Source organism: Acinetobacter sp. OYA S30, from assembly GCF_033599315.1.
Classification (GTDB): Bacteria; Pseudomonadota; Gammaproteobacteria; order Pseudomonadales; family Moraxellaceae; genus Acinetobacter; species Acinetobacter baumannii.
Map to the genome: position 1 here is coordinate 57672 of NZ_JAWVAV010000007.1, position 57671 is coordinate 115342.

The window sequence follows — 57671 nt, forward strand, 5'->3', positions numbered from 1 at the left end:
TTAAACGGTGTCCCATGATAGATATCCTGAACATAAAAAAGGGGATAATGTCGGTCAGAACATTACCCCGAAACTGGAGTTAAGAAAATATTTTTATAATGAGTGTGAAAAAATTAATAACGGAAAGTTACGCCAACAGAAGCTTGACGGCCACCGTTGATATATTCTGAACCGAAATCGTTAACGACAATATTTTCTACATCACCAATATTCTGAATATTAGTGAAAAGTTTTACATTTGAGCTGATATTCCAAAAAGCATTTAGATCAACTGTTGCATAACCTGGAACTTTAATATTAGCAGAGCTTGTATTTGCTTTTGAGCGAGCAACTACAGCAGCATTGACGCCATACAATCCATCATCATAGCCCACTGTCAATGTATAAGTTTGACGAGGTCGATAAGGAGTATCTAATTTAGTCTCTTTATTTTGTGCTTTTGAGTAGACATATTCAGCATTTGCAAATAGATTGTCGAGTACCCATTTTAAGCCAATTTCACCGCCTTGAATTTTTGCTTTATTTAAATTGATGTAGGTTGTTTTTCCATCTATCTTACCCGAGCTAATCAAATTCTCCACATCAGTAGAATAACCTGAAATATAAGCTGATAATCCGTAGTTTAGTTTTTGATCTAAACCAATTTCATAAGAGACACTTTTTTCTGGCTTGAGATTCGGATTACTATAAAAGCTACTACCATAAGAACCATATAAATGTTCTAGTGTTGGTGCTTTAAATGCCGTACCAACATTGGTATAGATACTTGTAAGTGGTAAAAGCTGATAGCGTACTGCGATTTGTCCAACAGTATGTGTGCCAAACCAATCATTATCTTCTAAGCGTATGCCAGTTTGAGTGTTGAGGCCATTCTTCTGATATTGGTGTTGTAAATAATAACCTGTAGAGTTCGTACTGCGTATCGCTTCCGGAGTAGATGATGCATCATATTCTGACTTGCTATATGTAACACCAGCTAAAATATTCTGATGTTCCATGAATTTCCAAACTGCGTTTAGATCACTTTCATTTGTTTCAGTATTATAGTGACTAGATGTAAGCTTATAGGTTTGCCAATCTGTATCTGTTGATACCCTTGTGTTCTTAATATTGGAATAACGTGCATTAAGCTTAATATCAGGATTGACTTGATATGAACCTAACCAATTGATGAGTTGATTTTTGAAATCACGTATTCCTGTGTTGGAATTTAAAGTTGAGTCATAATATACATTGGTACCTTGATTCTCACTAATAGAGATGCTGGTATCAAACTGATTTTGCTGATAACCTATTTTTGCATGGTATCCTTTTTGATCAAAGCCAGCTTTATCATTTTTATCTTGAATGCTAAGTATTCGTGTTCCATCCGATTCTAAACGTTGTCCGCCTACCTGAGCATAGAATCCAGAAGCATCAACATAATCTGCATTAATAATCGACTTATAAGTATTATTCTCTCCATAAATTCCAGTCAAATTTATGCCTGATTTTGTTGGTTTTTTTGAGATTAAGTTGATTACACCACTAATAGCATCTGAACCATATTGTACTGAAGCTGGACCTTTTAGAATTTCAATTTGATCAACATCAGTTAAATTTATAAATTCTGGATTGACTGGACCGAAACCATTTTGTGAATTTAAACGGGCACCATCTTTCAATAAAAGTGTTTGCCCAGTTTGTCCACCGCGTAAAGATAAGTCTGCAAGTTGGCCAATTCCACCATTTTGTTTTACATAAATAGATGCATCTTTTTGCAAGATATCAGATAGATTTAAAGCAGGATTTTTTTCAATTTCTTCTTTAGAAATTACAGAAATACGCGCTGGAACTTCACTGGCTTTTTCAGCACTTTTTGAAGCAGTGATAACAATTGGGTCAAGCTGAGTTGCATTTGTTGCATCTTCAGCAAAAATAACAGGTGAACACCCCATCGCAATAGCGATAGCCCCTACCAGACGAGTAGGTTGAAAAGATTTAGACATAACATGCTCCATACATTCACCCCACGTGAATGATCGGGTAGATAGATGAAACAAGTAGGTCTCCGGACTTCAGCGCCATAATTCATTTATGGACATATTCACCTTCCCACACTACTGCAGTGGTGTAAGTCGATTTCGACTTAAAAAATATGCTTTACATTGTTACCGTTGCGGGGGCAGTGCCGGACTTTCACCAGCTTCCCTAAAGCATGAATTGCTTACACTTGCTTCCATTTGAACGCAGTATAAAGTGCCGATTTACTTCGTACAATGTCATTTAAAGCAATTCCCTGAGAACTTTTACGCAAGGGGCAAAAATTGCATTACAATGGCGCTTATTTTAAGAAATGGTTGTAGTTTAAGCAGCTCATGAGCCAATCAAACCAAAAACGTACACGAGCAAAAATCTGTGGAATTACTCGCAAGCAAGATGTTCAGGCAGTAGTTGCAGCGGGAGCAGATGCGATAGGCTTTGTTTTTTTTCCGCCGAGTCCAAGAAATGTAACAGTTGAACAGGCAGATGAATTAGCAAAACTCGTTCCGCCTTATGTACAAATGGTGGGTTTGTTTGTAAACGCGAGTGTTACTGAAATTCAGGATATACTTGATTGTGTTCCCCTAGATGTATTACAACTACATGGCGATGAAACTCCAGAACAATGTCAGGAAATAGCGCGTCATTGTAAACGTCGCTGGTATAAAGCGATTCAGGTTAAACCTGATCTGGATGTAATTGCTGAAATTCAAAAATATCAGGCAGCTGGTGCCAGTGCTGTATTGCTCGATGCATGGCATCCTGAGCTTAAAGGGGGCACAGGACATCAGTTTGACTGGTCTAAATTCCCGAAACTTGATATTCCATTAATCTTGGCAGGTGGTTTAACCCCTGACAATGTCATTGACGCTATTCATACTACCGGTGCTTTTGCAGTAGATGTGAGCGGAGGCGTAGAGTCCGCAAAAGGTATAAAAGACCAACAACTCATTGAACGATTTATGCAAGGAGTCCAACGTGGATCAGCAAAATAATGTGATTGACTATACACAGTACCCAGATGCTGCAGGGCATTTCGGTATCCATGGCGGACGTTTTGTGTCAGAAACTTTAATGGCGGCATTAGAAGATTTGGAAAATCTCTATTCCCGCATGAAAAATGATGAACAGTTTTTGGCAGAATTCGACCGTGACCTCGCCTACTATGTAGGTCGTCCTAGTCCACTTTATTATGCTGAGCGATGGTCAAAAGAGTTAGGTGGTGCGCAAATTTACCTTAAACGTGAAGACTTGAACCATACAGGCTCACACAAGGTAAACAACACGATTGGTCAGGCACTACTTGCAAAGCTTTCTGGTAAAAAACGTATTATTGCCGAAACTGGTGCAGGCCAGCATGGGGTAGCAACAGCAACAATTGCAGCACGTTTAGGTCTTGAATGTGTTGTTTATATGGGTGCTGAAGACGTTAAGCGTCAAGCGATGAACGTTTACCGTATGCGTTTGTTGGGTGCAACAGTTGTGCCTGTGCAAAGTGGCTCTAAAACGTTAAAAGATGCCATGAACGAAGCGATGCGTGACTGGGTAACCAACGTTGATACAACGTATTATGTAATTGGTACAGTTGCAGGCCCGCATCCTTATCCTCAACTTGTTCGTGACTTCCAGTCGATTATTGGTCGTGAAGCACGCAAACAGATTTTGGAGCAAGCGGGTCGCTTACCAGATGCATTAGTTGCCTGTGTTGGTGGCGGTTCAAATGCAATGGGCTTGTTCTATCCGTTCTTAAACGATGCCAGTGTAAAAATGTATGGTGTTGAAGCCGCTGGTTTTGGTATTGAAACTGGTAAACACTCTGCGCCGTTAAATGCGGGTCATGTGGGTGTATTACATGGTAATCGTACTTATTTAATGAGTGATGAACAGGGCCAGATTATTGAGACACACAGTATCTCGGCGGGCCTTGATTATCCGGGTGTTGGTCCTGAACATAGCTTCTTGAAAGATATGAAGCGTGTAGAGTACGTGCCGATTAATGATACAGAGGCTCTTCAAGGTTTTCGTGACTTAACCAAAATCGAAGGGATTATTCCTGCGCTTGAAAGCTCGCACGCGATGGCCTATGTGTCTAAGCTTGCACCGACGATGTCTAAAGATCAGATTATTATTGCGACTGTTTCAGGCCGTGGCGATAAAGACTTAATGACAGTTGCACGCATTGATGGCGTAGAAATGGTCGAGATGTAAGAGAACTATAATGCCAAGCTTTTTTATGGTGATGTTGGGCGGGCGCCATGCCCGCGCTAACACAGAAGTTCATGATGTAGTCATGGCTGTAGGGGATACTTTGGAAGAAGTGTATCCTCAACTTAAACAGGCTTGGTTTGGTGAGGCTCAAGGATTACATATTGATGCTTGGGCCAAGTTCTCAGGAGTTAGCTCTCAAGGACAAAATTATCAAATTCACTTTACAGATGCTGCTCCGCAACCGGATGATTTAAAATTATTTTTAATTAATCTGGGTGGATATAATGCAAGTGAATTCGGTGAACTTCACCGTTATGAGTTTGTGGTTGCACCGAATGCGGTAGTTGCCAAACAATTAGGTAAACAATTTATAGATCGGCAGTGGCAAAAAGCACATACAGATCGAGTTATTGATATTGATGACTGCTTAGCAATAGATTATGTAGCAGGGCGCTATATTCATTTAATAAAAGGCGATTTTGCTGCAACAATTTGGGAAAATACATATTTGACTGTGGGATAGGTCATTTGAAATCTAATATTCATATGGAAGTGGGTAAATGGATTTAATTCAAGAAAATGGACAGCCTCGTTATGGGCGTTTTGAATCTGTACCGTCCACCATTCATGTCCAACGTTATATTTATAAAACTCCTTATGGCAAAGTCCTAAAAGGCTGGCGCAAACAATTAAAATATAAGAAATTTAAATTCTGCGGCATTCAACATAAACACTATAGTATTGGTCTGGCCATTGCAGATATTGGTTGGGTTGGACATGGTTTTTTCTATATCTATGATCATGAAACAGGGCAAGTCATTGAGTGGAATGCTATTCAGCCGTTAGGTCATAAGACGTATCTTGATGAACAGCCTTTGTTTAATCAAAGTTATTTTTCTAAATCGCCTTATCAGTTTGATATTCAGCATGCCAATGGTGTGCGATACATTCGGGTAACTAAATATGGGGAAATTTGTCTGAGTGCTCGTATTTTCTGCGCTGGAACAGATATTTTAAGCTTGTGTACACCAACAGGTATCAATGGTTGGACCTATACCCAAAAGCAGACCACTTTGGCTGTAGAGGGGATGTTCATTAATAAGCAAAATCAAGTTGTACAATTTGATGAAAAGACATTTGCATCGCTAGATGATACTTGCGGATTTTTACGTCCTGAAACAGCTTGGTTCTGGCTCTCATGTAACTTCTGGGATGAACAGGGGCGTCGTATTGGGTTAAATCTAGCCTCGGGTGTTAATGAAAGTTTTGGTAATGAAAACTGCCTATGGATTAACGGAGTTTTATTTCCGCTAACAGACGTTTTATTTGAAAAAGTAAATGATGAACTTTGGCAAATTAGCTCACTAGATCAAAAACTTAATCTACAAGTGCATATTGGTTGGTGCCGATATGAAAATATAAACTTAAGAATGATTGGCAGTCAGTTCAATCAATGGCAAGCTAAAATTAGCGGCACTATTGAGCATGAGACAACCGATATAATCAATTGCAAAGAACAATACGGTTTACTAGAGCAACATTATGCAAAATGGTAACAAGCAGGTTATAAACCTGCTTGCCAAAATGCTTCACCCGCTGCAATAGGGTCATTTGTTTTTTCCAAAGTTTCAATCCAAACAGGATACTGACGAATAACAGGATGCTGGCTTGGATGAAAATCTTTTTTAAACCAATCCATATATTGTTTTTTCATAGCTGTTAATGTGCCATTTTTGCCAAAGAACCAAGGTAAACCTTTAAGATTCATCAAGAGCCTTTCTCTTGGACTAAAGCCATCACATTTCAACATGATATTGGTACGGTAAAGCGTAAAACCGAACATGAGTACGGTTGTTAAAACAAGCACAAAGCGACGTGTTGACTCTGGAACTTCTCCCACCTGTCTCATCACATCAAAAGCTACATCGCGGTGTTCCATCTCTTCAATCGCATGCCATGCAAACAAAGCTCGAACATAAGGATGAGCGTTTTCTAAAGTTTTTTTATGGCTATAAAAGGTTTCTGCCATTAACGCTGTTAAATGTTCAGCGGCAGCGGTCATGGCAATATTATATTGTGGTGAACGTTTTGTTAGTTCAAAGCGGAAAATCTTTTTAAGGGTGGTTGTGAACTGGTCAACAGGCATGCCTTGCTCTTTCATGAGCTGATTCATTTTGTCATGTGCAATACCATGTTGAGCTTCTTGTTTAATAAAATCCGCAACTCGTTTTTGTAGTTCAGGGTCATCAATTTTATCGCGGAACATACGCACACATTCAATGAAGTAACGCTCTCCATCTGGAAAGGTTAAGCTGAGTGCATCAAACATACGAGTTAAAAAAGGATCATTGTTAAACCAAAAGCGAGGTACTTCGTTTAAATGAAAATCGAGTTCTTTACGAACTACTGGTTCGACCTGATAAGAAACATGTGCGTTCATCTTTTATTTCTCGCAACTATAACCTTTTCATTAGTATGTCGCGAGTGATCGGCTTTGTTTTGACAGTTATCGCCAATTTTTATACAGTTTGCGACAAAATGGCAGTAAAAAGGACGCGCCATGCAAGAATTTACTATCTCAAATGGTTACTTCTACCTTTGGAATACGTATTTAAAAGAAAAAGGAATAGATTGGCAGACACTTAATTTAAGTGAAATTCAAACACGTCAAGTCCAAAATATTTTATCTGCTTCTATAGATGCTCAATCTTCTTTAGACCTTTTTATTGAACTTTTAGAGATAACTGAAACGCGATTACATGTGACTAATTTGGCTTTAGAGATGGCAGCCTGTATTACCCCTGCCAACTTTGGGGTCTTGGGTTATATGGCGTCCAGAAGTGATACCTTAGGTCAAGTGGTAGAGTATATTGCAAAGTTTCATCGTTTGGTCATTGATGGTGCACAGGTTGTCCCTATACAAATTGAACAGGATGCCTCCAAAATTCGCCTATATTGGCCTTTGGTCGACGACAGTAATATTCTACTAAGTGAGCTGACCTTGGCTGCAATGGTACAGCTTGCTAAACAGATTGCCCCTGTACATGAGTTTCTTTTACAGCATGTAGAGTTCGTACACCGAGCGCGTGGGGCAGTAGTTCACTATCAACGTTTCTTTCAGTGCAAATTATCATTTGAGCGGCCTTACTATGCATTAACTTTTGCAAGTGAAAGTTTAAATGTTCGCCCTCAACATGCAGACCCAACTTTGGTGCAACTTTTGGTGAAACAAGCTGAAGAAGCTTTAGTTCAGCGGAAAATACATGCCGATTTAGTTCAGCAAATACATTGGATCGTACAGGAATACTTTAAGCATAAGCAGCAAGCACCCAAAATAGAAGATATTGCCATCGAGTTGAATGTTTCTGTTAGAAGCTTGCAGCGCCAATTACAGGCATTAAACACTTCATTTAAATTAATTTTAGATGCTGAGCGTATGAAACGCTGCGAGATATTGTTAAGTCAAAATGAAAGTCTGACTGCAATTGCCGACCAGTTAGGTTATTCGGATCAGTCTGCACTAGCAAGAGCATATAAAAATTTAACAGGGCAAACATTATTAACTCGAAAAAAGCAATTACAACTCATCCAGAAAAATGCAACGAAATAGAATTTTGGATGCTTTTTTGCTCAATTTGTAAATCAATAATGGCCCAAAAATAGGAAGCTTTGATCATTGAGAAAAGTTTCAAAATATTGATAAATGTACGCCATGGGTTGTATGAATCATACAATCGAATATCGCCATAACGTTAGACCTGTTCAATGAACAAAAAATAGCGTTAAAATGCGGTGTTCTTGTATTTCTACAAACAACTCCTCAATTTTAAATAATTCAAGGAAAGCACAACCCTATGTCACGTCTTGCCACCCGTTTTGAAAAGCTGCAGTCCCAACAACGTAAAGCGCTTGTATCTTATGTTATGGCGGGTGATCCACAGCCACAAGTAACGGTGCCGTTACTTCATAAAATGGTTGCGGCAGGAGTAGACGTCATTGAGCTTGGTTTACCATTTTCAGACCCGATGGCTGATGGTCCGGTAATTGCACTTGCTGCTGAACGCGCACTTGCGGCTGGGACGAACACCTTAGATGCGCTGAACATGGTAAAAGAGTTTCGTGAGCAGGATCAGGAAACACCTGTAGTTTTAATGGGTTATCTTAATCCTGTTGAAGTGATTGGTTACGAGAAGTTTGTTTCTTATGCGAAACAATGTGGTGTAGATGGCTTATTACTTGTGGACTTACCACCGGAAGAGTCAAAAGAATTTGGTGCAATCTTGAAACAACATGATATGGACCAGATTTTCTTACTTGCACCAACTTCAACTGATCAACGTATTCAACACGTAGCGAATCAGGCAAGCGGGTTTATCTACTATGTTTCACTCAAAGGTGTAACAGGTGCAGCGACTTTGGATACTTCTGAAGCGGCTGCACGTATTGAAAAAATCAAAGGTATGACTAACGTTCCAGTTGGCGTTGGTTTCGGAATTAGTGATGCTGCTTCAGCGAAAGCGATGGGTAGTGTTGCAGATGCCGTGATTGTAGGTAGTGCTTTCGTTAAATCTTTTGCAACGTTGGCAGCTGATGAAGCTGTTGAACAGACGGTGAATAAAGTCAAGGAGCTTCGAGCAGCGCTCGATGAGTTAGTATGAATCAAGAAGTGAAATCAGGGAAAGTTCTTAGCCCTTCGACGCCATGGACACAGCGTCCAGTTCCAGGTATTGAAGTTGCAGATGAGCAACAGACTCTCAAAGCAACATTTACTGAGCCAACTATTGAGTGCCCTGAATGTCATGCTTTAGTGACACGTACAGCAATATCTTTTAATGCGTATGTATGTCCACAGTGTGACGAACACTTACGAATGAAAGCTCGCGATCGCTTAAACTGGTTCTTCGACAATGTTGTGGCTGAATTAGGTCAAGAGTTTAGCGCGAAAGACCCATTAAAGTTTGTTGATAGCAAACCGTATCCAGACCGTATGCGTGAAGCGCAAACTAAAACTGGTGAAACGGAAGCTTTAATTGCCATGCAAGGTAACTTAAATGGCGTAGATATGATTGCATGTGCTTTTGAGTTTGACTTTATGGGCGGCTCAATGGGTACTGTAGTAGGTGACCGTTTTGTTAAGGCAGCTGAACTTGCAATTGAAAAACGTCAGCCATTAATCTGCTTTGCAGCTTCTGGTGGTGCACGTATGCAAGAAGGTATGTTGTCACTTATGCAAATGGCGCGTACTTCTGCTGCAATCCAAAAATTAAAAGATGCGGGCTTACCTTATATCGTGGTGTTAACACATCCGGTATATGGCGGTGTAACAGCTTCTTTAGCAATGTTGGGTGATATCCATATTGCAGAACCTAAAGCAATGATTGGCTTTGCCGGTAAACGTGTGATTGAACAAACTGTACGTGAAACACTAGAAGAACCGTTCCAACGTGCAGAATATCTGCTTGATCATGGTGTGGTCGATCAGATTGTTCATCGTCATGCTTTACGTGATACTGTATCTCGTCTTGTATCAAAATTGATGAACTTACCTTGAAACAACAAGCTCCACTTTCAACAGACTCTTTAGATACATGGCTCAATTATTGGAGCCATGTTCACGTTACAGGGATCGATCTTGGTCTGGAACGTGTTATTCCCGTAGCAGAAAAATTAGGCGTGACTAAACCCAACGCCAAAGTTTTTACTGTTGCTGGAACAAACGGGAAAGGTTCAACCACAACAACGCTTGCGTCTATATTAAAAGCACAAGAGTACAAAGTTGGGTTGTATCAATCACCGCATATCTATCGTTTTAACGAGCGAGTCAAATTAGGTGGAGTTGAAGTTGATGACCAAAGCTTGATTGATGCTTTTGTACAAGTTGATCAGGCTCGTCGTGAGTGTGATTTAAGCCTATCTTTTTTTGAAGCAACCACTTTGGCTGCTTTTGTTATTTTTAAACAGCAACAATGCGATGTATGGGTTCTTGAAGTCGGTTTAGGTGGGCGTCTTGATGTTGTCAACGTAATTGACCCTAATATCGCCGTGATTACCAATATTGGCCTCGACCATACAGATTGGTTAGGCGATACCATCGAAAAAATTGCTTTTGAAAAAGCAGGTATTATCCGACCTCATATTCCTGTTATTTTTGCAGGTGAGCAATCTTTGCCTCAAGCGATTCAAGATAAGGCAAATAGCTCACAAGCCACGCTATACGCGATTAATAGAGATTATTTTTATAAACTCGCCGATGATGGAAAACATTGGTATTTTGCAAGTGAAGGAACCACTTTAAGGTTGCCGCTTGGTACACTTGCAATCGAGAATATTGCAGGAGCAGTTGCGGCCGTATTAAATAGCGGACTTGAAATCTCGCAACTAGCGCTAGAGGAGGGCATTACAAATGCCCGCTTGGCTGGACGCTTCGAAGTGCGCCAAGTTAATGGAAAAACCATTATTTTTGATGCCGGACACAATCCTCATGGTGTTGAATTTTTGTTAAAGCAATTGCGAAATTTCTTAGAATACAATAAACAGTACACAGAAGTTGTCGCAGTATTTTCAATGCTGGCAGATAAAGATATAAAATCAGTAGTCGATTTGTTGAAACCTACTGTTTTACATTGGAAAATTGCTGAGTTGAATGTGCCGCGTGCTGCACCGATTCAGCAATTGAATGACGCCCTGCAAGGCCAGACAATACAACAATTTGGCAATATCAAAGAGGCTTTTAAATCAGCGCTTGAGCAAACAAATAACAATCAGCTGATTTTAGCCTGTGGTTCGTTTCATACTTTAGAAGCGATTTGGGAGTATTTGGAAGAATGTCAATGAATAACAAACAACGCTGGATGGGTGGCGTTGTTTTATTAGGTGGTGGTGTTTTATTGGCAGCATTACTTCTAAAAGGAAATGAAGAAATAAAACAGGTAGATGTTCAACCCCAAACTTCAACATCACCGAAATTACAAGCTAAGCCAAAGCAATCAGCACAAGAAGGGCAGATGGTACAGCTACAGCCACTTGCAGTTGATGTTGAAACAGAAAAACGTCTTCTTGAAGAACAGCGCCGTTCTCGTGAAAAAGCTGTAGCAGAACAAGAGGCTCGTGCTGCCGAATTCTTGGCAATGCAACAACAGGCAGAAGCGGATGCGGCTCGTAAAGCTGCTGCTGAATATGCCGCGATTAATGCCCGCCGAGCTGCTGCACAAGAAAGTTCCGATAATATTCCTCCTGAAGTCGCGGGTAGTGAGAATAAGGCAAAAGGACAGCAAACTGATACAAAAAAGTCAGTAGATCCGGCTAAAGCGGATGCAGATAAAAAAGCTGCTGAAGCGAAACGCTTAGCTGAGGCGGATAAGAAAGCAGCAGAGGCAAAACGTCAGGCAGAAGCAGACAAGAAAGCAGCAGAGGCTAAACGCCAAGCAGAAGCAGATAAGAAAGCAGCTGAGGCAAAACGTCAGGCAGAAGCGGATAAGAAGGCTGCAGAGGCGAAGCGCCAAGCAGAAGCGGACAAAAAGGCTGCTGAAGCTAAACGTCAAGCAGAAGCAGATAAGAAAGCAGCTGAAGCGAAACGTAAGGCAGAGGCCGAGAAAAAAGCTGAAGCAGAGAAAGCACGTGAGTTGCTTGAAAATGGTGATAAAAAATGGATGGTACAAGTTGCATTGGCTGCTAACCAAGCAAATGCAGATGCTGTAGTCTCTAAATTACGTGCAAAAGGCTATAAGGTTACGACGAGCCCAACCAGTAAAGGTATCCGTATTATGGTTGGCCCTGCAAAAGATAGAGATACGGCAGATACTACACGTAAGAAAATTACTTCTGACGCCAGTTTAAATATGAAGTCAGCTTGGGTGATTGACTGGGTGCCTTTAGATCAGCGTAAGTCAGATTAAATTTTATTCTGAAATCTAATTAAGATGGATTCGACAGTTGCTGTTGAATCCATTTTACATTTTCAGGGGTAAATAAACGGTCAATATTCTTCCAAATAATATGATAACCATAACCCCCTTGTTTCATTTCTTTCACTGCATCATCAATTGCCCAGTTTTCAAAAATAATTCGATACATGGCGACGCTCGCTCCTGTACGGTCTGAACCATGATAGCAATGTAGTAAAACACGTTGATTATTTTGCTTGGCAAGCTGGATTTGCTGCATAACTTGTAATAAATCTTGTCGATCAATTGCCCATGTATTAATCGGAATATGAACAAGAGTAAAGTCTTCATTTTTAAAGACTAAATCATCTGATGCTTTGGCTCTTAAGTTAATAATAGTCCCAATTTGATGGTGTTTTAATTCGGGAATCATTGCTGCATCGGGCTGTTCACTCCGGAAAACATCATTGCTAATTTGATAAAAATTATGAGTTTGAGAAACTAAGGTTCCCCAATCGTGAGGTCTGTGCTCATGGGCAATACTTTCGTGTTGCATACATCCTTGAAGGCTTAAACAGACCGCAAATGCAATAAGTGAAAAATTTTTCATGTTTGGTACCGCCGAAGCTCATGGGGGTCATGTGCACAAATGATCTCAATCGTTGGCTCATGTTGAGCCAGATGCTGTAATTTTTTTAGGTTAATAAGACGCTTTTCATTGTCTTCTGCAAATGTCTTTTCTAGAAGGCTAAGAGATCTTAATTTATTTGCTGGATTTAGCTCTAGGTGTGAGTAGTAAGCATCTCCACAAAATAATAACCATTGATTTTGTTGTTTTATCGCAATACCACAATGTCCAGCAGAATGGCCCAATAATGGCACCATTAAAATTTCATCTTGAAATAGGGGGAAACCTTTTACTTTTTCAAGGTTAAACCATTTTTCACCTTGTTGATACTCAACAAAGTTCCAGTACCGATGTTGTTTATATTGATTAGTTCTATAACGAAGCTTACCTTTAAAATTAGGTAGTTGTGCAGCATTATATTCATTGGCTAAAACATGGACAGTGGCGTGGGGGAAGTCTGAAATTCCGCCTGCATGGTCAAAGTCGAGGTGAGTCACAAAAATGTGCTGTATATCTTTAGGATGGAAACCCAGTTTCTGAATTTGTTGGATAGCACTGAACTCAAGATTCGGTTCAATTTTCCCCAACCGTTTGACTAAAGAGCCAAGGCGCTGTTGCATGTGTAGATAATCTTGTAGGCCAAATCCGGTATCAATCAGTACAAGGCCTCGATCAGTTTCTACCAAAAGACAATGACAAACAATTTCAGCTTTCCAGCCTCTCTGCCCAAATAAAGGTGCACATACAGGGCACATACTGCCGCATTTTAAATGATGAATTTTATGGATCATGATTTTTGTTTTTTGCACAAACTCTTGGGAAGTTATAACTGATCTCAACAGTAAAAACCATGTGTATTCATTAATGTAAAAAAAGCCATCGGGTGAGATGGCTTTTGAGGTAGAAATATTTGTTTATGTGCTTTAGTTAGTTTTCTTTGTTTTTTCTCATTATTGAATATGCCCTTTATTGGTTTTTTAGGGAATCTTTCAGATGTTTACCTACGCACTGCGTTTGTCTTGCAAGCAATAAAACCTTTAGTCGGTTTTATTGCTTTCAGGCTGTGGTGTGAGGCGTAAATAAGGTTTCACCGCAGTATAACCTTTAGGGAAGCGTTGTTTAATTTCCTCTTCATCTTTTAAAGAAGGGACAATGACCACATCTTCACCTTGTTGCCAGTTCGCTGGTGTAGCTACTTTATGCTTATCGGTTAATTGTAATGAATCAACAACACGTAAGACTTCATTAAAGTTACGACCAGTCGAAGCAGGGTAGGTGATGATTAGACGAACTTTTTTATTTGGGTCAATAATCACTAAAGAACGAACAGTAAGGGTTTCACTGGCATTGGGATGAATAAAACCGTATAGCTCAGATACTTTGCGGTCTTTGTCAGCAATAATTGGAAAATTGACTGTAGTATTTTGAGTTTCATTAATGTCATTAATCCAGCCTTTGTGCGACTCTACATCATCTACAGATAAGGCAATTGCTTTAACATTACGTTTTTCAAATTCATCTTTTAGTTTTGCTGTATAACCCAATTCAGTTGTACATACTGGCGTATAGTCGGCTGGGTGTGAAAATAAAATGCCCCAACTATCACCTAGAAAATCATAAAAATTAATAGTGCCTTCGCTTGATTCTTGTTGAAAATCAGGGGCTGTGTCGCCTAATCGTAATGTCATGATAAATCCTCAATTGCTTAAAATTTGTTATATGTTGAAATGACTATGCCGCAATTTATTTATTATTAAAATTATTGTTTTTATATTTTATTATGAACTTTTTATATAAGTGTAAATATATATGACCAAAACATATGAATTTATGGGCTGAATCAATGTAACTTTAAGATAAATTTGCTAAATTAGATTTCTCGGAAGTTGTGCTCAATAGATGAGCATTAATGTCGAGTTTTTAGGTGTCAGATGCTTTAAAGGGGCTTAGAAAATGGGTAAAACCATTTGTCTAATGATCAGATTTTTTTTATGGGTTTTGTGCAAACCCCTTGTACTTCAAATTTCTGACACCATAATAAACGACTGAGAAAAAATTTATTCATTTGACCAAGCAAGATTTAGAGAGTTTATCCATGTTGGCAAGTCTGATCGGAGGTATCTTCGGTACAAAAAATGAGCGTGAACTCAAACGCATGCGCAAAATTGTTGAGCAAATCAATGCGCTCGAGCCGACGATATCAGCTTTAAGCGATGCAGACTTATCTGCAAAAACTCCAGAATTCAAACAACGTTATAACAATGGCGAAAGTTTAGATAAGTTACTCCCTGAGGCGTTTGCAGTTTGTCGTGAGGCAGCAAAACGTGTAATGGGTATGCGCCACTACGATGTCCAGTTAATTGGTGGTATTACCTTACATGAAGGCAAAATTGCCGAAATGCGTACCGGTGAAGGTAAAACCCTTATGGGGACTTTAGCGTGTTACTTAAATGCATTAAGTGGTGAAGGCGTTCATGTCATTACTGTAAACGATTATTTGGCACAACGTGATGCTGAGTTAAACCGCCCTTTATTTGAATTTTTAGGTCTAAGCATTGGTACAATTTATTCAATGCAAGAACCAGCAGAAAAAGCAGCTGCCTATCTAGCTGATATTACCTATGGTACCAATAACGAATTTGGTTTTGACTACTTGCGTGACAACATGGTGTTTTCTTTAGCAGAAAAGAAACAACGTGGTTTGCACTATGCCATTATCGATGAAGTCGACTCAATCTTGATTGATGAGGCGCGTACGCCATTAATTATTTCTGGTCAAAGTGAAGATTCTTCACACCTCTATACTGCCATCAATACTATTCCACCAAAATTACGCCCGCAAAAAGAAGAAAAAGTTGCCGATGGCGGACATTTCTGGATTGATGAAAAGCAGCGTTCAGTTGAAATGACTGAAATTGGTTATGAAACTGTAGAACAAGAACTTATTCAAATGGGTTTGTTAGCGGAAGGCGAAAGCTTATATTCAGCTACAAATCTAAACCTCGTTCACCATGTTTCTGCGGCTATTCGTGCGCACTTCCTATTCCAACGCGACGTTCACTATATTATTCATGACGGTGAAGTCGTTATTGTTGATGAGCATACTGGCCGTACGATGCCGGGCCGTCGTTGGTCAGAAGGCTTACACCAAGCAGTTGAAGCGAAAGAAGGTTTGGCTATTCAACCTGAAAACCAGACTTTAGCAACAACTACTTTCCAGAACTATTTCCGTCTTTATAAAAAGCTTTCAGGTATGACAGGTACTGCCGATACTGAAGCTGCGGAAATGAAAGAAATTTATGGCCTGGACGTCGTTATTATTCCGACACACCGACCTATGATTCGTAATGACCAGAACGATTTAATCTATTTAAACCGTAATGGTAAATATAACGCGATTATTCAAGAAATTATGAATATTCGTCAGCAGGGTGTTGCACCAATTCTTATTGGTACGGCAACGATTGAAGCCAGTGAAATTCTATCGTCTAAATTGAAGCAAGCTGGTATTCATCATGAAGTTTTGAACGCAAAACAACATGAGCGTGAAGCAGACATTATTGCTCAGGCAGGTAGCCCGAATGCAGTAACAATCGCAACAAACATGGCCGGTCGTGGTACAGATATTATCCTTGGGGGTAACTGGAAAGCGAAACTTGCCAAACTTGAAAATCCTACCCCTGAAGATGAAGCGCGTCTAAAAGCGCAATGGGAACAGGACCATGAAGATGTATTGCAAGCAGGTGGCTTGCACATTATTGGTTCTGAACGCCATGAATCACGCCGTATTGACAACCAGTTACGTGGTCGTGCGGGCCGTCAGGGTGACCCTGGTGTTTCTCGTTTCTATTTATCTCTTGAAGATGACCTCATGCGTATTTTCGCAGGCGATCGTGTCGTTGCCATGATGCGTGCAATGGGACTTAAAGAAGATGAAGCGATTGAACACAAAATGGTAAGCCGTTCTATCGAAAACGCGCAGCGTAAAGTTGAAGCACGTAACTTCGATATTCGTAAAAACTTACTTAAATATGATGATGTGAATAATGAACAACGTAAGATCATTTATTCACAACGCGACGAAATCTTAGCTGAAAATACTTTACAAGAATACGTTGAAGAAATGCATCGTGAAGTAATGCAGGCGATGATTGCTAACTTTATTCCACCAGAGTCAATTCATGACCAATGGGATGTGGAAGGCTTAGAAAATGCTTTACGTATTGATTTGGGTATTGAGCTACCAGTTCAAGAATGGCTAGAACAAGATCGACGTCTTGATGAAGAAGGCTTGGTTGAACGCATCAGTGATGAAGTGATTGCGCGTTATCGTCAGCGCCGTGCACAAATGGGTGATGAATCTGCAGCAATGCTTGAGCGTCATTTCGTTTTAAATTCTCTTGATCGCCATTGGAAAGATCATTTGGCTGCAATGGATTATTTACGTCAAGGTATCCACTTACGTGGCTATGCGCAAAAAAATCCTGAGCAGGAATATAAGAAAGAAGCATTTAACTTGTTCGTGAACATGCTGGGTGTAATTAAAACTGATGTTGTAACTGATCTGTCTCGCGTACATATCCCAACACCAGAAGAGCTTGCAGAAATGGAAGCTCAACAGCAGCAACAAGCAGAAGCAATGAAGCTTTCTTTTGAACATGATGATGTGGATGGTTTAACAGGTGAAGTGACCGCTTCTCAAGAAGCACTTAATGAGTCGGCTACTGAACAACAAACGTTCCCTGTACCTGAAAGTCGTAATGCTCCATGTCCATGTGGTTCTGGTTTGAAATATAAACAGTGTCACGGCAAAATTTAATTTGTGTTATAAAAAAAGCAGAACGTTTGTTCTGCTTTTTTTTCGTTTGTAGTAAGCCTGTGAATAATGTTTGCAGTTTTAAGCATTAAATGCTATTTACTTCTCATCCAGAGTGTATGTTGGAAAGACAATGAAAAAAGTATTACAACCTTTATTTTTAACTGTTCTTGCTGTGCCAAGTTTTGTTTTCGCAGCAGAAACAGCTTCAGCCCCTCAAACCACAACGGTTGATAAAGTACTTGCGGCAAAAGGCCCAACTTCGGCTCAGGCTGTAGTGAAACAAGAAAATACGACGGTGATTAGCCCTCGTACAGGTATTCGTTACACATTGGGTAATACGGGTAATCGCCCAATCATTTTACAAACTGCTGCGATCGCTCCAGCAAACTCTGCAAATATTAACCGTATTGTTGCAAGTAACCCAGCTCTATCTCCAAAGAGCCAAGAAAAAGCAAAAGTTGCATTAATTGGTGAAGCTGCTGTTGCTGGTGCGGCAGCAGTTGCAGCGAATAATGTAACTGCTCCGGCTGTACCAAACAGTGTTACACCTGCAAATCCTGCATCATTGAACTAAGTTCTATATATAAAAAAGCCGGTCAATTTTGAACCGGCTTTTTTATATCAGGGTGTTTGAAAATATTTAAATCTGATTATTTACATCTACATTTTTTGTTTCGCGTATTAATAAAAACGCGATTAATGATAAAAGTGATGCTGCTGTAAGATAATAACCAACTGCATATAAACCATATGTTTCAGCAAGTTTAGTTGCAATAAGCGGTGCAAAAGAAGCACCAAAAATACCAGCCAAGTTAAACGTTAAAGCTGAACCCGTATAACGTACTGAGGTTGGGAAAATTTCTGAAAGGACAGTACCAATTGGACCATAGGTCAAGCCCATAATTGATAAGCCAGTACACAAGAACAAAAATACAATGAGTGTATTTCCAGACTCTAACATACTAGAGAAAAACAGTCCGAAAATTGCAGCAGCAATACATACACCAATAGAAGTAGCTTTACGGCCAAATTTTTCTGCAAAAATGGCAGAAAGAGGGATAAAGGCTGCAAAGCAAAGGGTTGCAAACAGTTGAAGTTCTAAGAACTCACCACGCGCATAGCCTAGTTTGGTTGTTCCCCAGTTAAGTGCGAATACTGTAGTTAAATAAAACACAACGAAGGTACAGATTGCTGCAATTGTACCGAGAATAAGTTTGCCCGTGTGTTTAGTCACCACTTCTTTAAATGGAATATTAACTTCTTTTTGCTTATCTAAAACCTTTTGGAAAGCAGGGGTCTCATGAAGTTTTAAACGAATGTATAAGCCAACAATAACCAAGACAGCACTTGCAATAAAAGGAATACGCCAGCCCCATTGCATGAATGCTTGCTCAGGAATAGCAGCACTTAGAAGTAAAAATGAACCAGTTGCTAAAATAAAACCGATAGGTGCGCCAAGCTGAGGGAACATGCCATACCATGCACGTTTGCCTTCAGGTGCATTTTCTGTAGCAAGTAAAACAGCACCACTCCATTCACCACCTAAGCCTAAGCCTTGTCCTAAACGGCATAAGGCAAGCAATAAAGGCGCGACAATTCCAATCTGAGCATAGGTTGGTAATAACCCAATACATACGGTTGAGATACCCATAGTGAGCAATGCTGCCACCAATGTTGCTTTACGACCTATACGATCTCCTAAATGCCCAAATAGTGCTGCACCGATAGGACGGGCAATAAAGGCGATCGCAAAAGTTGCAAGTGATTGTAAGACTGCGGCACTACCACTACTGGCAGGGAAAAATAGGTGTGGAAAAATGATAACGGCAGCAGTTGCATAGATATAAAAGTCGAAGAACTCAATGGTTGTACCGACTAAACTTGCAAACAAAACCCGTGTTTTCGAATTGGTGGCTACTACAGGAGCAGCAGTCGCAGAGGTTGACTCCATATAAGTCCTTATATCAGTTAAAATTTATTTTTAATTTACTATTCTCTTTAAAGGCATATTTTTCTTAAAAGAATAGCGTGAAAGAACATCATCCATGACTCTTTCAGGATCACTGAATATGAGTGAAAAATGGACTAAACAACGTACCAATAGATAGCAAGAAAGTGTGCACCTGCACCTAAAAGCACAAAAATATGCCATATCGCATGGGTATATCTTACCTTTTTTAACGCGTAAAACAATGCTCCAACGGTGTAAGCTAAACCTCCAGTAATCAATAACATCAAAGTATCTTTGCTTAAATAGGTTCGCATATCATCCATTACAAAAACGGCAAGCCAACCCATAAGAACATAAGCAAGTAGCGAAATTTTCTGAAAACGGTGAATAAAAACTAACTTGAAAAGTGTACCAATTGCAGCAATGCTCCAGAGCGCAATAAGTAAAATATGAGCTTTTTGTGTAGGTATAGCAATGCTTAAGAACGGGGTATATGTTCCAGCAATTAAATAATAAATAGCCGTGTGATCGAGTTTTTTATACCAGTAACGTAAATTTTGTGTTTGTGCAAAATGATAGAGAGTCGAACTAGTAAACACGAGAATTAAGCTAAAAGCATATACCCATAAACCTACCCACTGGGCAGTGGAAAGATAAGATCCTTTTATAATTAAAAAGACAGAGGCAACTACTGCCATAACCACACCAGCGCCATGGCTGTAGGCATTAAAAAGTTCTTCTTTTGGGTCGTAGGTTTCTAACACCGATTTACTCATAAGTTTATTTTTTGATTAAAAATACAAATGTATAGAAATACAAAACAGTCGTAAAGTTATTTTATTTTTAATCCTATACCCTTTAAACTTTCACTTTATATGAGTCACCATTTTTTAGGTATATCAGTGTCGGTTTTCTCCTTTGAGCAAGAACAGCAATTCTTTCATGAAATCAAACAAATGCTTGATCAGCAGACTTTTGAGCGTTTGATTTTGAGCCAATATAAAGGAGAGTTGACACAGCTGGAAAAAATTACTTTCCGTGTTGTGGAGTTACATGGAAAAAAACAACTTTCCGCGCTATATCATCATACCACCCAAGATGTGACTAAAAATTATTCATTCGAAGATGGCTTAGAACAGATTGCAGCACTGATTACGCAATGCAAACAAGCGAATTTATTTTCCACTCATCAAGAAATCCAGCTTAAAAAAAATAAGAAAAAAGCCATGCTTAATATGGGTAAAAAGCAAAGCGTGACTACCGCTCCAACTGTACAAGCACATGACCGTGAGAAACAGCGTTATGTACAGCAGGGTAGTGCATTTTTAAAAGAGCTTGGCATTACCGATGAGAAAGCTCAAATCATTCCAAGCATGGCTCGTAAATGGAAACAGATTAATAAATTTATCGAAATTTTTGCGAGTGCATACGAACAAATTGATGCTGAGCAAAAAGAGTTAAATATTGTCGATTTTGGTTCAGGAAAAGGTTATTTAACTTTTGCCTTGTATGATTATTTACAAGAACAACAAAAGGTTCCGCTCATTACTGGTGTAGAGCTGCGCCGTAACTTAGTGGAGTTTTGCCAGAACGTTGCAGAAAAAGTACATTTTAATCATTTAGACTTTTTTGAAGGTGACGTTCGTAGTTATCAGCCGGAAAAGCTGGACGTGATGATTGCTTTACATGCATGTGATATTGCGACTGATTTCGCTATCCATACGGGAATTCGTTTAAATGCTTCGATGATTATGTGCGCACCATGCTGTCACAAAGAGTTGCGTCCACAACTACATAGTCCTGAAGTTTTACAACCCATGCTACAGTTTGGTATTCATGCGGGACAACAAGCCGAGATGTTGACCGATACCTTACGTGCGTTACTTTTAAAAGCATATGGTTATGAAACTAAAGTTTTTGAGTTTGTATCGCTTGAACATACCAGCAAAAATAAAATGATTTTGGCGACTAAACGCAAAAACGTGACACAACCTGATGCCAAGATTATGGCTCAAATTCAAGCATTGAAAGAAATGTATGGAATTAAAAAACAGACTTTGGAATTGTTATTACAAGACCAGTTGCCGATCGAAAATATTGGCTGCAAATGCTAGGAAGGTGAGTGGATGTATAAAGTTATAGCGGGTGATTGGGAACAGCTTGAGAAAGGTGCTAAATACATCCGTGAACAAGTCTTTATTCAAGAGCAAGGCATTGCACCCGAAGATGAATGGGATGATTTTGACAGCATAGCTATGCACTTTATGGTGTATGACAAAGAGCAGCCTATCGCTACAGCACGTTTGTTGCCACAGCATAGCGTAGGGCGTGTTGCTGTTTTAATGCTTTATCGAAAGCAGGGTATAGGTAAAATTCTAATGCAGCATATTATTGAATATGCGCGCCAACATAAATTGCCTTATTTAAAGCTTTCTGCGCAAACCTATGTGACGGCTTTTTACGAAGCTTTAGGTTTCAAAGTGCAGGGTGAAGTTTACCAAGACTGTGGTATTCCACATATTGATATGACTTTAGCGTTAAGTTGAGATTCCTTTTTAGAAATCTCAACTTTGAACTACTTCATCGCATTCCAGTTTTCGATGGCCTGTAAGCCTGTTTCCAAACCAACTTCATAACTGTAACGAAGCTTTTTCGGATTTGTCGTTAAACGCCCTGCCATATTTTTAAGAGGAGGTGGACATACCTCTAAAATTTGCTGTTCTGGGTTACTGCTACGAACAAATTCAACTGAAGCATTATAACGGGCACAGCGGTTACGCAAACTATTTGCAAAACCATAATGGTGTTTAAAAGCATATTTCGCAAGGAATTGGTCGCCTCGACTACTTGCTTTAAAATAGTTCTTCGGACGAGTACGTAAAACTAATAGCTTTTTGACACCACTTTGCTGAGCCGCCCAGCGAACGGGTAGAGCATCTGCAACGCCGCCATCAAAGTAGGGTTCACCCATAATATCGACGGGATGACGAGTTAAAACCGGAATTGAGCTAGAAGCACGCAGTGCATTTAGCAAATTATCTTTACCAGCACGAAGATACTCAGCATGACCAGTTTTAGCATGGGTGAGTACCATATAAAAATCAGGGTTGCTCGCAAAAAGACGTTGCTGGTCAAGCGGGTGCTCTTGTTCGCCAATTTCCCACATCCATTTTAAATCGAGTAAATCCCCACCTTTAAAGAAGCGCTTGTAATCGATAAATTCAGGACGTAGTGAATGATCAATATAGAAGGTTAACGTGCGACCTTGTTGGCCTGCCAGGTAGTTAGCTACATTGGTCGAACCAGAAGATACGCCCACGTATAAATCAAAAGGGTTGAACTGCTGTTGTAGAAAAGCATCAAGTACACCACTGGTAAAGGCACCACGCATGCCTCCACCTTCTACAACCAGTGCATTGCGAGAAAAATCTGTCATTTGAAAAATATCTGATTACTGATGTGAATGCTGATGTTCTTGCATGTCCATTTCAGGCATATTGTCATGCTGAGTTTGCTGATCTGTTGATTTCTCAGCTTTTTGCTGCATTTCATGCTGTTGAGCTTTGCGCTGTGCCCCTGGCATATAGTCAGGCTCATTACTCATTGCTAAATAGAAAAAGCCAAGGAAGATCGCACTTAAAACACCGACGATTAGAACAAATTTCCAGCCTAAAATTGCTGATTCGGAAGAATTTTTATCGGACATAAGGATATCTCGAATGTGCTGTAGAAGCACAGAAATGAAGTCTATTTATAGCATATTTAGGTATAAGGCTGAAATCTTAAAGGTCATAAAGAAAAACCCATATAAATAAAATATATTTATATGGGTAAGGTTTATGCAATTTTTGAATATTCAAGAGCTCTAACTTATTGAATATTTTGCTTCTGCTCAGCTTTAGTTTTTAGTAACGTTGGGGGCGTGAAGCGCTCACCATATTTGGCAGCCAACTCTTCGGCACGTTTTTGTGCTTTATCAATACCATATTGATTTAAGAATTGAATCGCTCCTCCCGTCCACGGGGCATAACCAATTCCAAAAATAGAACCGACATTGGCATCAATCACTGACTCTAATACCCCTTCTTCGTAGCAACGTAGGGTATCTAAGGCTTGTACAAACAAAATACGGTCAATCATATCTTGCTCGGAGATATCATGATCTTTTTGCCAACGGTTTAAGCCTTCCCATAGGTGCTTTTTGCCATTTTCAGGATAATCATAAAAACCTGCGCCAGCAGCTTTACCTTTACGGTTTAATTCATGAATCATGGTATGAATCACTTCATCTACCGGTGTTTTCGGTAACTCTTTGCCTTCAGCTTGTAGTGCCTTACGCGTTTCACTTGCAACATGCTCGGTTAAAGTTAAAGACACTTCATCTTGAATCGCAAGTGGTCCTACCGGCATGCCAGCTTTCAGTGCTGCCATTTCAATACGCGCTGGATGGACGCCTTCTGCAAGTAAGCGCATACCTTCTTGAATAAAAGTACCAAACACACGACTGGTAAAGAAGCCACGGCTGTCATTGACAACAATTGGCGTTTTTCCAATTTGCTGTACAAAGTCATAGGCTTTGGCAAGTGTCTCTGCGGAGGTGTTTTTACCTTTAATAATCTCAACCAACTGCATTTTGTCGACAGGGCTAAAGAAATGCAGACCGATAAATGCTTTATCATTCTTGCTTGCTTGCGCTAAACCTGTAATCGGTAGGGTGGATGTATTTGATGCCATTACACCATTAGGCGCTAAGTATTGTTCAGCTTCTTGAGTGACTTTCGCTTTGAGCTCTTGGTTTTCAAATACGGCTTCAATAATCAGGTCACAACCTTGTAAGTCTTCAGCAGAAGCTGTAGCCGTAATGAGCGATAAAATCTGATCACGTTTTTCTGCCGTCATGCGGCCTTGTGAAACACGTTTATCTAAGAGCTTTTGTGAATATGCTTTGCCTTTTTCAGCATTTTCAACAGATACATCTTTAAGGATAACAGGAATGCCTTTAATTGCAGTGGCGTAGGCAATACCGGCACCCATCATGCCCGCACCCAACACGCCCACTTTAGTAGCTTGCCATTTTGCAATATCAGCAGGACGGCTAGCACCCGACTTAATTGCATTTAGGCCGTGCCAGAAAGTGCCAATCATATTTTTAGAAATTTGGCCTGTTGCTAGTTGAGTAAAGTAGCGAGACTCGATGCGCAAGGCGGTATCGACATCAACTTGAGCACCTTCAACTGCGGCAGCCATAATCGCTTCAGGAGCAGGGTAGCAACCCTTGGTTTTGTCTTTTAACATGGCTGGTGCAATGGCAAGAACTTGTGCAACTGCCGGAGTTTTTGGATCGCCACCCGGAATTTTATAACCCTTCACATCAAAAGGCTGTTGAGATTTTGGATTGGCTTTGATCCAAGCAATCGCTTTATCTAAAAGTTCTTGTTCATTTTCAGCTGTGTCATGAATTAAGCCTAAAGATTTGGCTTTATCGACACCGAACTGCTTACCTTCCATTAAAAATGGGAATGCATTTTGAAGACCAAGCAGACGGACCATACGTACAATACCACCACCGCCCGGTAGTAAACCTAAGGTAACTTCTGGTAGGCCAAATTTGCTTTTCGGGTCATTGATTGCAATACGGTGATGGCAACTTAATGCGATTTCCCATCCTCCGCCCAGTGCCGTGCCATTCAATGCTGCAACCACGGGAATCCCTAGTGTCTCAATCGTTCTTAGATGACCTTTTAACTTCTCAACCATATTGAAAAAGTCAGTTGCATGCTCAGGTTGAACTTGAATCAGTTCATCTAAATCACCACCAGCAAAGAAAGTTTTTTTTGCTGAGCGAAAAATAACACCTGAAAGTTCTGTTTCTGCTTTAAGTTTCTGGGTGACCTCATCAAGCGAGTCACGAAACTCGGCATTCATGGTATTTGCAGACTGACCAGTTGAATCAAGCGTTAAAATGACAATATTGTCGGCATTTTTTTCGTATTGAATTGCACTCATCTTTATATATTCCTAAATTTTTATACACGTTCAATAATGGTGGCAATACCCATACCACCGCCGACACAGAGCGTTGCTAAACCGCGTTTTTTATTTTGACGTTCAAGCTCATCAAGTAATGTACCCAAAATCATGGCACCGGTTGCTCCTAAGGGATGGCCTAAAGCAATCGCACCGCCATTTACGTTGACTTTTTCAGCAGGCACATTGAGCTCATTAATAAAACGCATCACGACAGCTGCAAATGCTTCGTTGACTTCAAATAGGTCAATATCATCAATTGTTAAACCAGCTTTTTCCAAAGCTTTGCGTGCGGCAGGGGCAGGGCCAGTTAACATGATGGTTGGGTCGGTACCGACTAGGGCAGTCGCCAAAACTTTAGCGCGTGGTTTTAAGTTTTGTTCTTTCACTGCTTTTTCTGAAGCCAGTAAAACGAGAGCTGCTCCATCGACAATACCTGATGAGTTACCGGCATGATGAACATGATTTACTTTTTGTGCTTCTGGATATTTTTGTAGGGCAACAGCATCAAAGCCCATTTGCCCCATCATTTCAAAACTTGGGTTGAGTTTTGCAAGACCTTCAAGTGTGGTATTGCCTTTAATAAATTCATCTTTTTCTAAAATCACAACACCTGCGTGATCTTTAACTGGCACAACTGATTGATCGAAATAACCATTTGCTTGAGCTGCCGCTGCTTTTTGTTGTGACTTTACGGCAAAATTATCAACATCTTCTCGGCTATAGCCATCTAAGGTTGCAATGAGGTCAGCGCCAACACCTTGTGGAACAAAAGATGATTTAAGGTTGGTTTCCGGATCTAAGGCCCATGGTCCGCCATCAGAACCCATTGGGATACGTGACATTGATTCAACGCCACCAGCAACCACTAAATCTTCCCAACCAGAACGAACTTTCATGGCTGCCATGTTGACCGCTTCTAAACCTGAAGCACAAAAGCGGTTAATTTGCACACCTGCAACATCATCATTCCAGCCCGCTGCAATCGCTGCTGTTTTGGCAATATCACCGCCCTGATCACCAATTGGTGTGACGCAGCCCAGAACAATATCATCTACTTTAGATGTATCGAGTTGATGGCGTTGCTGTAATTCGTTTAATAGAGTGGTGAGTAATGTGATTGGTTTTACTTCGTAAAGAGAGCCGTCTTTTTTTCCTTTTCCGCGTGGTGTGCGAATGGCGTCAATAATATAAGCCTCGCTCATAACAGTTCCTTTTTTTATTACTTAAACTTTGTCGTGTTTTGAGTGTACTGTTTTTAAGAGGGAGTGCAATGACGATAAGCGCACCAGTCAGGTGATGATTTTTGCCAATGGCGATACAAAAAAGCCCAAGTTGAACTTGGGCTAAATGTGAAACTAAAGAGATTTAAGAATTAATGGTAACCATGGAGCTGGCGATATAGACCGGGAGTAACACCAGTCCACTTTTTAAATGCACGGTGGAATGTACTGGTTTCACTAAAACCAACTTGCTGAGCAACATCTTCAAGTGTTAACTCAGGATTGAGTAATAAATGAATCGCAGCATCTCGGCGTAAAGCGTCTTTCACGCCCTGATAGCTTTTACCTTCGGCAGCTAGGCGGCGGCGTAAAGTTTGCGGAGATAAATACAACATTGATGCAACGTCATTGAGCGTTGGCATTTCTTCACCAATCTGGCTTTTGAGTACTTCACGAATACGTGAAGTCAACGAATTGGTGTTTTTGAATTTTACTAAAAGCTGAGCAGGGGCTGCTTTTAAGAATTCTTCTAATGTTTTTTCATCTTGGCGAATTGGCAAATCAAGATAATCAGCCGCAAAGGTTATTTCGGTACGCGGTGCGTCAAATTGCATAACCGGCGCAAAGAATAACGCGTCATATTCATCTGCATGTGCAGGACGTGGATAGCTAAAATGAACACGTTCTAATGGTAAGCGACGTTCAATCAGCCATGATGCCAATCCATGCCAGATCATGAGCATACTTTCAGTAATGAAATGATCCGGATCTAATGTTTTTGGAATGAGAGGTACTAAACGTGCTTCGTGTTTGTCACGCTCCAGCGTTACTGACCATTCATCACCAAATAATTTGTAAAATTGAGATGAAAGTTCAAGGGCTTGGCCCAAGGTTTTTGCATGAATAATCAACTGACACATAATGGCAAAAGTGCCCAAACGACGCGGTTGTACATCGAAACCAACGTGTTCGTCTTGTGTGACCATCCATAACATTTTTATAAAACGGGTATATTGTTCTGGTGAGATTCGAGCTTTAGGTTGACGTAATAGTTCCGCTTCGATACCCACATGTGAAAGTAACGTCTCGACATCCATGCCAAGGCGCTTTACGCCTGTCAAAGCCGCATTCACGAAGTGGATGCTAATCGTATCGCGACTCATATTGAATCCTTCAGTCTCTTTGATGTTCACTTTAAATTGACCTAAATGACCGTCTAAAAAAATAAATTGGCGATTTACAACAGTGTAAAAGCACTTTTTACATGTTAAATTGCCGAAATGATCAAGGTAAATGGCTGAACATGACATTGTTTTAGAATATTTGCTTAACTAATATAAAAGAAAATTCGAATAATAGTGGTTAAAAAAACGATGACGACTGCATTAAATGGACTTAAAGTTCTCGATTTCTCGACGCTCTTACCTGGACCTTTCGCCACAATGTATTTAGCCGATATGGGGGCAGAAGTCATCCATATTGAATCTCCATCACGTCCAGATCTCATTCGGATTATGCCGCCCTATGCAAATGGACAGGCGACTGCGCATAGTTATCTAAACCGAAATAAGCAGTCGATCGTTCTCGACTTAAAAGATGCTGCAAGTATTGATCTGATTAAAGCCAAAATTTCTGAATTTGATATTGTGATTGAGCAGTTTCGGCCAGATGTCATGCGCCGTTTAGGGCTGGACTATGCCACCCTTGCAGAAATTAACCCGCGTTTAATTTATTGTTCAATTACAGGTTATGGCCAAACTGGAAGTTATAAGGACAGGGCGGGACACGACATTAATTATTTAGCCTTAGCTGGTATTGCTGGGTATAGCGGCCGACAAGATAGCGGCCCACCACCGCTTGGTATTCAGGTTGCCGATATTGCTGGTGGTTCATTACATGCAGTCATTGCGATCTTGGCTGCTGTAGTTGAACGTAGCCGTAGCGGTATAGGTCAATATATTGATATTTCCATGACGGACTGTGTTGCGAGTCTAAATAGCATGGCAGCTTCTGCCACACTTGCTGCACAAGTTGAACAGACTCCTGAGCAGGGGATGCTCAATGGTGGGATTTTTTATGACTATTATATGACGCAAGATGGCCGTTATCTTTCTATCGGTAGCCTTGAACCACAATTTATGGCAGGTTTGTCTGCGGCATTAGACTTACCTGTGTTATTACAAAAAGGTGCGTCATTAGATGAGCAAGATCGACAGGAAGTTAAGCAAGCCATTCAAGAAAAAATTAAAGCCAAAACATTTAAAGAATGGCATGAAATTTTTGCAAATCTCGATGTTTGTGTAGAACCCGTATTGAGTTTAAGTGAGGCTTTAAATTCACCGTTAGCACAACAACGTGGATGGATTGTGAATGTTCCTTTGCAAAATAATACGCCAGATACAGAACCACAAATTGCATGCCCAATTAAGTTTTCACGTTCGCAGATGCGATATTCCTTTGTAGGTCAAAAACTTGGCGAAGGGCATTGGTGAGGTTGAGGGGCTATTTCTTATACAGTATGTATTGAAATTATTATCTGAATAATCAATTGATTAACATTTTGAATAATTTCTTTACATAAAATTAGCGTAACCTTTATAAACAAAGACATAAAAGGTTCGTAAACATGAAAACGCATAAATCTTTGATGGTTTCCTGTTTATCCGTTTTATCAATTACTCTTTTTGTTCAGCATGCACAAGCTGCTGCTGCATTTGACCCAAATGGTTCTTGGATGTTGGGTGATTGGAACGGGCAACGTACAGCGTTGCAAGCACAAGGTTATGATTTTTCTTTTGGATATACCGGTGAATATGCCGGTATTTTAGATTCCAAACAAACATCTACACACGGTAGTGCTTATACAGGGCAACTTGCTTTAGGTTCTCATTTGGACCTAGGTAAAATTTTAGGGTGGCAAGATACAGAAGCTCAAATCACATTAACTTATCGTGATGGGCAATCGCTTTCTGAACATTCTCCAGCATTGGCTGGGCACCAAAGTTCTGTTCAAGAAGTGTGGGGCCGTGAACAAACTTGGCGTTTAACAGATTTATGGATCAAGAAAAAATTCCTTGATCAGAAGTTAGATGTTAAAGTGGGCCGTTTTGGTGAGGGTGAAGACTTTAATAGTTTTGACTGTGATTTCCAGAACTTGGCACTTTGTGGTTCACAAGTGGGTAACTGGGTAGGCGATCAGTGGTATAACTGGCCAGTTAGCCAATGGGCAATGCGTGTCAAATATAACTTGCAACCTGATTTATATACACAAGTGGGTGTATATGAATATAACCCTGAAAACTTGGAACGTGGCAAAGGCTTCAACCTAAGTACAGATGGTTCTCACGGTGCAATTATTCCAGCAGAAGTAGTTTGGTCACCTAAATTGGGTGTGCAAAGCATGCCTGGTGAATACCGTTTAGGTTATTACTATAGTACTGCCGATGCCAAAGAAATTGCAGATTCAACTAAAACATCTCATAAGCAAGGTGTTTGGGTAACTGCAAAACAGAAATTATTCCAGCCAGCTGATCAAACTGACCGTGGTTTAACAGGGTTTGTGAACCTAACTTTCCACGACTCAGATACCAACAAAGTTGATAACATGCAAAATATAGGCTTAGTCTATAAAGGTTTGCTCAATCAACGTCCTCAAGATGAGTTGGCACTTGGTGTTGCTCGTATCCATATCAATGATGATTGGAGCGATGTTCAAGCCAAAGAATACGACACCGAATATAATACCGAGCTTTACTATGGTATTCATGCCACTAACTGGCTAACTATTCGTCCAAATGTGCAATATGTTCGTCATGTTGGTGCATTAAAAAATGGTGATAACACTTGGGTAGGCGGTATTAAGTTCTCAACTGCATTCTAAGTAATTATTCCGAAAACGGATTGTCGAGGGCTAAATCATTGATTGAAGTATCCTGACCTTCCGTTTTTTTCTTTATGCCTGAATTTTGTTTTAGACGTATTGGTGATGTCATTTTTCTATAAGTTTTTTGGCACATCTTTCCGATAAAAATGATGATTGATAAGAGGTGGTTTATGAATCAACCTTCTTCAAGATCAGGTTTAACGACTTTTACCGTAATTATTATTGGGTTATTGGCGTTATTCCTGCTAATTGGAGGTATTTGGCTCGCTACACTAGGCGGTTCAATTTACTATATTGTAGCTGGAGTCTTACTTCTCATTGTTGCATGGCAACTCTACAAGCGCGCTTCTGCTGCTTTGTGGGTTTATGCCGCATTAATGCTAGGTACTATTATCTGGAGTGTCTGGGAAGTTGGAACAGACTTTTGGGCGCTTGCACCACGTTTAGATATTTTAGGTATTCTTGGTTTATGGTTATTGGTTCCGGCTGTAACTCGTGGAATCAACAACCTTGGATCAAGTAAAGTTGCCTTATCTTCAACTTTAGCAATTGCAATCGTGTTGATGGTTTATTCTATCTTCAATGATCCGCAAGAAATTAATGGTGAAATCAAGACACCTCAACCAGAAACTGCTCAAGCCGTTCCGGGCGTTGCAGAGAGCGACTGGCCTGCTTATGGTCGTACTCAAGCTGGTGAACGTTATTCTCCATTGAAACAGATTAATGACCAGAACGTAAAAGATCTGAAAGTTGCCTGGACATTCCGTACTGGTGATTTCAAAACAGATAATGACTCTGGCGAAACAACCAATCAGGTTACACCAATTAAAATTGGTAATAACATGTTTATCTGTACAGCTCACCAGCAATTAATTGCGATTGACCCAGCTACAGGTAAAGAAAAATGGCGTTTTGATCCAAAGCTTAAAACGGATAAATCGTTCCAGCATTTAACTTGTCGTGGTGTAATGTATTACGATGCAAACAACACAACTGAATTTGCGACAAGCTTACAAACTAAAAAGTCGACTTCAACTCAATGTCCACGTAAAGTCTTTGTTCCAGTCAATGACGGACGTTTAGTTGCTGTAAATGCTGACACAGGTAAAGCATGTACTGACTTTGGTCAAAATGGTGAAGTGAATTTACAAGAATTCATGCCATATGCTTATCCAGGTGGTTATAACCCAACATCTCCAGGTGTTGTTACTGGTTCAACAGTGGTTATTGCCGGTTCGGTTACCGACAACTATTCAAATAAAGAGCCATCAGGTGTTATCCGTGGATATGACGTAAACACTGGTAAGCTTCTTTGGGTATTTGATACTGGTGCAGCAGATCCAAATGCAATGCCAGGTGAAGGTACAACCTTTGTTCATAACTCACCAAATGCTTGGGCACCTTTAGCATACGATGCCAAACTTGATATCGTTTATGTTCCAACAGGTGTAGGTACTCCAGATATCTGGGGTGGTGACCGTACCGAGTTGAAAGAACGTTATGCGAACTCTATGTTAGCGATTAACGCTTCAACAGGTAAATTGATTTGGAACTTCCAGACAACCCATCACGATTTATGGGATATGGACGTACCGTCACAACCATCTTTGGCAGATATTAAAGATAAATCTGGTAAAACTGTTCCAGCAATTTATGTCTTGACCAAAACAGGTAATGCCTTTGTTCTTGATCGTCGTAATGGTCAGCCAATTGTTCCTGTAACTGAGAAACCAGTTCCACAAACAGTTAAACGCGGACCACAGACTAAAGGTGAGCATTATTCAAAAACTCAGCCATTCTCTGATTTGAACTTGGCACCACAAGATAAATTAACTGATAAAGACATGTGGGGTGCCACTATGCTTGATCAGCTTATGTGTCGTGTGTCTTTCAAACGCCTCAATTACGATGGTATTTATACGCCACCATCTGAAAACGGTACTTTAGTTTTCCCTGGTAACTTAGGTGTGTTTGAATGGGGCGGTATGTCAGTTAACCCTGACCGTCAAGTTGCTGTAATGAACCCGATTGGTCTGCCATTCGTGAGTCGTTTAATTCCTGCTGATCCAAACCGTGCGCAAACTGCAAAAGGTGCGGGAACTGAGCAGGGTGTACAGCCAATGTATGGCGTACCTTATGGTGTTGAAATCAGCGCATTCTTATCTCCACTTGGTTTACCTTGTAAACAACCTGCTTGGGGATATGTTGCTGGCGTAGATTTGAAAACTCATGAAGTCGTTTGGAAAAAACGTATTGGTACAATTCGTGACAGTTTACCGAACTTGTTCCAGTTACCAGCTGTAAAAATTGGTGTTCCTGGTTTAGGTGGTTCTATTTCTACTGCAGGTAATGTCATGTTTGTTGGTGCAACTCAAGATAACTACATCCGTGCGTTTAACGTAACGAATGGTGAGAAACTTTGGGAAGCGCGTTTACCAGCAGGTGGACAAGCAACACCAATGACTTATGAAATTAATGGTAAACAATATGTTGTAATTATGGCCGGTGGTCATGGTTCATTTGGTACAAAAATGGGCGACTATTTAGTGGCTTATGCATTACCAGATAACAAATAAAAGTTTGCTATCAAAAAAGCCCGGATTTATCTGGGCTTTTTTTATGTCAATTTAGATTAAAGCTTATCAATAAAACCGTTATTAAATATGCAAAAAAAGCATTTTATTGATGAATAAAAGCTCGCTATGCTATCCGCCTTAATAATGAATCTACTAGCCATACGCCATGTATTTATATACCGATTTCGATCAGCAGCTGATTAATCAACGAGTTGCTCAGTTCCGCGATCAGACAGAGCGCTATTTAGCGGGCAAACTTTCTGAAGATGAATACCGCCCATTACGTTTGCAAAATGGTTTATATGTGCAACGTTATGCACCAATGCTACGTATTGCTGTGCCGTATGGCTTAATGAACTCAAAACAATTACGTAAAATTGCTGAAGTATCAACTCAATATGACCGTGGCTATGCACACGTATCTACGCGTCAAAATATTCAGCTAAACTGGCCTGCACTTGAAGATGTGCCAGAAATTTTAGCTGAACTCGCAACTGTACAAATGCATGCCATTCAAACCAGTGGTAACTGTATTCGTAACACGACTACTGACCAGTATGCAGGTGTAGTTGCTGGTGAAATTGCTGATCCACGCCCAACATGTGAATTGATTCGTCAGTGGAGTACATTCCACCCGGAATTTGCATTCTTACCACGTAAATTTAAAATTGCCGTTTCTGCACTTGAAGAAAAAGACCGTGCAGCAACAGCATTCCATGATATTGGTGTGTATATCGTGCGTAATGAAGCAGGCGAGATGGGCTACAAAATCATGGTGGGTGGTGGTTTAGGCCGTACTCCGATTATTGGTAGTGTCATTCGTGAGTTTTTACCACGTGAAGATTTAATTGCTTATTTAGAAGCAGTTTTACGTGTTTATAACTTACATGGCCGTCGTGATAACAAGTATAAGGCGCGTATCAAAATCTTGGTTAAAGCATTAACGCCTGAAGTATTTGCACAGAAAGTTGAAGCTGAATTTGAACACACACGTGAAACATTAAAAATTCAGCCAGAAATCTTGAAAAAATTAGACGAAGAGTTCACGCCGTTTGATTATCAAGATTTAGAAGATGAAGACTTTACAGCTTTATTTGCTGAGCATCCAAAATTCAAACAATGGTTCAATATCAATACGCATGCACATAAAGTAAAGGGCTATCGTATTGTTACGATTTCTTTAAAACGTGCAGGCATCGCACCGGGCGATATGACCACTGAAGAAATGAACTTCATTGCAGATCTCGCTGATAAATATACGTTTGGTGAACTTCGTACGACTCACGAACAAAACATTGCTTTAGCAGATGTACCTCAAAAAGATTTGTTCGATGTATGGCAAGCGCTTGAACAACACAACATGGCTCGTGCGCATATCGGCTTTATTACCGATATTATTAGCTGCCCGGGTGGTGATTTCTGTTCACTTGCAAATGCGAAATCAATTCCTATTGCTGAAGCGATTACACGCCGTTTTGAAGATTTAGATAAAGTTTATGATCTTGGTCATTTAGACTTAAATATTTCTGGCTGTATGAATGCTTGTGGTCACCACCACGTGGGTAACATCGGTATTTTAGGTGTAGATAAAAAAGGTGCTGAGTTCTATCAAATTACATTAGGTGGTAATTCAGACCATGATGCTTCCATTGGTGACATCTTAGGACCATCATTTGCAGCAGAAGCCGTGCCTGATGTCATTGAAGAAGTATTAAATACGTATCTTGATTTACGTACTGAAGGTGAGCGTTTCGTTGATACATATCGCCGTGTAGGAATTCAACCATTTAAGGAGCGTGCATATGCTTAATACAGCTCTACCTGTGCTTTATAAAGATGGCACGATTGCAGATAATACTTATCAAATCATTGCTGAAGATGGTGTGATTCCTCAAGGTGACGTTGTTTTAACAACAGCACAGCTCGATCAACTGGCGAACATTCAAGGTAAAAAAGCTTTGTATGTGACTGTGAACGATTCACCAGAAGATCATACATTTCCATTAAGTGAACTTGATGCAATTTTTATCGAGTTCGCAGGTTTCGGAGATGGGCGAGGTTATTCATTCGCTGCATTATTACGTCGCCAAGGTTTCCAAGGTGAACTACGTGCAACAGGTGATGTATTTAAGGATGTCTTAAATTATTTAAAACGTTCAGGTTTTGATAGTTTTGTCATTAAAGAAGGTAAAGATGTGCAAGAAGCTGCTGCTGGTTTGCAAGACTTTACTCATCCTTATCAAGCTTCAACAGCTGTGCCAAAAGCAAGTTATCAAACTGGTGCTTAAATAGCTTCTAAGTGAAAAGGCTGAACTCAGGTTCAGCTTTTTTTATAAATAATTTTTTAAATAAATGAATTGAAGAATAAAAATGTTCGCTTTAATTTCAAAAATAAATCCTGGCGCTTGGTGGTTAATATTCGCTATTGCAACGGATGTACTTTCAACCTTTTATTCAGCTAAAGGCAATGGATTAGTTAATAAAACTGCTCAGGGAATTGCTCTAGTTTTGTATATTATCTCTTTTGCATGCGCTGCTATTGCTTTGAAATATATGCAAGCTGGAATTTTATATGTGTTGTGGTCTGGGGTGGGGGTATTGGCGACCGCTTTTCTCGCAAAGATTTTTCTTGGGCAAAACATTGATGTCGCAGGATGGATTGGGATTGGTTTTATTACAGTCGGCTTAATGATTATTGCGCAATACTCTAATATCGATGTTTAAAGCCCTTATAGAAACACTGAGATCTCTATAAGGGCTAAAGACTTAAGTATCTAACTGGCAGTTAACCATCCATTTGACACCAAATTGATCAGTAAAAGCACCGTATAAAGCACCCCAGAACGTTTTTTCTAGTGGCATTTCAATTTTGCCATTTACAGATAAGGCATCAAAAAGTTGCTTTGCCTTTTCTTGCTCATCTTTTTCAAGGTTAATTGCAATGTAATGATTATTGCCCTGAGTAAATACACTATTTGGTGTACAGAATTGATCAATGACATCTGATGCCATGAGTACAGTGTATTCGTTAATCGGCAGGGAAACATGAAGCACTAAATTTTTTTGAGCTTCGGATAACGTCACACCGTCATGAGGCGGCATATCGCTATAGCGGCTCAGCATGGCAAATTCACCGCCGAATACTGATTTATAAAAATTAAAAGCTTGCTCTGCCTGGCCTTGAAAATTGAGATAGTGATTGAGTTGCATTGTTATTGTCCATTGTTGTTTTCATTTAGAAGAATAAGTTAAAACGGAAAAGAGATTTTGTGGGTCATTTTTTGTAGTTTTTTCATAAAAAATCCCACCGAAGTGGGATTTTAAAAAAAGCTTTAATTAAAGAATTTCGATGGCAACAGCTGTTGCTTCACCACCGCCGATGCAAAGAGCAGCGACACCCTTTTTACCACCAGTACGTTTAAGCGCATGAATAAGCGTAAGAATAATACGAGAACCTGTCGATCCTACAGGATGACCAAGTGCACATGCTCCACCATGAATATTGACTTTTTCTGGATCAAGTTTGAAATCATCAATTGGACACATCGTTACCATAGCAAAAGCTTCATTAATTTCCCAAAGGTCAACGTCCTGAGCATTCCAACCTGCTTTTTTAAGTACTTTTTCAATAGCGCCAACAGGAGCAATTGTAAATTCTGAAGGATGTTGAGAATTTGACGCAGTGGCTATGATTTTTGCAAGTGGTTGTAAGCCGCGCTGTGCTGCAACTTCACTCGATGTTAAAACTAGTGCAGAAGCACCATCAGAAATTGAACTCGCGTTTGCAGCAGTAATTGTACCGTCTTTTGCAAAAGCTGGTTTAAGGGATGGGATTTTATCAATCTTCGCATTTAAGGGTTGTTCATCCTGATCGACAATGACATCACCTTTACGGGTAGAAACAGTAACAGGTACAATTTCATCTTTGAAATAGCCTTCAGTAATCGCAGTTTGAGCACGTTTTAAAGAACGAATTGCAAAGTCATCCATTTGCTCACGAGTATAACCACGTGTATTTGCCATATCTTGAGCAAATGAACCCATTAAACGTCCAGTTTCAGCATCTTCTAAGCCATCAAAGAACATATGGTCTTTAATTTCACCGTGGCCCATACGGTATCCCGCACGTGCTTTGGGTAAGACATAAGGCGCATTGGTCATCGACTCCATACCACCGGCAACTACAATTTCAGCACTTCCTGCTTTAATCATATCAGCCGCTTGCATTACCGCCTTCATACCTGAACCACAAAGCTTATTAATTGTCACAGCTCCTGTTGAATCAGGTAAACCTGCTTTACGCATGGCTTGACGAGCAGGGCCTTGCTTTAAACCCGCTGGTAGTACGCAACCCATAATGACTTCTTCGACATCTGTAGGCTGTAAACCTGCTCGTGCGATTGCTTCTTTAATTGTTACCGCTCCTAATTCAGGAGCAGTTAGTCCTGATAGTGATCCTTGAAAACCACCCATAGCAGTACGAGCACCATTAACAATTACGATGTCAGTCATTGTTGTAATCTCCGATTGTTCTTAATCTCAAAATAAGAAATGTTTAAAACCTAAGCAGTATATTGCAAAATGAAGAACGGGTTAGCTTCTGCATTAGACTGTAGAGTTCTAACAATTTTTAAGCTCTTCTAAGCGCACATGGCCCATTTTGCTAAGAATTAATTTAAAGTTTTTAAGCTGGTCATAAGAACAATAGATAAAACTGCCATTCGACTCGATGGGTAATCCAGAACTACCTTGAAAAATAATACTATTTTGTTTTTTTCCAAAACGTTGTAATTTCATAGAACCGTAGTGATGGTTAAGATCTATAGAGGTCAATAATTCTTCATTTAAATCATGCTGTAGATTACGGTTATTATCTACAAAGCTGATTACGCGGTTATCCCAATTCGTATTGCAGACTAATTGATCAGAACTTGGACAAAGTACAACATTCTTATGCCTAATAATTGCGTCATATTTGGCTTTTTGTATATGAATTGTGAGTATACGCGGCGTATTTTTTAGTTCTACAGATGCCATAAATTGATGGTATAAAGGAATGGCTATAACTGACATAATCACAAGAATTACGAGTGTTATAGTGAGCTCAACTGTAGTAAAACCAGGAGATTTAAACATTAAAAAACCTTAATATATGTATAAATAGAGCAATTTTATGTTTTCTGACAATGATTTATATTATTTTTTATAATGAGGAAACACAAAATTAAATAAGGGTTATCAGTCGGCTAGAATACTGGTAAAATCACGGCAAGCGAAACAAAGAAGTTGTTCATATTTGCTAGTTGGGTAAAAAATTACCGAATTACAACGGAAATTGTAAGTAATTTTGTCAATAATTTACTTGATTAAAATTATCAAGCACTTGGAAAGTCTATCAAGTGTTTGTATGATTCAAATGTGAATAGCTTAAAAATAATACTGGGGTAAAAAAATATCTCAGGGGCCAATAAATTTAGGCTGAGCTTGAACAACAATTGTTATCTCTGGAGGATATCCATGAAATTGAGTCGTATTGCACTTGCTACTATGCTTGTTGCTGCTCCATTAGCTGCTGCTAATGCTGGCGTAACAGTTACTCCATTATTGCTTGGTTACACTTTCCAAGACAGCCAACACAACAATGGCGGTAAAGATGGTAACTTAACTAATTCACCTGAGTTACAAGACGATTTATTCGTTGGTGCAGCTCTTGGTATCGAGTTAACTCCATGGTTAGGTTTCGAAGCTGAATATAACCAAGTTAAAGGCGACGTAGACGGCGCTTCTGCTGGTGCTGAATATAAACAAAAACAAATCAACGGTAACTTCTATGTTACTTCTGATTTAATTACTAAAAACTACGACAGCAAAATCAAGCCGTACGTATTATTAGGTGCTGGTCACTATAAATACGACTTTGATGGCGTAAACCGTGGTACACGTGGTAACTCAGAAGAAGGTACTTTAGGTAACGCTGGTGTTGGTGCTTTCTGGCGCTTAAACGATGCTTTATCTCTTCGTACTGAAGCTCGTGCTACTTATAATGCTGATGAAGAGTTCTGGAACTATACAGCTCTTGCTGGCTTAAACGTAGTTCTTGGTGGTCACTTGAAGCCTGCTGCTCCTGTAGTAGAAGTTGCTCCAGTTGAACCAACTCCAGTTGCTCCACAACCACAAGAGTTAACTGAAGACCTTAACATGGAACTTCGTGTGTTCTTTGATACTAACAAATCAAACATCAAAGACCAATACAAGCCAGAAATTGCTAAAGTTGCTGAAAAATTATCTGAATACCCTAACGCTACTGCACGTATCGAAGGTCACACAGATAACACTGGTCCACGTAAGTTGAACGAACGTTTATCTTTAGCTCGTGCTAACTCTGTTAAATCAGCTCTTGTAAACGAATACAACGTTGACGCTTCTCGTTTGTCTACTCAAGGTTTCGCTTGGGATCAACCGATTGCTGACAACAAAACTAAAGAAGGTCGTGCTATGAACCGTCGTGTATTCGCGACAATCACTGGTAGCCGTACTGTAGTAGTTCAACCTGGTCAAGAAGCGGCAGCTCCTGCAGCAGCTCAATAATTTGAGTTCTTGAACAGTAAAAAAGCGACTCGTTAGAGTCGCTTTTTTTATGGCGATTTTTAAAATATTTGGTCATTTGTAAATCTCCTGATTCATAATCTCTTCCCATCATTACTTAAAATAGTTACCAAACACCTTTCTTCAATTGCTGTTTAGTATCTTGTCTATTTCTACGATGTTGAGCACGAGGTTTTTCTGTTTCGTGCATACCACCTTTGTGAAGTAGAGGGGATAGAGCCACTTGATTACGGACCTTAATTTTCGGCATTTCTTTAATTTTCATGTCTTAACCTTTAATACATAAAACTTGTTTAAGAGTATGAACGACTTCAATGAGATCTGCTTGATTGGCTATAACCTCATCAATATCTTTATAGGCACTAGGAATTTCATCGACTACATCACTGTCTTTACGGCATTCAATCCCTTGTGTTTGTTCAATCAAGTCTTGCTGATTAAAAAGAACTTTTGCTTTGCTTCGGCTCATTTTGCGGCCAGCTCCATGAGAACAAGAACAAAAAGATTCAGGGTTTGCTTTACCTTTAACAATATACGAGCGTGCTCCCATAGAACCTGGAATAATTCCTAACTCATCTAAACCTGCTCGAATTGCCCCTTTTCTTGTAACAAAAAGGTTTTCACCAAAGTGTGTTTCTTGACTCACATAGTTATGGTGACAATTGATTGCTTCTTTCGTCATTTGAAAAGAAGGTAGAAGAGGGCGAATTGCTTCTAATATTAATCGCATCATTTCTTTACGATTTTCAAAAGCATATTCTTGAGCCCACTCTACTGCTTCTACATAATCATTAAAGCTTTGCGAGCCTTCAGCAAAATAACTTAAATCTTTATCAGGCACGTGCCCAAAGCGATGTTGTGCCTCTTTCTTGGCTAACTCAATAAAATAAGTACCTATGACGTTACCAAGACCTCGGCTGCCCGAATGGAGCATCACCCATATATCTTGATTTTCATCAATACATAACTCTATAAAGTGATTACCGCCGCCTAAAGTACCCAACTGTTTTTGCCATGTTGCCTCAAACTGACGAAGCATTCGGACAAGACCCGGATGCTTTTTAATAATAGGTTCTAAGCGTTTTTCAAGTGGAATAATGCTAGAAGCTTTCGCTTTGACTTGGTTGTGCAAAGCAAATCCAACCGGCACTTTCCGTTCAATGGCGTCCCGCAAGCGGCTTAAGTTATCTGGAAGTTGTGAAGCTTTCAGGCTCAAACGAATAGCATTCATTCCGCAGCCAATATCTACTCCCACTGCAGCTGGAATAATGGCATGTTTAGTAGGAATGACGCTGCCTACAGTTGCACCTTTTCCAACATGCACATCAGGCATAACAGCAATATGAGAATATATAAATTGCAGTTGTGCCATTTTCTTGAGTTGTTCAATACTTTCACTATCTATGTCTTGAGTGAAAATTTTAACGGGGACACCATATTGTGCCTCTTCGTTTAATATCTTTTGTATGCCCATAATTATTCTCTTATTTATTGTCCGAATAGGCATAAAAAAACCTAGCGAATGCTAGGTCTTAAATTCGAACATTCGGACAAGTGAATTAAATTTGTACACTTGTCCGTGAGCTGACATCGTGCCAAATCGTTACTGTGTTTTACCTTGTAGTATTGGCATGATGTCCTCCTTTTTTAAAAAGTGCCGTTGAAAATCTGAACGGCATTTTACCTGTTTTTAACTAAAGATCAAGTTTTTGACCTTTGATAAGCGCTGATTAATTACTTGAACTCAGTATTAATCTTGCTCTGGTTTTACATCCATTTGATCGTAAGGGATTAATTTAGTTTTATTTTTCCATTTATATCCAAGCCAGATTACTAAGAATAAAGGCAAGCTGATATAAGTAGAAAGTAAGCCAATCCAGTCAATTTTACCGCCTAAAACCGCTTGGTAGTTTTGTCCTAAAATAATGACAGAACAGAGGATAAAGGCAAACCAAGGTGCGAATGGGAAAAACTTAGCGCGGTATGCAAGATCTTCTAATTTATAACCTTGAGCAATATAACCTTTACGGAAACGATAATGCGAAATTGCAATACCTAACCAGACAATGAAACCACACATTCCTGACATATTGAGGAGCCAGTTAAAGACTTGCTTTTCTCCGATAAAAGTCGTTAAGAAGCAGAATGCAGCAATGAATGTAGTTGCATATAACGCATTCATTGGAACACCACGATTATCGAGTTTTGCAAACCATTTTGGTGCACGGCCTTGTTGCGCCATATCAAATAACATACGGGTAGAAGAGTACATGCCCGAGTTACCTGCCGACAAAATAGCAGTCAAAATAACTGCATTCATTAAGCTTGCAGCAAAAGCAAAACCTACTTTTTCATAAAGTAAGGTGAAAGGAGAAAGAGCAATATTTTCTGTTGCTGCTGCTTGTAATAAGTTTGGATCATCATAGGCAATAAGGGTGCCGATAATGAAAATACACAAAATATAGAATAATAAAATTCGCCAGAAAATCTGTTTAATTGCAAGCGGAATCGTCTTCTTCGGATCTTTTGATTCACCCGCTGCAACACCTACCATCTCGGTTCCCTGAAATGAGAACCCAGCAATCATGGCTACCCCAATCATGGCTTGTAAACCACCTACGAATGGTGCCTCTTTATAAGTCCAGTTGCCAAAAGTTGCTACTCCTGGTGTCAACATAATCTTAATAATCATGGCGATACCAATAATAATAAAGGCAACAATGGCAATTACTTTAACCATGGAGAACCAGAATTCACTTTCACCAAATCCTTTTACGGTCATCGCATTAATCATAAAGATAATGACGAGAAAGAGGGCGCTCCAATAGAATCCGGGAACATCTGGGAACCAGAATTTCATAATAAACTGTACGGCAACGAGTTCAAACGCAACCGTAATTGCCCAGTTGTACCAGTAGTTCCAGCCTAGAGCGAAACCAAAACCCTCTTCGACATAGCGACTTCCATAGGTAAAGAAAGCACCGGATGTTGGTGTGTGTGTCGCAAGTTCACCTAAACTGGTCATTAAGAAGTAAATCATAATACCAATGAGGGAGTAGGCGAGTAACGCCCCACCTGGACCTGCATTTGCAATGGTTGACCCAGAAGCAAGGAAAAGACCTGTACCAATGGAACCACCAATGGCGATCATATTCAGATGACGAGCCCCAAGCTTACGCTGGAGTTTTTCAGGAGCATGTGTTTCGCTCATGGAGATTCCTTACATAGTTTGTTATGCACAGGCATATAACACCTTAAAGCCTTGAAGATCAGTTTTAATCTCACACTGACCAAAGTGCTTCTCAATTAAGATCGGATAGTTTAAAAAACGGTTCGCTACAATCCATAGCTCACCTGATGCCTTTAAATGTTTTTTAGCGTTCTGGCAGAGTCCTTCACTTGCATCATAGTTGGTATGAATACCCTGATGGAAGGGAGGATTACTGACAATGGCATCAAGTTCTGTTGGGGCGTCTGCAATTCCTGTAACAGGCTGCAATCTCAACTGGTCTGAACCTATTCCATTTCGACTAAAAGTCATTTCCGTTGACTGTAAAGCGAAGGCATCAATATCTAGGGCATGGATAATATTACTTGAATTTGCTTTTGCCAAATAGCAACTGATAATTCCAGCTCCACACCCGAAGTCGGCAATTCTACCTGATTTCACCTGATTTAGATAAGGGAGTAAAACAGCAGTTCCGACATCTAAATGAGTTTGGCTGAAAACGCCGGGTAGGGCACAAATGGTAAGTTCTTGCCCATTTACTTGAACAGTATAGGTTTTTAACCAGCTTTCAAGAGGTTTGATCTTTTCAATTTTCTCAATTTTTAAATGCCATAACTGACAATGTCGGGCACTATCAAGTTTAAGTATTGTGCCAAAGTTTTGTAGTTGTTTGGCAGCTCTCTCAACACCACCTTTTTTTTCACCTACTAAAAAAACTGATTGGTCAGTTTTCAGATGGCTCATCACTACATGCAATATATAGTTTAAAAGCTCTTTTGATTTTGGAACAAAAATTATAGCCTGATCAAACTCTTGTGATGGAAACTCAACCGAGAAATGAGCTGGTGTGCCTGTATTCACAAAACCCTGATAGTCAGCATAATTCCATGTCCAGACTGATGCATCAATCTCAGTGGGTAATTGACTGACTAGGGCGTCATTCGGTGCATTAATTAACAAGACCCTACCTTTTAAATAATCTTGTTGTCTTAATATCACTTCACTTCTAGGGTCCATGTACATCTCTCATGAAGAAGAATGCCCAGTGAAAACTGGGCAATAATCAAAATTAAAATTGGTTATTTATGTGTTTCTGGGAGTACAACATTTAAAATTAATGCTGCAATACCGCCTGTTGCTACGCCGGAACTAAAAATATTTTTAAATAATTCTGGCAGATGCTCCAAAATTTGTGGCACCTGAGCAACACCCAAACCTAATGCAAGTGAAATCGCAATAATTAAAAGGGCACGGCGATCTAAATGAATTGATGAAAGTATATTAATACCTGAGGCAGCAACGGCGCCGAACATTACCATGACTGCTCCACCTAATACGGCTTGTGGAACAGCTTGTATTACACCAGCTACAGCAGGGAATAGACCTAATAAAATGAGTAAAGCAGCAATCCAGATTCCTACATAACGACTTGCTACGCCAGTTAATTGGATAACACCATTATTTTGGGCAAACACGGAGCTTGGGAAAGTATTGAATAGGCCAGCAAGTAGTGAATTTGCACCATTTACTAACACACCACCCTTAATACGTTGCATCCACTGAGGACCATCTACAGGTTGGTTTGATAGTTTACTGGTTGCCGTTACGTCACCAATTGCTTCTAAAGACGTAACCAAATAAATAAATGCCATTGGAATAAATAAGCCCCATGAGAAGCTTAAGCCAAAATGCATCGGTGTCGGAATTTGAATCACGGGCGCATCTTTTAGACCAGAGAAGTCTAGATATCCCATAAAGCCGGCAAGAATGTAGCCAATCACTAAAGCAATTAAAATAGCTGAACTTTTAATCCAGACAATACGAATACGGTTTAGGACAATAATAATAGCAAGAACCGTACACGACATTATAAGGTTATCAGCACTGGCAAAAGTATGGTCCTGCATGGCTTGATAACCACCGCCCATACTAATCAAACCTTCTTTAATGAGCGTTAGACCAATCAGGAGTACCACAATACCTGTCACAAGGGGAGTAATTAGCTTTTTTACCCATGGGAGAATTTGTGATACGCCCATTTCAATAAATGAACCTGCAATCACAACACCAAAAATAGCAGCCATAACTTGATTGACTGGTGTACCTGCAGCAACCATTGCACTGCCAATACCGATAATCGGGCCAATAAAGTTAAAACTTGTACCTTGAACAATAAGTAAGCCTGCACCAAACGGACCAACTTTTTTACATTGTAAGAAAGTCGCGATTCCTGAAATGACCAAAGACATTGATAAAATCATATTGGTTTCATTTCGTGGAACGCCTAGTGCTAAGCAAATTAGAAGCCCGGGAGTAACAATCGGGACAATAATTGCAAGCAAATGTTGAAAGGCTGCCAAAAAAGCCACGAACGGTTTTGGTCGGTCATCTAGCCCATAAACGAGGTCAAGACGGTCTTGTGATGGTTGATTGGACATGGGAGTAAATACGCCGCAATTTCGCAAATTGGCGCTATTCTAATCGAGATACCTATCTTTACAAAACGAAATACAGACTATTGGAAAATTTTTTTGTCAATGTCAATAAACTGTCACTACTCAAGAGTAGTGTTTTTCTGTATAATTTGCCCTCAAATTTTAGGCGTTTCGAATTTTCATGTCAGATATCAAAAATCTCCGTAATATCGCAATTATTGCGCACGTCGACCACGGGAAAACCACACTTGTCGATAAACTACTTCAGCAATCAGGTGCTCTCGGTGACCGAGCAGGCGAGATTGAGCGTGTCATGGACTCGAATGCGCTTGAAAGTGAACGTGGTATTACCATCTTAGCGAAAAACACCGCTATTACTTGGTTAGACAAACGTACAGATACAACTTACCGTATCAACATCGTGGATACCCCGGGACACGCCGACTTCGGTGGTGAAGTAGAACGTGTAATGTCGATGGTTGACTGCGTACTACTTCTTGTTGACTCACAAGAAGGCCCAATGCCACAAACTCGCTTTGTGACTCAAAAAGCCTTTGCTCGTGGTTTAAAACCAATCGTGATTATCAACAAAGTTGACAAGCCAAGTGCTCGTCCAGACTGGGTAATCGATCAAGTATTTGATTTGTTTGATAACCTTGGCGCAACTGATGAGCAACTTGATTTCCCAATCGTTTATGCATCAGGTTTACGTGGTGTAGCGGGTCCTGCTCCTGAAGAGCTTGCAGAAGACATGACTCCGTTGTTCGAAACGATTGTAGACATCGTTGAGCCACCAGCTGTTGATGTTGATGGTCCATTCCAAATGCAGATTTCATCACTTGACTATAACAGCTTCGTAGGTGTTATCGGTGTTGGTCGTATTCAACGTGGTTCTGTAAAACTAAATACTCCTGTTACTGTAATTGATAAAGAAGGCAATACACGTAACGGCCGTATCTTAAAAATCATGGGTTACCATGGTTTAGAGCGTATTGATGTTGATTCTGCATCTGCGGGCGATATCGTATGTATTACTGGTATTGATGCACTTAACATTTCTGACACGATTTGTGATCCGAAAAATGTTGAAGCATTACCACCTTTATCTGTAGATGAACCTACAGTGTCTATGACTTTCCAAGTAAACAACTCTCCGTTTGCTGGTAAAGAAGGTAAATTCGTAACTTCACGTAATATTCGTGAGCGTCTTGACCGCGAATTAATTCACAACGTAGCTTTACGTGTTGAAGATACTGACAGCCCAGACCGTTTCAAAGTATCTGGCCGTGGTGAACTTCACCTTTCAGTTTTAATTGAAAACATGCGTCGTGAAGGCTTCGAATTAGGTGTATCACGTCCGCAAGTAATCATTAAAGAAATTGATGGTGAAAAACAAGAACCTTACGAAAACGTAACGTTTGACGTTGAAGAGCAGCACCAAGGCGCTGTAATGGAACAAATGGGTCACCGTAAAGGTGAAATGACCAATATGGAAGTTGACGGTAAAGGCCGTATCCGTATTGAAGCAACTGTTCCTTCACGTGGTTTAATTGGTTTCCGTTCTGAATTCTTAACCATGACCTCTGGTACTGGTATTATGACTTCAAGCTTCTCTCACTATGGTCCTCTTAAACAAGGTACTGTTGCGAAGCGTCAAAACGGTGTGTTGATTTCTATGGTTCAAGGTACATGCTTGGGCTATGCATTATTCAGCTTACAAGACCGCGGTCGTTTATTCGCTAAGCCACAGTTAGAAGTTTACGAAGGTATGATCGTAGGTATTAACTCTCGTTCAGACGATATGGTTGTAAACCCAACTAAAGCGAAACAGTTAACTAACGTTCGTGCGTCTGGTACTGATGATGCTTTAACTTTAACACCTGCAATTGAATTCACGCTTGAACAAGCTCTTGAATTTATTGAAGATGATGAGTTAGTAGAAGTTACTCCAAAATCAATTCGTATCCGTAAGCGTTACTTGACTGAAAACGAACGTAAACGTAACCGTGATAAATAATTTTTCTTAAATGAAAAGAAAAACCGCTAAATTCGTTTAGCGGTTTTTTTATTGCTTACTGGTAATGCTGAAAGAAAACTTAAAGTCATATTTTTCTTGTAAGCAAATATGTTGTTAAAGTGTGAAATAGCTTTCTTTTTTTGAAAAAAATATTAAATTATCAATATCATGGCGAGTACTATCTAGACGGATAAGAGGCCAGTGAAAAAAGAAAAATATGATGTGTTCCTCCCCCCTACATCTGGAGATGTTTAGATGAGTATTATTCAAGAATTTAAAGAATTTGCCATTAAAGGCAATATGATGGATTTAGCCATTGGTGTAATTATTGGTGGTGCTTTTGGCAAAATCGTAGACTCGTTAGTAAAAGATATCATCATGCCGCTTATCACTGTAATTACTGGTGGTGGTGTTGATTTCTCACAGAAATTTATCGTGTTAGGTGCAAACCCTAATAACTTACAATCTCTAGATGCCTTACAAAAAGCAGGTATCAATGTATTAACTTATGGTAACTTCCTGACCATCTTAATTAACTTCCTGATTTTGGCTTGGGTTGTGTTCTTAATGGTGAAATTATTAAACAAACTTCGCCGTGATAAGAATGAGCCAGAAGCTCCAGCTGCAACTCCAGAAGATATCCAATTATTACGTGAAATTCGTGATGAATTGAAAAAACAAGCTTAATAAAAAGAATTTGAGTATAAAAAACGGTACCTAGAGTACCGTTTTTTATTACATAGCATTTTATACTGGACTAGAGATATTGATAAACTTGCTAAATCACAGTTAAGTTTAGCTAAGCAGATAGAACAAGGAACATAAATTAATGAATCAGCTTTTTGTATATGGAACTTTATGCCCTAATAAAGCAAATGCTCATATTTTAGAGCAGATTGGTGGTAACTGGACAAAAGCGAGTGTACGAGGAGTGATTCATATTTTAGATTGGGGACCAGACAAAGGTTTAAAGGCTTTAGAGTTAGATCCAGAAGCAGATTGGGTAGAAGGCTATTTGTTTAGCACAGAAAAGTTAGCAGAAAACTGGCAAATGTTAGATGATTTTGAAGGCTTTCAATACCAACGCGTGATAGCAGATATAAAATTAGAATCGGGTGAGTATGTTAAAGCCTGGACATATCAAATCAATATGCAGGCTAAAGCTTCTCACAATTACAAGTAAAATGCTGAAATCAACGTAAGCCAGTCATTCTGAATTTAACTTCTAAGAGGTGATAGCCAAACTGGCTTTTGATTGGACCTTGTAATACACGTTCAGCAGCCGTAAAAACTACTTTGTCAATGACAGGCACCAATTGCCCTTTTTTGACTTCACCAAGTTCACCACCACGTTTTGCCGAATTACAGGTGGAGTATTGTTTGGCAAGTTTGGCAAAGTCAGCACCACTTTGTAGCTTCTTTTTCAGTTGTTCGGCTAAGTCTTTATCTTTGACTAAAATATGTCGGACAATTGCTGTTTGCATGTTGTCTTCCTCCAAAAAATTAAGGCTTTCTCAGCTTTTTAAGTGGTTGGCACTGTGGGCAAAATACGCTGGCACGCTGACCAAGTTTTAAGTTTTCTAATGTGGTTTCACAGTTAACACACATTTCACCGGCACGACCATAAGCGAGTAAAGTCTGTTGAAAATAACCATTTTCACCCATGGCATTGCTGTAGTCTCGTAAAGTCGAGCCGCCTAAATCAATTGCTGACTTCAAAATTCGCTTAATCTCAACAACCAGTTTCTCAATCTGTTGCATGGTTAAATCACCAGCGGGCTGTGCTGGATGAATGCCAACATTAAACAAGCTTTCAGTTGCATAGATATTGCCAACACCAACCACTACATGATTATCCATGAGTGCAATTTTTATGCCGACAGATTTATTCTTGAGTTTAGAAGCTAAATATTCTGCATGAAAGTCAGTACTTAAAGGCTCTGGCCCTAAAGTATCGATGAGTTTGCCTTGAGTTTCAGGATTAAGCCAAAGAATACAGCCAAAACGACGTGGGTCATGGTAACGTAACTGCTGATCTTCAAATTGAATAATGAGATGATCATGTTTTCTCAATTCATCGTTTGGTTGACACAGGCGAAAACTACCTGACATTCCTAAATGCCAGAGCATTTGATCTTGTTCAAACTCTGCCAAAATATATTTTGAACGTCGATTTAACCCAATGAGACGTTGCCCAACAAGTTTCTGAACATTATCTGGTATAGGCCAGCGTAAGCTAGGATTGCGTACTTCAACACTTAGAACTTTTTGATTCAATAAGGGAAATAAACTGGTTTTGGTGGTTTCGACTTCGGGTAACTCAGGCATGCCAACTCGCAGAATTAACAGATATACTGGATTAATCAAGTATAACGTGTGGTATGTAATATTTCAGAGAATACTATGTCAGATATTTTACCATTAAGCTGGTTTCAACGAGAAACTTCGGAAGTAGCATATGATTTAATCGGCTGCGTATTATGTAAGCGACAGCCTGATGGACAAGTTATCCGCTGTACAATTAGTGAAACAGAAGCTTATTTGGGCGTTCGCGATAAAGCCTGCCATAGCTACAATGACAAACGTACCGCACGAACAGAGGTGATGTATCGCCATGGTGGTACCATTTATGTCTATTTAATTTATGGCATGTATGAAATGCTCAACATTATTACTCAAACAGAAGGTGTACCTGAAGGAGTGATGATTCGATCAGCATTTTTAAATAGTGCTTCAACTAAAAAAGAATATAAGCTTTTGGCTGGGCCCGGCAAACTGACGCGGTATTTAGGTATTGATCGGACCTTAAAGGGCCAGACTTTGGGTGAAGAATCTGGACTATGGATCGAGGCGGCCACTACACAGCCAGAAGTGGTTTTAACGCCACGTATTGGAATTGATTATGCCGAGGAAGCAAAAGACTGGCCTGAACGGTATTGCTGGAAAGATCATCCATCATTAAGTCGATAATTCTCATCTGGCAAACAAATTTATATGGCAAAACGAGCGTTCCAGATTTACAACAATGTAGACCGAATTCTATATCCAGACAAGACACTGCTTTTTGTTATCATAACTACAATATAAATAAAGGAAATAAGCATGTCCTTATTACGCTTAGACCGACTTCATTACTGTATTTTGATGAGTATGGGCTGTATTTCTAGCCCACTTGTTTGGGCAGAAGACTTAAATTCAGACGTTGCCAAATTGCCAACTTTACATGTGGAAGCGACACGTACTGACACCGGTTATTTACAAACACCAGCTTCGGTTTTCCGAATCGAGACACCTCAAGTGGACAGTTCTTCACAAGTAAATTTAACTGAAGTTGTGAAGGGCATACCGAGTTTACAGATTCGTAACCGTGAAAATTATGCGCAAGATCTACAGCTATCTATGCGTGGTTTTGGTGCACGTTCTACGTTTGGTGTCCGTGGTATTCGTCTTTATGTGGATGGTATCCCTGCAACAATGCCAGATGGGCAGGGCCAAACATCTAATATCGACTTAAGCAGTTTAGATCATGTTGAAGTTCTAACAGGGCCTTTTTCTTCACTTTATGGAAATTCATCAGGCGGTACTATTTTAACTTCTACTAAAGAAGGGCAAGGGAAGGACTCAATTGAGCTGAGCTATTCGGGTGGTAGCCATGATAAAAGCCGAGCAGGACTTGTGCTGCAAGGTGGAGCAAAGGGTGCGAATGAACCAAGCTATATTATTAGCTCATCATACTTTGATACCGACGGTTACCGCGAACATAGCGGTGCAGAAAAAGTACTAAATAATGCAAAGCTCAGCTGGAATCTTGATGATGGTAGTAAAATCAACTGGGTAACCAACTATGTAAAAATCCACGCTGATGATCCGCAGGGACTAACGCATGATCAGTGGAATGCAAATCCAAAGCAACAAGTTCCATTTTTAAAGCAATTTAATGTTCGTAAAGATATTGAACAAACCCAAACGGGCGTGACATGGTCTAAGCCGATTAATGACAAAAATGAACTCTATGCCATGGCATATTTAGGCAATCGTCAAGTCACACAATATCAATCTATTCCTAAGTCCACCCAAGATGCGAGCATAAACCATGCCGGTGGAGTCATTGATTTTGAACGTAATTATTATGGTGCTGATTTCCGTTGGACGGGTAAAGAGTTGCTTCCAAATACCACGCTAAGTGTCGGTGTTGCACTTGATGCAATGGATGAAGATCGTAAAGGTTTTGAAAACTTTAATTTAGTAAATGGTCAACCTTCTTATGGTGTCAAAGGTAATTTACGTCGTGATGAAGACAATACTTTATGGAATATCGATCCATATTTACAAGCTTCATGGCAGTTCTTACCTACATGGCGTTTAGATACGGGTGTTCGCTATAGCAATGTCCACTACAAATCTGAAGATAACTATTTAAGTAATGGTGATGATAGTGGTAAGACGGATTACGATAAAGTTTTACCGTCGGTCGCTTTAAGTTGGCAAATTTTACCTGAACTTATGGCCTATGTAAGTTATGCCAAAGGTTTTGAAACACCAACTTTTACTGAAATGGCATATCGACCTGATGGTCAAAGTGGTTTTAATTTTGATTTAACAGCTTCAACAAGCGATACCTATGAAACAGGTTTAAAGTCACAGAACCAATTAGGTGATTTTACTTTGGCGGTTTTCCAGACTAAAACTAAAGATGACATTGTTTCGGCCGGTAACTCAAATGGCCGATCAACGTTCCGTAATGCAGATAAAACCTTACGTGAAGGCGTAGAATTTGCATGGAATAAAAAGTTATGGCGAGACTTAATAGCGACCGCAAGCTACTCGTATTTAGATGCAACCTTTGATGCTGACATTCCAGCATTAGGAAATATTGCTCAGGTTTCCTCAGGAAATGCCATACCGGGTATTGCCAAAAACCAAGCTTATGCCTCTTTGGCATGGCAGCCATCGCACGGTCTATATGGTGGCGTAGATGTACAGTATATGGACAAAGTATACGTGAATGATACCAACAGTGACGCAGCACCGAGCTACAGTGTAACTTCAGCAAATGTTGGTTATGCATGGGTAATTGGCGATTGGAAAGTCAATAGCTTTGCTCGTGTAGATAACCTCTTTGATAAAAAATATGCAGGTTCAGTGATTGTAAATGACGGTAATAGCCGCTATTTCGAACCTGCTGATGGACGTAACTGGAGTGCAGGTTTACGTGTAATTAAACAATTCTAGGAATTAAAAATGGCAAAATTATTTGAAACGGTTAATTTCGATTCACTACAACTGGTCAATAGAATTGTAATTGCCCCAATGTGCCAATATTCGGCAACAGATGAAGGCGAAATTACCTATTGGCATGAACAGCAATGGGCAAATTACGCGTTGTCTGGAGCTGGACTATGTATTGTGGAAGCTACAGCTGTACAGGCGGAAGGTCGAATTAGTTATGCAGATCTTGGCCTTTGGAATGATCAGCAACGTGACCAGATCAAAACTTTATTGGGAAAAGTTAAAACACTTTCTCCTATGCCATTTGGAATTCAGTTAGCTCATGCTGGACGTAAGGCATCTACTGAAAAGCCTTGGTTGGGTAAAGGCCAAATTGCAAAAGATCAGCCACATGGTTGGCAAACAGTTGCTCCAAGTACAAGTACTTTTTCGGTTCATGATGCAGCGCCACATGCTTTAACCATTGCCGAGATTAAACAAATTCAACAAGACTTTGCAGCTGCGGCCAAACGTGCAGTTGAAGCGGGCTTTGAGTTAATTGAGGTACATGCTGCTCATGGTTACTTGCTACACCAATTCTTATCGCCAATTGCAAATCAACGTACTGATGAATATGGCGGCTCTTTAGAAAACCGTATGCGTATGACGCTAGAGGCTCTTCAGGCAATTAAACTTGCTGTTCCCGAAGGTTATCCGGTAGGGGTACGTTTATCTGCAACAGATTGGATGGATGGCAATGAGCAGTGGGATATTGAGTCTACGGTTGGTTTATCAAAAGCCTTAGAGCAGTTAGGTGCGGCCTATATTCATGTCTCTAGTGGTGGTTTACATGAGCATCAAAATATTACTATTGGAGCCGGTTACCAAGTTCCTTTCGCGGAACAGGTTAAAAAACATGTATCTATTCCTGTGATTGCGGTAGGACTTATAACTGACCCACAACATGCTGAACAAATTTTAGAAAACCAGCAAGCTGATGCCATTGGTCTTGCTCGTGCAATGTTATATGACCCACGTTGGCCATGGCATGCTGCAGCTACATTGGGGGCAAAAGTCAAAATTGCTCCTCAATATTTGCGTTGCCAACCACATGGCTTAAAACAGCTTTTTGATTCTTTTTAGTTTTTAATATTCGGGCAAATTAAGATTTGCCCGTTTTTCTTTTGAAATGAGTGAGGAAGTAGTCTGTGGTTTTTCAGGTAATTCTACCAATTTTGATTTTGTTATTAATGGGGTACTGTAGTGTCCTCATTAAACTGGTAACACCTGAACAAATTAAGGCTCTGAGTGCATTTGTTATTAAAATTTCTTTACCTGCTTTTTTAATCCAATCTTTAGCCAATAAAAACTTACAAGATATTTGGCACCCAGCTTATTTTATTGCTTATGGTGGCGGCTCTTTAATCTTGTTTTTTTTGGCTTTTATCCTTTACCGCAAGTATTTTAAAAATAGCCTGACACATAGTGCAGTCATATCGATGGGCGCTTCTATGTCAAATACAGGTTTTATGGGTACAGCGATTCTAACCATGCTAATGGGGAGTCATGCTGCAATCTATATATCTTTAACCTTAATTATCGAAAATTTATTAATAGTTGCTTTAATGCTCATTTTGGCAGAAGCGGGTTTGCATCAACAGCAACGGCTTTTGCCTTTACTGAAAAAAACATTCATTAATTTACTTAAAAACCCTGTAATTATTGCAATTTTAGTTGGGATGAGTTGCATTTTGCTAGATATTCATCTGCCTTCAAAACTTGGTCAAGCCTTAGAGCTTTTAGGAAGAACAGCTTCGCCTCTAGCATTATTTGCTATTGGTGGCAGCTTGGTTGGTATTGGTATTACCGCTGTGAATTTCCAAAGTATATTGTTGGCTGGATTTAATGTCATCCTTATGCCTGTTGTGATTTTTGGGCTGTTCCTTTTACTGCCAAACGTGAGCCAAGAGATGTTATATGCTGGCACTTTACTTGCTGCGCTGCCAATGCCGATCGCTTTTGGTATTTTTGGGCAAGCCTACGGTTTAAATGAAAGAGCATTAACCCCCTTAATGATTAGTACCATTATTGGCTTTATGGGGGTGAGTGGGCTTATTGCTTTGTGGTGGTAAAAGAAAAGCCCCATGTGGGGCTATTGTCTCTTTACTATTTTTTAGGAGCTGGCTGCGTAGGAGCGGCGGCAGCTTGTTTATTCTTCTCAGCAATAATTTTTTCGACCGAAGCTAAAGATTCTCTAGCATTAGGAACATTTTGCTTAGCAAGCTCAGTAAAGATCTGTTTTGCTTGAGGCAAGTTCTGAGGAATGATATTGCCATTCGCCATCATGGTTGCTAAAGCCATAGATGCAGGCGCGTAACCCTTTTGGGCAATTGTTTGTAAAGCTTCAATGCCTTGGCGTTTCATTAAAGGATTTTTATTTTCAACCCCTTGGCTAATATCATAAAGCGCTTTGACCTGAATAGCAGGGTAGTTTCCTTTTCTAATCAAAGGCGCTAGCTTTTGTAAAGCAATTTGGTGAGATTGAGGTTTTTTCTGTGCAAATAAAATGGTCGCTATTTTGACAGTTGCATCATCAGAACCTTGAGCTGCTGCTTTTTGAATATATTGACTGAATTTGTTACTATCTTTGGCAACACCTAATTCACCAGTCTCATAAATTTGTGCAAGCGTGTAACTCGCTTGAGCATAACCTTTATTTGAGGCATCTTCATAATATTTCAGAGCTTTGGCATTATCTTTGGCAGTACCTTGGCCCATTTGTGTCATATAGCCTAAGTTATAGATGGCTTGAGCATTTCCTGTTTGTGCAAGACGTTGGACTTCTTGAAAGGCAGCAGGATAATTTTTTGCTGCGTATAGCTGCTCAGCCTGTTTAAATACATCGTTTTTAGCTGCAGAAGCCGTAGTGTCTGCTGCAAAGATTGATGAACTTGAAATGGCAATTAGACTGGCGATAAGTAATTTCTTCATTTCTTTTTAACCTTTTACTTTGTAGCTACATCATTCCATCGATGTATTAGCTCAATTCAATTTCTCATCATAAATATTGATGGCCGAAAGTAAACAGCCGATTTGTATATAAAACGATGTCTATAAAGCAAACTGTGGAGAAAAATAATACGCCACTCTACTTAAGAGAATGGCGTATTGGATTATTTTACTGACTGTAATAATGCTTCAATCTGTTTTGCATCACTTGGTACGCCAGAGATTCTTTGACCATCTTGTAAGAACAGAGTTGGTGTGCCATCTATATTTAATTTCTGGCCTAAAGCAATATTTTTCTGAATTGGACTTGTACAGCTTTTGCCAGCTGCTGGCAATTTACGGTTAAGCATATAATTTGTCCAAGCTTCTGAAGGGTTTTTAGAGCACCAGATTTGATTAGAAACCTTTTCAGCATTTGGATGTAAGCTGGTCAGCGGATATAAGAATACATATACCGTTACGTTATCCACCCCAACCATATTTTGTTCTAGACGCTGACAGTAAGGGCAATCAGGATCACTGAAAATATAAAGAGTACGTTCTCCTTTACCTTTGACGTATTTAATTGCCTGATTTAATGGGAGACTTTTAACATCTATTTTACCCAATTCGGCAATTCGCTCTTCTGTCATATTTTTTTGTTGTTTGATATCAACTAAATTGCCTACAAAAAAGTATTTTGCATCTTGATTGGTATAAACAATACGACCACTTGTATAGACTTCATAAATTCCAGCGACAGGTGACTGATAGACACCTTTTACAGGGAGGTCTGGATAATTTGTCTTCAGATTTTGTTCAAGTGTTTTAACATCAGCATGAGCAGAACCGAAAAAAGCCAAACTCAACATGAGTGTAGCAAGTTTAGTTTTCATATTTTTTCTCTTAGATTACAACGTGGATTATGATGGCATAGAAAACTTAAAAAATTGATGCCCTAATTTAATGAATTCATTAGAATTTTGTATCTATAGAAAAGCCCGCAGATTTATCCACGGGCTTTTAATTTATTAAATATAATTATTGTGGTCTAGCAACATCACCACTTAAAGCTTCTGGTAAATCTAAAACTTGAAGACCTAACTCTTGAAGGGCGGCAGGTTTCGCAACAACTAAGGCAATATAACCGTCAGTAGTTTGGGTACTATTAACCACTTCTACATCATTGTGCAGTTGAGTTGCTGGAGCAGGTGCATCACCCGTACCTTGAACTAAATGCAACCAGTGTTTTGGTTTTGCCTTAAACCAAAGGCGCGCCACAATTTCTTGACCTAAGTAACAGCCTTTATCGTAATTGACGCCTTCGCGTTGATGTAAACGTAATTCTTGTGGCTGAAATTCATGTTCAGTCGCTTGAGCAATCCATGCTTGACCTGTCATGATGGCTTGTTTTTGCCATTCGGAAATATCAGTTTCTGTAGAGCTGAACTCAGTATGGCCATTCACAACTTTTGGGAATACAGCACCTTGTTCACTTAAGGTCATTTTTGAAAAAGCACCATATTTTTTAATGTGCTTCGCAAATTCTTCAGCTTGATCTTGAGTGACAATAATGTCAAAACTTTCTGCATTATTCTTTTTTAGCCACAAGCCAAAATGGATGCGGCCTTTAAGATCACAAATGGCTGTATAGCGTGTTTCATTTTCAGCTAAACGTTCAGTATCTACAGTCACTTGGCCTTGTAAAAACTTTTGTGCATCTACACCGTTTAATGCATATGAGGAGAAAGCGAGCAGACTCATGATTAATCTCAAATTCAATATGTTTATTTATGATTGCTGACTATTTTGCTCCATTTTTACTAAAAAATCAGCCATAGTTTTCGTAATTTACTTTTGTATAAAACAATAGGTTTAGGTCAAAAAAACACCAAAAATATACGTTAAAAGAAATTCTACGGTTTAAGCTATTCAACATAATTTTTATAACTTAAATGGACTTAAAAT

At 39.7% G+C, this 57671-nt stretch carries 53 protein-coding genes and 1 riboswitch (1 of these 54 only partly in view); of the genes, 27 read left to right on the top strand and 26 right to left on the bottom strand.

Annotation, left to right across the window (positions count from 1 at the left end; translation table 11 throughout):
• Together R5R67_RS05590 and R5R67_RS05595 are read right to left on the bottom strand one after the other, a co-directional pair.
• Window positions 1-16, bottom strand: partial view of a cob(I)yrinic acid a,c-diamide adenosyltransferase gene (locus tag R5R67_RS05590; RefSeq protein ID WP_000509974.1) — the 5' end (the start) only. The gene continues 563 nt to the left of window position 1, outside the view; 16 of the gene's 579 nt are visible here — the first part of the coding sequence; it begins with the start codon at window positions 14-16; its stop codon lies beyond the left edge, outside the window.
• A gap of 97 nt (window positions 17-113) precedes the next feature.
• Window positions 114-1988 carry a TonB-dependent receptor plug domain-containing protein gene (locus tag R5R67_RS05595; RefSeq protein WP_000045378.1) on the bottom strand — a complete coding sequence of 625 codons (1875 nt, stop codon included), beginning with the start codon at window positions 1986-1988 and terminating at the stop codon, window positions 114-116.
• A 35-nt stretch (window positions 1989-2023) separates the two neighbouring features.
• Window positions 2024-2231, bottom strand: a riboswitch (cobalamin riboswitch).
• 126 nt (window positions 2232-2357) lie between these two features.
• On the opposite strand from R5R67_RS05595, the gene R5R67_RS05600 reads away from it, so the two are divergent.
• From R5R67_RS05600 to R5R67_RS05615, 4 genes are read left to right on the top strand one after another with little or no spacing between them, the layout of a single operon-like run.
• Window positions 2358-3017 (top strand): phosphoribosylanthranilate isomerase, encoded by a 660-nt coding sequence (locus tag R5R67_RS05600; protein ID WP_000083549.1) that lies wholly within the window; start codon window positions 2358-2360, stop codon window positions 3015-3017.
• Window positions 3001-4230: a tryptophan synthase subunit beta gene (trpB, locus tag R5R67_RS05605; protein WP_000372742.1), complete on the top strand. Its 1230-nt coding sequence runs from the start codon at window positions 3001-3003 to the stop codon at window positions 4228-4230. Before R5R67_RS05600 ends, trpB begins: the two co-directional genes overlap by 17 nt.
• A gap of 10 nt (window positions 4231-4240) precedes the next feature.
• Window positions 4241-4753 (top strand): DUF1543 domain-containing protein, encoded by a 513-nt coding sequence (locus R5R67_RS05610; protein ID WP_001138925.1) that lies wholly within the window; start codon window positions 4241-4243, stop codon window positions 4751-4753.
• Window positions 4754-4790: 37 nt separating this feature from the next.
• Window positions 4791-5786, top strand: a complete 996-nt coding sequence (locus R5R67_RS05615; protein ID WP_000364279.1) for a DUF2804 domain-containing protein — start codon at window positions 4791-4793, stop codon at window positions 5784-5786.
• A gap of 8 nt (window positions 5787-5794) precedes the next feature.
• Here R5R67_RS05615 and R5R67_RS05620 read toward each other — a convergent pair whose 3' ends face one another.
• Window positions 5795-6670 carry a metal-dependent hydrolase gene (locus R5R67_RS05620; protein WP_000991237.1) on the bottom strand — a complete coding sequence of 292 codons (876 nt, stop codon included), beginning with the start codon at window positions 6668-6670 and terminating at the stop codon, window positions 5795-5797.
• 120 nt (window positions 6671-6790) lie between these two features.
• Between R5R67_RS05620 and R5R67_RS05625 the strand changes: the two genes are divergently transcribed.
• The 5 genes from R5R67_RS05625 to R5R67_RS05645 all read left to right on the top strand — a co-directional run bounded on the left by R5R67_RS05625 (window position 6791) and on the right by R5R67_RS05645 (window position 12125).
• Window positions 6791-7840: an AraC family transcriptional regulator gene (locus R5R67_RS05625; RefSeq protein WP_001155165.1), complete on the top strand. Its 1050-nt coding sequence runs from the start codon at window positions 6791-6793 to the stop codon at window positions 7838-7840.
• A gap of 244 nt (window positions 7841-8084) precedes the next feature.
• Window positions 8085-8888 carry a tryptophan synthase subunit alpha gene (trpA, locus tag R5R67_RS05630; RefSeq protein WP_000088559.1) on the top strand — a complete coding sequence of 268 codons (804 nt, stop codon included), beginning with the start codon at window positions 8085-8087 and terminating at the stop codon, window positions 8886-8888.
• A complete protein-coding gene (gene accD, locus R5R67_RS05635) occupies window positions 8885-9781 on the top strand; it encodes an acetyl-CoA carboxylase, carboxyltransferase subunit beta (RefSeq protein WP_001071168.1) in 897 nt (298 codons plus the stop codon). The genes trpA and accD overlap by 4 nt, the downstream gene beginning before the upstream one ends.
• Window positions 9778-11064: a bifunctional tetrahydrofolate synthase/dihydrofolate synthase gene (folC, locus tag R5R67_RS05640; RefSeq protein ID WP_000813085.1), complete on the top strand. Its 1287-nt coding sequence runs from the start codon at window positions 9778-9780 to the stop codon at window positions 11062-11064. Before accD ends, folC begins: the two co-directional genes overlap by 4 nt.
• Window positions 11055-12125: an SPOR domain-containing protein gene (locus tag R5R67_RS05645; protein ID WP_002010595.1), complete on the top strand. Its 1071-nt coding sequence runs from the start codon at window positions 11055-11057 to the stop codon at window positions 12123-12125. Before folC ends, R5R67_RS05645 begins: the two co-directional genes overlap by 10 nt.
• A gap of 19 nt (window positions 12126-12144) precedes the next feature.
• On the opposite strand, the gene R5R67_RS05650 is transcribed toward R5R67_RS05645, so the two are convergent.
• The 3 genes from R5R67_RS05650 to R5R67_RS05660 form a co-directional block, all read right to left on the bottom strand.
• Complete coding sequence (locus R5R67_RS05650; protein ID WP_000787967.1) at window positions 12145-12723, bottom strand: dual specificity protein phosphatase family protein; 579 nt, start codon at window positions 12721-12723, stop codon at window positions 12145-12147.
• A complete protein-coding gene (locus R5R67_RS05655; RefSeq protein WP_187407564.1) occupies window positions 12720-13532 on the bottom strand; it encodes an MBL fold metallo-hydrolase in 813 nt (270 codons plus the stop codon). The genes R5R67_RS05650 and R5R67_RS05655 overlap by 4 nt, the downstream gene beginning before the upstream one ends.
• A gap of 246 nt (window positions 13533-13778) precedes the next feature.
• Window positions 13779-14429, bottom strand: a complete 651-nt coding sequence (locus tag R5R67_RS05660) for a peroxiredoxin (RefSeq protein ID WP_000175335.1) — start codon at window positions 14427-14429, stop codon at window positions 13779-13781.
• A 407-nt stretch (window positions 14430-14836) separates the two neighbouring features.
• On the opposite strand from R5R67_RS05660, the gene secA reads away from it, so the two are divergent.
• Both secA and R5R67_RS05670 read left to right on the top strand, forming a co-directional pair.
• A complete protein-coding gene (gene secA / locus R5R67_RS05665; protein ID WP_000881349.1) occupies window positions 14837-17560 on the top strand; it encodes a preprotein translocase subunit SecA in 2724 nt (907 codons plus the stop codon).
• A 130-nt stretch (window positions 17561-17690) separates the two neighbouring features.
• The gene (locus tag R5R67_RS05670; RefSeq protein ID WP_000757175.1) at window positions 17691-18134 is read left to right on the top strand and encodes a hypothetical protein; all 444 of its coding nucleotides are present in this window, start codon (window positions 17691-17693) and stop codon (window positions 18132-18134) included.
• Between the two features lie 66 nt (window positions 18135-18200).
• On the opposite strand, the gene R5R67_RS05675 is transcribed toward R5R67_RS05670, so the two are convergent.
• Both R5R67_RS05675 and trhA read right to left on the bottom strand, forming a co-directional pair.
• Window positions 18201-19511 (bottom strand): MFS transporter, encoded by a 1311-nt coding sequence (locus R5R67_RS05675; RefSeq protein WP_000446412.1) that lies wholly within the window; start codon window positions 19509-19511, stop codon window positions 18201-18203.
• Between the two features lie 134 nt (window positions 19512-19645).
• Window positions 19646-20287 carry a PAQR family membrane homeostasis protein TrhA gene (gene trhA / locus R5R67_RS05680; protein WP_010590631.1) on the bottom strand — a complete coding sequence of 214 codons (642 nt, stop codon included), beginning with the start codon at window positions 20285-20287 and terminating at the stop codon, window positions 19646-19648.
• A gap of 126 nt (window positions 20288-20413) precedes the next feature.
• Between trhA and R5R67_RS05685 the strand changes: the two genes are divergently transcribed.
• Entirely contained in the window at window positions 20414-21625 is a 1212-nt protein-coding gene (locus R5R67_RS05685) for a class I SAM-dependent methyltransferase (protein ID WP_000110457.1), read from the top strand.
• 12 nt (window positions 21626-21637) lie between these two features.
• Entirely contained in the window at window positions 21638-22057 is a 420-nt protein-coding gene (locus tag R5R67_RS05690) for a GNAT family N-acetyltransferase (RefSeq protein WP_000278734.1), read from the top strand.
• A gap of 29 nt (window positions 22058-22086) precedes the next feature.
• Here the strand turns inward: R5R67_RS05690 and R5R67_RS05695 are convergent, their stop codons facing one another.
• From R5R67_RS05695 to R5R67_RS05715, 5 genes are all read right to left on the bottom strand, one after another.
• Window positions 22087-22947, bottom strand: a complete 861-nt coding sequence (locus tag R5R67_RS05695; protein ID WP_000129254.1) for a patatin family protein — start codon at window positions 22945-22947, stop codon at window positions 22087-22089.
• A 15-nt stretch (window positions 22948-22962) separates the two neighbouring features.
• Complete coding sequence (locus R5R67_RS05700) at window positions 22963-23217, bottom strand: hypothetical protein (protein ID WP_001280986.1); 255 nt, start codon at window positions 23215-23217, stop codon at window positions 22963-22965.
• Between the two features lie 164 nt (window positions 23218-23381).
• The gene (locus tag R5R67_RS05705) at window positions 23382-25517 is read right to left on the bottom strand and encodes a 3-hydroxyacyl-CoA dehydrogenase NAD-binding domain-containing protein (RefSeq protein WP_001274322.1); all 2136 of its coding nucleotides are present in this window, start codon (window positions 25515-25517) and stop codon (window positions 23382-23384) included.
• Between the two features lie 20 nt (window positions 25518-25537).
• Entirely contained in the window at window positions 25538-26743 is a 1206-nt protein-coding gene (locus R5R67_RS05710; RefSeq protein WP_001287646.1) for an acetyl-CoA C-acetyltransferase, read from the bottom strand.
• A gap of 170 nt (window positions 26744-26913) precedes the next feature.
• Window positions 26914-27924, bottom strand: coding sequence for an AraC family transcriptional regulator (locus tag R5R67_RS05715; protein ID WP_000085721.1), 1011 nt, complete (start codon window positions 27922-27924; stop codon window positions 26914-26916).
• Window positions 27925-28134: 210 nt separating this feature from the next.
• Here R5R67_RS05715 and R5R67_RS05720 point away from each other — a divergent pair, with 210 nt between their 5' ends.
• The 6 genes from R5R67_RS05720 to R5R67_RS05745 all read left to right on the top strand — a co-directional run bounded on the left by R5R67_RS05720 (window position 28135) and on the right by R5R67_RS05745 (window position 35944).
• Window positions 28135-29253: a CaiB/BaiF CoA transferase family protein gene (locus tag R5R67_RS05720; protein ID WP_000205330.1), complete on the top strand. Its 1119-nt coding sequence runs from the start codon at window positions 28135-28137 to the stop codon at window positions 29251-29253.
• 155 nt (window positions 29254-29408) lie between these two features.
• Window positions 29409-30641 carry a carbohydrate porin gene (locus tag R5R67_RS05725; protein ID WP_079377343.1) on the top strand — a complete coding sequence of 411 codons (1233 nt, stop codon included), beginning with the start codon at window positions 29409-29411 and terminating at the stop codon, window positions 30639-30641.
• A gap of 173 nt (window positions 30642-30814) precedes the next feature.
• Window positions 30815-33220, top strand: a complete 2406-nt coding sequence (locus tag R5R67_RS05730; RefSeq protein WP_001075596.1) for a glucose/quinate/shikimate family membrane-bound PQQ-dependent dehydrogenase — start codon at window positions 30815-30817, stop codon at window positions 33218-33220.
• Window positions 33221-33386: 166 nt separating this feature from the next.
• On the top strand, window positions 33387-35030 hold the full coding sequence (locus R5R67_RS05735) for a nitrite/sulfite reductase (RefSeq protein ID WP_000281766.1): 1644 nt from the start codon (window positions 33387-33389) through the stop codon (window positions 35028-35030).
• Window positions 35023-35508 (top strand): DUF934 domain-containing protein, encoded by a 486-nt coding sequence (locus R5R67_RS05740; protein ID WP_000935247.1) that lies wholly within the window; start codon window positions 35023-35025, stop codon window positions 35506-35508. The genes R5R67_RS05735 and R5R67_RS05740 overlap by 8 nt, the downstream gene beginning before the upstream one ends.
• Before the next feature lie 82 nt (window positions 35509-35590).
• Window positions 35591-35944 carry a DMT family transporter gene (locus R5R67_RS05745; RefSeq protein ID WP_000457783.1) on the top strand — a complete coding sequence of 118 codons (354 nt, stop codon included), beginning with the start codon at window positions 35591-35593 and terminating at the stop codon, window positions 35942-35944.
• Window positions 35945-35986: 42 nt separating this feature from the next.
• On the opposite strand, the gene R5R67_RS05750 is transcribed toward R5R67_RS05745, so the two are convergent.
• The 3 genes from R5R67_RS05750 to R5R67_RS05760 all read right to left on the bottom strand — a co-directional run bounded on the left by R5R67_RS05750 (window position 35987) and on the right by R5R67_RS05760 (window position 38356).
• Window positions 35987-36430: a VOC family protein gene (locus tag R5R67_RS05750; protein ID WP_001176580.1), complete on the bottom strand. Its 444-nt coding sequence runs from the start codon at window positions 36428-36430 to the stop codon at window positions 35987-35989.
• A gap of 126 nt (window positions 36431-36556) precedes the next feature.
• Window positions 36557-37732 (bottom strand): thiolase family protein, encoded by a 1176-nt coding sequence (locus R5R67_RS05755; protein WP_000129968.1) that lies wholly within the window; start codon window positions 37730-37732, stop codon window positions 36557-36559.
• Between the two features lie 108 nt (window positions 37733-37840).
• On the bottom strand, window positions 37841-38356 hold the full coding sequence (locus R5R67_RS05760; RefSeq protein ID WP_000477156.1) for a GspH/FimT family pseudopilin: 516 nt from the start codon (window positions 38354-38356) through the stop codon (window positions 37841-37843).
• Between the two features lie 381 nt (window positions 38357-38737).
• Between R5R67_RS05760 and omp38 the strand changes: the two genes are divergently transcribed.
• Window positions 38738-39808 (top strand): outer membrane protein Omp38, encoded by a 1071-nt coding sequence (omp38, locus tag R5R67_RS05765; RefSeq protein WP_000777880.1) that lies wholly within the window; start codon window positions 38738-38740, stop codon window positions 39806-39808.
• A gap of 124 nt (window positions 39809-39932) precedes the next feature.
• Here the strand turns inward: omp38 and R5R67_RS05770 are convergent, their stop codons facing one another.
• From R5R67_RS05770 to R5R67_RS05790, 5 genes are all read right to left on the bottom strand, one after another.
• A complete protein-coding gene (locus tag R5R67_RS05770; RefSeq protein ID WP_000692859.1) occupies window positions 39933-40091 on the bottom strand; it encodes a hypothetical protein in 159 nt (52 codons plus the stop codon).
• A gap of 3 nt (window positions 40092-40094) precedes the next feature.
• On the bottom strand, window positions 40095-41300 hold the full coding sequence (locus R5R67_RS05775) for an RtcB family protein (RefSeq protein ID WP_000512704.1): 1206 nt from the start codon (window positions 41298-41300) through the stop codon (window positions 40095-40097).
• Between the two features lie 276 nt (window positions 41301-41576).
• Window positions 41577-43037 carry an amino acid permease gene (locus tag R5R67_RS05780; protein WP_000004971.1) on the bottom strand — a complete coding sequence of 487 codons (1461 nt, stop codon included), beginning with the start codon at window positions 43035-43037 and terminating at the stop codon, window positions 41577-41579.
• Between the two features lie 21 nt (window positions 43038-43058).
• Window positions 43059-44072 carry a methyltransferase gene (locus R5R67_RS05785; RefSeq protein ID WP_000371532.1) on the bottom strand — a complete coding sequence of 338 codons (1014 nt, stop codon included), beginning with the start codon at window positions 44070-44072 and terminating at the stop codon, window positions 43059-43061.
• 62 nt (window positions 44073-44134) lie between these two features.
• Window positions 44135-45493 carry a uracil-xanthine permease family protein gene (locus R5R67_RS05790; RefSeq protein ID WP_000070856.1) on the bottom strand — a complete coding sequence of 453 codons (1359 nt, stop codon included), beginning with the start codon at window positions 45491-45493 and terminating at the stop codon, window positions 44135-44137.
• A 178-nt stretch (window positions 45494-45671) separates the two neighbouring features.
• Between R5R67_RS05790 and typA the strand changes: the two genes are divergently transcribed.
• The 3 genes from typA to R5R67_RS05805 all read left to right on the top strand — a co-directional run bounded on the left by typA (window position 45672) and on the right by R5R67_RS05805 (window position 48690).
• Window positions 45672-47507 (top strand): translational GTPase TypA, encoded by a 1836-nt coding sequence (gene typA / locus R5R67_RS05795; protein WP_001280092.1) that lies wholly within the window; start codon window positions 45672-45674, stop codon window positions 47505-47507.
• Window positions 47508-47762: 255 nt separating this feature from the next.
• Window positions 47763-48194, top strand: coding sequence for a large conductance mechanosensitive channel protein MscL (gene mscL, locus R5R67_RS05800; RefSeq protein WP_000022555.1), 432 nt, complete (start codon window positions 47763-47765; stop codon window positions 48192-48194).
• A 142-nt stretch (window positions 48195-48336) separates the two neighbouring features.
• Entirely contained in the window at window positions 48337-48690 is a 354-nt protein-coding gene (locus R5R67_RS05805) for a gamma-glutamylcyclotransferase family protein (RefSeq protein ID WP_001072493.1), read from the top strand.
• A gap of 10 nt (window positions 48691-48700) precedes the next feature.
• Here R5R67_RS05805 and R5R67_RS05810 read toward each other — a convergent pair whose 3' ends face one another.
• Window positions 48701-48991: a peptidylprolyl isomerase gene (locus tag R5R67_RS05810; RefSeq protein ID WP_001192454.1), complete on the bottom strand. Its 291-nt coding sequence runs from the start codon at window positions 48989-48991 to the stop codon at window positions 48701-48703.
• A 19-nt stretch (window positions 48992-49010) separates the two neighbouring features.
• Window positions 49011-49835, bottom strand: coding sequence for a bifunctional DNA-formamidopyrimidine glycosylase/DNA-(apurinic or apyrimidinic site) lyase (gene mutM / locus R5R67_RS05815; protein ID WP_001114566.1), 825 nt, complete (start codon window positions 49833-49835; stop codon window positions 49011-49013).
• 75 nt (window positions 49836-49910) lie between these two features.
• Here mutM and R5R67_RS05820 point away from each other — a divergent pair, with 75 nt between their 5' ends.
• The 4 genes from R5R67_RS05820 (at window position 49911) to R5R67_RS05835 (ending at window position 54847) form a co-directional block, all read left to right on the top strand.
• Complete coding sequence (locus tag R5R67_RS05820; protein ID WP_001280163.1) at window positions 49911-50477, top strand: DNA-3-methyladenine glycosylase; 567 nt, start codon at window positions 49911-49913, stop codon at window positions 50475-50477.
• Window positions 50478-50609: 132 nt separating this feature from the next.
• Window positions 50610-52739: a TonB-dependent receptor family protein gene (locus R5R67_RS05825; protein ID WP_000055236.1), complete on the top strand. Its 2130-nt coding sequence runs from the start codon at window positions 50610-50612 to the stop codon at window positions 52737-52739.
• Window positions 52740-52748: 9 nt separating this feature from the next.
• On the top strand, window positions 52749-53858 hold the full coding sequence (locus R5R67_RS05830) for an NADH:flavin oxidoreductase/NADH oxidase (RefSeq protein WP_001096151.1): 1110 nt from the start codon (window positions 52749-52751) through the stop codon (window positions 53856-53858).
• A 65-nt stretch (window positions 53859-53923) separates the two neighbouring features.
• Complete coding sequence (locus R5R67_RS05835; protein WP_000231860.1) at window positions 53924-54847, top strand: AEC family transporter; 924 nt, start codon at window positions 53924-53926, stop codon at window positions 54845-54847.
• 34 nt (window positions 54848-54881) lie between these two features.
• Here the strand turns inward: R5R67_RS05835 and R5R67_RS05840 are convergent, their stop codons facing one another.
• The 3 genes from R5R67_RS05840 to R5R67_RS05850 form a co-directional block, all read right to left on the bottom strand.
• On the bottom strand, window positions 54882-55706 hold the full coding sequence (locus tag R5R67_RS05840) for a tetratricopeptide repeat protein (protein WP_000734693.1): 825 nt from the start codon (window positions 55704-55706) through the stop codon (window positions 54882-54884).
• Window positions 55707-55888: 182 nt separating this feature from the next.
• Window positions 55889-56599, bottom strand: a complete 711-nt coding sequence (locus R5R67_RS05845) for a DsbC family protein (RefSeq protein WP_000850476.1) — start codon at window positions 56597-56599, stop codon at window positions 55889-55891.
• A 145-nt stretch (window positions 56600-56744) separates the two neighbouring features.
• Window positions 56745-57467 (bottom strand): YgfZ/GcvT domain-containing protein, encoded by a 723-nt coding sequence (locus R5R67_RS05850; protein WP_000054208.1) that lies wholly within the window; start codon window positions 57465-57467, stop codon window positions 56745-56747.
• Window positions 57468-57671 lie beyond the last annotated feature (204 nt).

Bases quoted from the DNA above. Each gene is read 5' to 3' on its own strand.
- R5R67_RS05715 (WP_000085721.1), bottom strand. From the start codon at position 27,924: ATGAGTCGCGATACGATTAGCATCCACTTCGTGAATGCGGCTTTGACA.
- R5R67_RS05745 (WP_000457783.1), top strand. From the start codon at position 35,591: ATGTTCGCTTTAATTTCAAAAATAAATCCTGGCGCTTGGTGGTTAATA.
- R5R67_RS05845 (WP_000850476.1), bottom strand. From the start codon at position 56,599: ATGAAAACTAAACTTGCTACACTCATGTTGAGTTTGGCTTTTTTCGGT.
- R5R67_RS05610 (WP_001138925.1), top strand. From the start codon at position 4,241: ATGCCAAGCTTTTTTATGGTGATGTTGGGCGGGCGCCATGCCCGCGCT.
- R5R67_RS05710 (WP_001287646.1), bottom strand. From the start codon at position 26,743: ATGAGCGAGGCTTATATTATTGACGCCATTCGCACACCACGCGGAAAA.
- R5R67_RS05660 (WP_000175335.1), bottom strand. From the start codon at position 14,429: ATGACATTACGATTAGGCGACACAGCCCCTGATTTTCAACAAGAATCA.
- R5R67_RS05615 (WP_000364279.1), top strand. From the start codon at position 4,791: ATGGATTTAATTCAAGAAAATGGACAGCCTCGTTATGGGCGTTTTGAA.
- R5R67_RS05625 (WP_001155165.1), top strand. From the start codon at position 6,791: ATGCAAGAATTTACTATCTCAAATGGTTACTTCTACCTTTGGAATACG.
- R5R67_RS05805 (WP_001072493.1), top strand. From the start codon at position 48,337: ATGAATCAGCTTTTTGTATATGGAACTTTATGCCCTAATAAAGCAAAT.
- R5R67_RS05770 (WP_000692859.1), bottom strand. From the start codon at position 40,091: ATGAAAATTAAAGAAATGCCGAAAATTAAGGTCCGTAATCAAGTGGCT.
- R5R67_RS05730 (WP_001075596.1), top strand. From the start codon at position 30,815: ATGAATCAACCTTCTTCAAGATCAGGTTTAACGACTTTTACCGTAATT.
- R5R67_RS05790 (WP_000070856.1), bottom strand. From the start codon at position 45,493: ATGTCCAATCAACCATCACAAGACCGTCTTGACCTCGTTTATGGGCTA.
- R5R67_RS05720 (WP_000205330.1), top strand. From the start codon at position 28,135: ATGACGACTGCATTAAATGGACTTAAAGTTCTCGATTTCTCGACGCTC.
- R5R67_RS05645 (WP_002010595.1), top strand. From the start codon at position 11,055: ATGTCAATGAATAACAAACAACGCTGGATGGGTGGCGTTGTTTTATTA.
- R5R67_RS05655 (WP_187407564.1), bottom strand. From the start codon at position 13,532: ATGATCCATAAAATTCATCATTTAAAATGCGGCAGTATGTGCCCTGTA.
- R5R67_RS05670 (WP_000757175.1), top strand. From the start codon at position 17,691: ATGAAAAAAGTATTACAACCTTTATTTTTAACTGTTCTTGCTGTGCCA.
- R5R67_RS05705 (WP_001274322.1), bottom strand. From the start codon at position 25,517: ATGAGTGCAATTCAATACGAAAAAAATGCCGACAATATTGTCATTTTA.
- R5R67_RS05780 (WP_000004971.1), bottom strand. From the start codon at position 43,037: ATGAGCGAAACACATGCTCCTGAAAAACTCCAGCGTAAGCTTGGGGCT.
- R5R67_RS05690 (WP_000278734.1), top strand. From the start codon at position 21,638: ATGTATAAAGTTATAGCGGGTGATTGGGAACAGCTTGAGAAAGGTGCT.
- R5R67_RS05675 (WP_000446412.1), bottom strand. From the start codon at position 19,511: ATGGAGTCAACCTCTGCGACTGCTGCTCCTGTAGTAGCCACCAATTCG.
- R5R67_RS05750 (WP_001176580.1), bottom strand. From the start codon at position 36,430: ATGCAACTCAATCACTATCTCAATTTTCAAGGCCAGGCAGAGCAAGCT.
- R5R67_RS05595 (WP_000045378.1), bottom strand. From the start codon at position 1,988: ATGTCTAAATCTTTTCAACCTACTCGTCTGGTAGGGGCTATCGCTATT.
- secA (WP_000881349.1), top strand. From the start codon at position 14,837: ATGTTGGCAAGTCTGATCGGAGGTATCTTCGGTACAAAAAATGAGCGT.
- R5R67_RS05600 (WP_000083549.1), top strand. From the start codon at position 2,358: ATGAGCCAATCAAACCAAAAACGTACACGAGCAAAAATCTGTGGAATT.
- R5R67_RS05820 (WP_001280163.1), top strand. From the start codon at position 49,911: ATGTCAGATATTTTACCATTAAGCTGGTTTCAACGAGAAACTTCGGAA.
- R5R67_RS05840 (WP_000734693.1), bottom strand. From the start codon at position 55,706: ATGAAGAAATTACTTATCGCCAGTCTAATTGCCATTTCAAGTTCATCA.
- R5R67_RS05830 (WP_001096151.1), top strand. From the start codon at position 52,749: ATGGCAAAATTATTTGAAACGGTTAATTTCGATTCACTACAACTGGTC.
- R5R67_RS05725 (WP_079377343.1), top strand. From the start codon at position 29,409: ATGGTTTCCTGTTTATCCGTTTTATCAATTACTCTTTTTGTTCAGCAT.
- R5R67_RS05760 (WP_000477156.1), bottom strand. From the start codon at position 38,356: ATGTTTAAATCTCCTGGTTTTACTACAGTTGAGCTCACTATAACACTC.
- R5R67_RS05825 (WP_000055236.1), top strand. From the start codon at position 50,610: ATGTCCTTATTACGCTTAGACCGACTTCATTACTGTATTTTGATGAGT.
- R5R67_RS05810 (WP_001192454.1), bottom strand. From the start codon at position 48,991: ATGCAAACAGCAATTGTCCGACATATTTTAGTCAAAGATAAAGACTTA.
- R5R67_RS05785 (WP_000371532.1), bottom strand. From the start codon at position 44,072: ATGGACCCTAGAAGTGAAGTGATATTAAGACAACAAGATTATTTAAAA.
- R5R67_RS05650 (WP_000787967.1), bottom strand. From the start codon at position 12,723: ATGAAAAATTTTTCACTTATTGCATTTGCGGTCTGTTTAAGCCTTCAA.
- R5R67_RS05700 (WP_001280986.1), bottom strand. From the start codon at position 23,217: ATGTCCGATAAAAATTCTTCCGAATCAGCAATTTTAGGCTGGAAATTT.
- R5R67_RS05695 (WP_000129254.1), bottom strand. From the start codon at position 22,947: ATGACAGATTTTTCTCGCAATGCACTGGTTGTAGAAGGTGGAGGCATG.
- R5R67_RS05620 (WP_000991237.1), bottom strand. From the start codon at position 6,670: ATGAACGCACATGTTTCTTATCAGGTCGAACCAGTAGTTCGTAAAGAA.
- mutM (WP_001114566.1), bottom strand. From the start codon at position 49,835: ATGCCTGAGTTACCCGAAGTCGAAACCACCAAAACCAGTTTATTTCCC.
- trpA (WP_000088559.1), top strand. From the start codon at position 8,085: ATGTCACGTCTTGCCACCCGTTTTGAAAAGCTGCAGTCCCAACAACGT.
- accD (WP_001071168.1), top strand. From the start codon at position 8,885: ATGAATCAAGAAGTGAAATCAGGGAAAGTTCTTAGCCCTTCGACGCCA.
- R5R67_RS05735 (WP_000281766.1), top strand. From the start codon at position 33,387: ATGTATTTATATACCGATTTCGATCAGCAGCTGATTAATCAACGAGTT.
- omp38 (WP_000777880.1), top strand. From the start codon at position 38,738: ATGAAATTGAGTCGTATTGCACTTGCTACTATGCTTGTTGCTGCTCCA.
- typA (WP_001280092.1), top strand. From the start codon at position 45,672: ATGTCAGATATCAAAAATCTCCGTAATATCGCAATTATTGCGCACGTC.
- R5R67_RS05740 (WP_000935247.1), top strand. From the start codon at position 35,023: ATGCTTAATACAGCTCTACCTGTGCTTTATAAAGATGGCACGATTGCA.
- R5R67_RS05850 (WP_000054208.1), bottom strand. From the start codon at position 57,467: ATGAGTCTGCTCGCTTTCTCCTCATATGCATTAAACGGTGTAGATGCA.
- mscL (WP_000022555.1), top strand. From the start codon at position 47,763: ATGAGTATTATTCAAGAATTTAAAGAATTTGCCATTAAAGGCAATATG.
- R5R67_RS05775 (WP_000512704.1), bottom strand. From the start codon at position 41,300: ATGGGCATACAAAAGATATTAAACGAAGAGGCACAATATGGTGTCCCC.
- trhA (WP_010590631.1), bottom strand. From the start codon at position 20,287: ATGAGTAAATCGGTGTTAGAAACCTACGACCCAAAAGAAGAACTTTTT.
- R5R67_RS05755 (WP_000129968.1), bottom strand. From the start codon at position 37,732: ATGACTGACATCGTAATTGTTAATGGTGCTCGTACTGCTATGGGTGGT.